General features: G+C 40.8%; 54 protein-coding genes, 1 tRNA gene and 1 rRNA gene (1 of these 56 running past the window's edge). 51 read left to right on the forward strand and 5 right to left on the reverse strand.

The genetic code is table 11. From position 1 onward, the window contains the following. Nucleotides 1-86, forward strand: a 5S ribosomal RNA gene (gene rrf / locus CSV61_RS14680); the annotation flags it as partial. A 620-nt stretch (nt 87-706) separates the two neighbouring features. Here the strand turns inward: rrf and CSV61_RS14685 are convergent. After that, the gene (locus CSV61_RS14685) at nt 707-937 is read right to left on the reverse strand and encodes a hypothetical protein (protein ID WP_099639836.1); all 231 of its coding nucleotides are present in this window, start codon (nt 935-937) and stop codon (nt 707-709) included. Nucleotides 938-1,167: 230 nt separating this feature from the next. After that, nucleotides 1,168-1,551: a helix-turn-helix domain-containing protein gene (locus CSV61_RS14690; RefSeq protein WP_099639837.1), complete on the reverse strand. Its 384-nt coding sequence runs from the start codon at nt 1,549-1,551 to the stop codon at nt 1,168-1,170. A 736-nt stretch (nt 1,552-2,287) separates the two neighbouring features. Here CSV61_RS14690 and CSV61_RS14695 point away from each other — a divergent pair. The 17 genes from CSV61_RS14695 to rsmI all read left to right on the forward strand — a co-directional run bounded on the left by CSV61_RS14695 (nt 2,288) and on the right by rsmI (nt 22,366). After that, nucleotides 2,288-3,760 carry a polysaccharide deacetylase family protein gene (locus CSV61_RS14695; protein WP_083034491.1) on the forward strand — a complete coding sequence of 491 codons (1,473 nt, stop codon included), beginning with the start codon at nt 2,288-2,290 and terminating at the stop codon, nt 3,758-3,760. A gap of 17 nt (nt 3,761-3,777) precedes the next feature. After that, nucleotides 3,778-5,097 carry a nucleotide sugar dehydrogenase gene (locus CSV61_RS14700; RefSeq protein ID WP_233193642.1) on the forward strand — a complete coding sequence of 440 codons (1,320 nt, stop codon included), beginning with the start codon at nt 3,778-3,780 and terminating at the stop codon, nt 5,095-5,097. Nucleotides 5,098-5,112: 15 nt separating this feature from the next. Beyond that, nucleotides 5,113-6,909, forward strand: coding sequence for a glycosyltransferase family 2 protein (locus CSV61_RS14705; RefSeq protein ID WP_099639839.1), 1,797 nt, complete (start codon nt 5,113-5,115; stop codon nt 6,907-6,909). 32 nt (nt 6,910-6,941) lie between these two features. Further along, nucleotides 6,942-8,669: a polysaccharide deacetylase family protein gene (locus CSV61_RS14710; protein WP_099639840.1), complete on the forward strand. Its 1,728-nt coding sequence runs from the start codon at nt 6,942-6,944 to the stop codon at nt 8,667-8,669. Between the two features lie 31 nt (nt 8,670-8,700). Beyond that, nucleotides 8,701-9,975 carry a helix-turn-helix domain-containing protein gene (locus CSV61_RS14715; RefSeq protein WP_083034494.1) on the forward strand — a complete coding sequence of 425 codons (1,275 nt, stop codon included), beginning with the start codon at nt 8,701-8,703 and terminating at the stop codon, nt 9,973-9,975. Between the two features lie 70 nt (nt 9,976-10,045). Further along, nucleotides 10,046-12,607, forward strand: a complete 2,562-nt coding sequence (locus tag CSV61_RS14720; protein ID WP_099639841.1) for a winged helix-turn-helix domain-containing protein — start codon at nt 10,046-10,048, stop codon at nt 12,605-12,607. 38 nt (nt 12,608-12,645) lie between these two features. After that, a complete protein-coding gene (locus CSV61_RS14725; RefSeq protein ID WP_099639842.1) occupies nt 12,646-15,177 on the forward strand; it encodes a winged helix-turn-helix domain-containing protein in 2,532 nt (843 codons plus the stop codon). Between the two features lie 71 nt (nt 15,178-15,248). Continuing rightward, the gene (locus CSV61_RS14730) at nt 15,249-16,676 is read left to right on the forward strand and encodes an aminotransferase class I/II-fold pyridoxal phosphate-dependent enzyme (protein ID WP_099639843.1); all 1,428 of its coding nucleotides are present in this window, start codon (nt 15,249-15,251) and stop codon (nt 16,674-16,676) included. A gap of 11 nt (nt 16,677-16,687) precedes the next feature. After that, the gene (gene tmk, locus CSV61_RS14735; protein ID WP_099639844.1) at nt 16,688-17,329 is read left to right on the forward strand and encodes a dTMP kinase; all 642 of its coding nucleotides are present in this window, start codon (nt 16,688-16,690) and stop codon (nt 17,327-17,329) included. Nucleotides 17,330-17,382: 53 nt separating this feature from the next. Continuing rightward, nucleotides 17,383-17,712, forward strand: a complete 330-nt coding sequence (locus CSV61_RS14740; RefSeq protein WP_009499399.1) for a cyclic-di-AMP receptor — start codon at nt 17,383-17,385, stop codon at nt 17,710-17,712. 17 nt (nt 17,713-17,729) lie between these two features. After that, nucleotides 17,730-18,170 carry a YaaR family protein gene (locus tag CSV61_RS14745; protein WP_083034499.1) on the forward strand — a complete coding sequence of 147 codons (441 nt, stop codon included), beginning with the start codon at nt 17,730-17,732 and terminating at the stop codon, nt 18,168-18,170. A 68-nt stretch (nt 18,171-18,238) separates the two neighbouring features. After that, nucleotides 18,239-19,249 (forward strand): DNA polymerase III subunit delta', encoded by a 1,011-nt coding sequence (gene holB, locus CSV61_RS14750; RefSeq protein ID WP_099639845.1) that lies wholly within the window; start codon nt 18,239-18,241, stop codon nt 19,247-19,249. Next, the gene (locus CSV61_RS14755) at nt 19,242-20,069 is read left to right on the forward strand and encodes a PSP1 domain-containing protein (RefSeq protein WP_029054852.1); all 828 of its coding nucleotides are present in this window, start codon (nt 19,242-19,244) and stop codon (nt 20,067-20,069) included. The genes holB and CSV61_RS14755 overlap by 8 nt, the downstream gene beginning before the upstream one ends. A 13-nt stretch (nt 20,070-20,082) precedes the next feature. Further along, entirely contained in the window at nt 20,083-20,442 is a 360-nt protein-coding gene (gene yabA / locus CSV61_RS14760; protein WP_083034502.1) for a DNA replication initiation control protein YabA, read from the forward strand. Nucleotides 20,443-20,497: 55 nt separating this feature from the next. Then, nucleotides 20,498-21,241: a tRNA1(Val) (adenine(37)-N6)-methyltransferase gene (locus tag CSV61_RS14765; protein ID WP_099639846.1), complete on the forward strand. Its 744-nt coding sequence runs from the start codon at nt 20,498-20,500 to the stop codon at nt 21,239-21,241. After that, on the forward strand, nt 21,228-21,491 hold the full coding sequence (locus tag CSV61_RS14770; protein ID WP_099639847.1) for a GIY-YIG nuclease family protein: 264 nt from the start codon (nt 21,228-21,230) through the stop codon (nt 21,489-21,491). Before CSV61_RS14765 ends, CSV61_RS14770 begins: the two co-directional genes overlap by 14 nt. Then, nucleotides 21,491-22,366, forward strand: a complete 876-nt coding sequence (rsmI, locus tag CSV61_RS14775) for a 16S rRNA (cytidine(1402)-2'-O)-methyltransferase (RefSeq protein WP_099639880.1) — start codon at nt 21,491-21,493, stop codon at nt 22,364-22,366. Before CSV61_RS14770 ends, rsmI begins: the two co-directional genes overlap by 1 nt. Nucleotides 22,367-22,409: 43 nt before the next feature. Here rsmI and CSV61_RS14780 read toward each other — a convergent pair whose 3' ends face one another. Next, nucleotides 22,410-22,685 (reverse strand): transition state genes transcriptional regulator AbrB, encoded by a 276-nt coding sequence (locus tag CSV61_RS14780; RefSeq protein WP_029054857.1) that lies wholly within the window; start codon nt 22,683-22,685, stop codon nt 22,410-22,412. A gap of 267 nt (nt 22,686-22,952) precedes the next feature. On the opposite strand from CSV61_RS14780, the gene metG reads away from it, so the two are divergent. The 7 genes from metG to CSV61_RS14815 all read left to right on the forward strand — a co-directional run bounded on the left by metG (nt 22,953) and on the right by CSV61_RS14815 (nt 29,845). Then, complete coding sequence (metG, locus tag CSV61_RS14785; RefSeq protein WP_099639848.1) at nt 22,953-24,947, forward strand: methionine--tRNA ligase; 1,995 nt, start codon at nt 22,953-22,955, stop codon at nt 24,945-24,947. 444 nt (nt 24,948-25,391) lie between these two features. Continuing rightward, entirely contained in the window at nt 25,392-26,159 is a 768-nt protein-coding gene (locus CSV61_RS14790) for a TatD family hydrolase (protein WP_099639849.1), read from the forward strand. A gap of 131 nt (nt 26,160-26,290) precedes the next feature. Beyond that, nucleotides 26,291-27,535, forward strand: a complete 1,245-nt coding sequence (locus tag CSV61_RS14795) for a G5 and 3D domain-containing protein (RefSeq protein ID WP_233193644.1) — start codon at nt 26,291-26,293, stop codon at nt 27,533-27,535. Between the two features lie 132 nt (nt 27,536-27,667). Then, nucleotides 27,668-28,234, forward strand: a complete 567-nt coding sequence (rnmV, locus tag CSV61_RS14800) for a ribonuclease M5 (protein WP_099639850.1) — start codon at nt 27,668-27,670, stop codon at nt 28,232-28,234. Beyond that, entirely contained in the window at nt 28,227-29,120 is an 894-nt protein-coding gene (gene rsmA, locus CSV61_RS14805; RefSeq protein ID WP_099639851.1) for a 16S rRNA (adenine(1518)-N(6)/adenine(1519)-N(6))-dimethyltransferase RsmA, read from the forward strand. The genes rnmV and rsmA overlap by 8 nt, the downstream gene beginning before the upstream one ends. A gap of 143 nt (nt 29,121-29,263) precedes the next feature. After that, entirely contained in the window at nt 29,264-29,530 is a 267-nt protein-coding gene (veg, locus tag CSV61_RS14810; RefSeq protein ID WP_029054863.1) for a biofilm formation stimulator Veg, read from the forward strand. Nucleotides 29,531-29,671: 141 nt separating this feature from the next. Next, entirely contained in the window at nt 29,672-29,845 is a 174-nt protein-coding gene (locus CSV61_RS14815; RefSeq protein ID WP_099639852.1) for a small, acid-soluble spore protein, alpha/beta type, read from the forward strand. Nucleotides 29,846-29,987: 142 nt separating this feature from the next. Here the strand turns inward: CSV61_RS14815 and CSV61_RS14820 are convergent, their stop codons facing one another. Then, the gene (locus CSV61_RS14820; protein WP_099639853.1) at nt 29,988-31,112 is read right to left on the reverse strand and encodes a lytic polysaccharide monooxygenase; all 1,125 of its coding nucleotides are present in this window, start codon (nt 31,110-31,112) and stop codon (nt 29,988-29,990) included. A gap of 511 nt (nt 31,113-31,623) precedes the next feature. Here CSV61_RS14820 and CSV61_RS14825 point away from each other — a divergent pair. From CSV61_RS14825 to CSV61_RS14935, 24 genes are all read left to right on the forward strand, one after another. Further along, complete coding sequence (locus tag CSV61_RS14825; RefSeq protein WP_099639854.1) at nt 31,624-32,670, forward strand: S-layer homology domain-containing protein; 1,047 nt, start codon at nt 31,624-31,626, stop codon at nt 32,668-32,670. A gap of 253 nt (nt 32,671-32,923) precedes the next feature. Continuing rightward, nucleotides 32,924-33,991, forward strand: a complete 1,068-nt coding sequence (locus CSV61_RS14830; protein WP_099639855.1) for an NAD(P)H-dependent flavin oxidoreductase — start codon at nt 32,924-32,926, stop codon at nt 33,989-33,991. A gap of 14 nt (nt 33,992-34,005) precedes the next feature. Continuing rightward, nucleotides 34,006-34,356, forward strand: coding sequence for a DUF2200 domain-containing protein (locus CSV61_RS14835; protein ID WP_099639856.1), 351 nt, complete (start codon nt 34,006-34,008; stop codon nt 34,354-34,356). Nucleotides 34,357-34,545: 189 nt separating this feature from the next. Further along, nucleotides 34,546-35,412 carry a 4-(cytidine 5'-diphospho)-2-C-methyl-D-erythritol kinase gene (ispE, locus tag CSV61_RS14840; protein ID WP_099639857.1) on the forward strand — a complete coding sequence of 289 codons (867 nt, stop codon included), beginning with the start codon at nt 34,546-34,548 and terminating at the stop codon, nt 35,410-35,412. Between the two features lie 58 nt (nt 35,413-35,470). After that, nucleotides 35,471-36,313: a pur operon repressor gene (gene purR / locus CSV61_RS14845; RefSeq protein WP_083034515.1), complete on the forward strand. Its 843-nt coding sequence runs from the start codon at nt 35,471-35,473 to the stop codon at nt 36,311-36,313. Next, nucleotides 36,301-36,675, forward strand: a complete 375-nt coding sequence (locus CSV61_RS14850) for a RidA family protein (protein ID WP_099639858.1) — start codon at nt 36,301-36,303, stop codon at nt 36,673-36,675. Before purR ends, CSV61_RS14850 begins: the two co-directional genes overlap by 13 nt. A gap of 254 nt (nt 36,676-36,929) precedes the next feature. Continuing rightward, a complete protein-coding gene (spoVG, locus tag CSV61_RS14855) occupies nt 36,930-37,217 on the forward strand; it encodes a septation regulator SpoVG (RefSeq protein ID WP_099639859.1) in 288 nt (95 codons plus the stop codon). Nucleotides 37,218-37,570: 353 nt separating this feature from the next. Continuing rightward, nucleotides 37,571-38,929 (forward strand): bifunctional UDP-N-acetylglucosamine diphosphorylase/glucosamine-1-phosphate N-acetyltransferase GlmU, encoded by a 1,359-nt coding sequence (glmU, locus tag CSV61_RS14860; protein WP_083034518.1) that lies wholly within the window; start codon nt 37,571-37,573, stop codon nt 38,927-38,929. Nucleotides 38,930-38,956: 27 nt separating this feature from the next. After that, entirely contained in the window at nt 38,957-39,910 is a 954-nt protein-coding gene (locus CSV61_RS14865; protein ID WP_083034519.1) for a ribose-phosphate diphosphokinase, read from the forward strand. 81 nt (nt 39,911-39,991) lie between these two features. Then, complete coding sequence (locus tag CSV61_RS14870; RefSeq protein WP_099639860.1) at nt 39,992-40,621, forward strand: 50S ribosomal protein L25/general stress protein Ctc; 630 nt, start codon at nt 39,992-39,994, stop codon at nt 40,619-40,621. An 80-nt stretch (nt 40,622-40,701) separates the two neighbouring features. Further along, complete coding sequence (gene pth / locus CSV61_RS14875; protein WP_099639861.1) at nt 40,702-41,268, forward strand: aminoacyl-tRNA hydrolase; 567 nt, start codon at nt 40,702-40,704, stop codon at nt 41,266-41,268. A gap of 53 nt (nt 41,269-41,321) precedes the next feature. Beyond that, the gene (locus CSV61_RS14880; protein ID WP_099639862.1) at nt 41,322-41,540 is read left to right on the forward strand and encodes an anti-sigma-F factor Fin; all 219 of its coding nucleotides are present in this window, start codon (nt 41,322-41,324) and stop codon (nt 41,538-41,540) included. 103 nt (nt 41,541-41,643) lie between these two features. After that, nucleotides 41,644-45,177, forward strand: coding sequence for a transcription-repair coupling factor (gene mfd, locus CSV61_RS14885; protein WP_099639863.1), 3,534 nt, complete (start codon nt 41,644-41,646; stop codon nt 45,175-45,177). Nucleotides 45,178-45,260: 83 nt separating this feature from the next. Continuing rightward, a complete protein-coding gene (gene spoVT, locus CSV61_RS14890) occupies nt 45,261-45,797 on the forward strand; it encodes a stage V sporulation protein T (protein ID WP_083034524.1) in 537 nt (178 codons plus the stop codon). A 575-nt stretch (nt 45,798-46,372) separates the two neighbouring features. Further along, nucleotides 46,373-47,578, forward strand: coding sequence for an NAD(P)-dependent malic enzyme (locus tag CSV61_RS14895; RefSeq protein WP_099639864.1), 1,206 nt, complete (start codon nt 46,373-46,375; stop codon nt 47,576-47,578). Nucleotides 47,579-47,633: 55 nt separating this feature from the next. Further along, nucleotides 47,634-47,759, forward strand: coding sequence for a hypothetical protein (locus CSV61_RS17275; RefSeq protein ID WP_255408212.1), 126 nt, complete (start codon nt 47,634-47,636; stop codon nt 47,757-47,759). Between the two features lie 341 nt (nt 47,760-48,100). After that, complete coding sequence (gene ytaF, locus CSV61_RS14900) at nt 48,101-48,694, forward strand: sporulation membrane protein YtaF (RefSeq protein ID WP_099639865.1); 594 nt, start codon at nt 48,101-48,103, stop codon at nt 48,692-48,694. A gap of 51 nt (nt 48,695-48,745) precedes the next feature. Continuing rightward, the gene (locus tag CSV61_RS14905) at nt 48,746-50,338 is read left to right on the forward strand and encodes a putative polysaccharide biosynthesis protein (RefSeq protein ID WP_099639866.1); all 1,593 of its coding nucleotides are present in this window, start codon (nt 48,746-48,748) and stop codon (nt 50,336-50,338) included. Between the two features lie 5 nt (nt 50,339-50,343). After that, a complete protein-coding gene (yabN, locus tag CSV61_RS14910) occupies nt 50,344-51,804 on the forward strand; it encodes a bifunctional methyltransferase/pyrophosphohydrolase YabN (RefSeq protein ID WP_099639867.1) in 1,461 nt (486 codons plus the stop codon). After that, a complete protein-coding gene (locus CSV61_RS14915) occupies nt 51,801-52,091 on the forward strand; it encodes an RNA-binding S4 domain-containing protein (RefSeq protein ID WP_083034529.1) in 291 nt (96 codons plus the stop codon). The genes yabN and CSV61_RS14915 overlap by 4 nt, the downstream gene beginning before the upstream one ends. A 163-nt stretch (nt 52,092-52,254) precedes the next feature. Next, nucleotides 52,255-52,551, forward strand: coding sequence for a sporulation protein YabP (gene yabP / locus CSV61_RS14920; protein WP_083034530.1), 297 nt, complete (start codon nt 52,255-52,257; stop codon nt 52,549-52,551). Then, nucleotides 52,548-53,033 (forward strand): spore cortex biosynthesis protein YabQ, encoded by a 486-nt coding sequence (gene yabQ / locus CSV61_RS14925; RefSeq protein ID WP_099639868.1) that lies wholly within the window; start codon nt 52,548-52,550, stop codon nt 53,031-53,033. The genes yabP and yabQ overlap by 4 nt, the downstream gene beginning before the upstream one ends. 28 nt (nt 53,034-53,061) lie before the next feature. Next, nucleotides 53,062-53,475 carry an FtsB family cell division protein gene (locus tag CSV61_RS14930; RefSeq protein WP_083034532.1) on the forward strand — a complete coding sequence of 138 codons (414 nt, stop codon included), beginning with the start codon at nt 53,062-53,064 and terminating at the stop codon, nt 53,473-53,475. A 121-nt stretch (nt 53,476-53,596) separates the two neighbouring features. Then, on the forward strand, nt 53,597-54,022 hold the full coding sequence (locus tag CSV61_RS14935; RefSeq protein ID WP_029054887.1) for a S1 domain-containing RNA-binding protein: 426 nt from the start codon (nt 53,597-53,599) through the stop codon (nt 54,020-54,022). A gap of 509 nt (nt 54,023-54,531) precedes the next feature. Here CSV61_RS14935 and CSV61_RS14940 read toward each other — a convergent pair. Next, nucleotides 54,532-54,605, reverse strand: a tRNA-Met gene (locus CSV61_RS14940). 208 nt (nt 54,606-54,813) lie between these two features. Between CSV61_RS14940 and CSV61_RS14945 the strand changes: the two genes are divergently transcribed. Continuing rightward, the gene (locus CSV61_RS14945; protein ID WP_099639869.1) at nt 54,814-57,213 is read left to right on the forward strand and encodes a SpoIIE family protein phosphatase; all 2,400 of its coding nucleotides are present in this window, start codon (nt 54,814-54,816) and stop codon (nt 57,211-57,213) included. Nucleotides 57,214-57,248: 35 nt separating this feature from the next. After that, nucleotides 57,249-57,671: the start of a tRNA lysidine(34) synthetase TilS gene (gene tilS / locus CSV61_RS14950; RefSeq protein WP_158233865.1), read on the forward strand. 987 nt of this gene lie beyond the right edge of the window; the window shows 423 of its 1,410 coding nt (coding positions 1-423); it begins with the start codon at nt 57,249-57,251; the stop codon falls past the right edge of the window.

Here is a 57,671-nt window from a genome sequence, read left to right on the forward strand (position 1 = left end):
GTTCCCATACCGAACACGGAAGTTAAGCTCTTCAGCGCCGATGGTAGTTGGGGGTTTCCCCCTGTGAGAGTAGGACGTTGCTAGGCACGAAGCCATTCCCTATGGGGAGTGGCTTTTTTGTGCTTTGTATTTGTGTTTAATAATAGAAAGAATTGAATGGAATATGATGTATTCATACTTTATCCGCTCATAGATCTGGGTTATTCGCTCTATTGTGATGCTTAACCGCTCATTAAGTTGCGACCATCGCGCGCTCACTTCGCGTATCCGCTCATTAAGATTGGAAATTCGCTCTATGCCTCTGTATATCCGATCAAAAGGTCACAGTAACCGCCCAATAAATCACGGCAAGTGCTCTATCACACGGTTTAAGCGCTCAATCCCCTTACATACCCGCTCAATAAGTAACGCACAACCGCTCAATCGCCTCGTATATCTGCCTAGTGAGCCACGGTAAACGCTTAATCGTCCTCCACTATCAACGGCCACCGCACTCTATCGCTCCATTTAAACGTTCAACAAAACCTGTCAACAACTACTTCAAGTCAGGCATCTATCTCACCAGTATCCATAACAATCGCTAACATACTTATATAAAGTAGAACACACTAGACAACCGAGACAACAACAAAAGAATCCATGTTGAAAAACCCATGGATTAGATAGCAAAGTTTTTTATTCATTTTGATTAAAGCGGGCTAACTAATCATACGGAGTAGTAAATATCGTCATCGCTTTCGTATCGTACAGCAATGGAAAGCCCATTGTCTGATTGGAATTTCAGTGTGGTAGTGTCCAGGTTACCTGTAAGTATAGAAAACGAATGTCGATCTTGTTGGGTGGGTAGAAGAGAATAGTGAATAATGTCATGAATGAGTGAGGACATTTCTTCATACGACGTAAAAATATAATATTCATTAACCATATAAGCCGGCATATTGCTCATCTCCTTTTAACCTAACTTAAAGACTTAATCGACGGGAGAGTGAAAAATTGATTTTATATTCAGCAACTAATGGAGTGCCAGCTTCGTTTAAAAGCTAGTATTATACTTTGTTTTACAATAAGTATATGTGTAAATAGAAAATCATTCTACCATTATTATATAGTAGAATGAAGTAAAATACTATTGAGTATTGTCAGTTTTTCGAAAAATGAGTAATATGATTATTTTCTTAAACTGAACATTGTTTGCATAAAGGCTAACAATGCATTTTTATCTTCCAGGGATAATCTTACTCCTTTAAAAGATACTTGTTCTTGTAATAGGTTCTCAAGACTATGTTCTCTAGTCGGTTTATTGCTTGTTGAAGAAGAAATAGCTCGATCTACTGTTTCATTAGGCAAGTAACCTGCCAATATTAGTAATTCATTTTTATCTGCCTCTAGTGCTGCTGCTAGTGCGCAAATTGTTTCTCGAGAAGGGTTGTATCTACCTTTTTCTAATGAGGCAATGAAAGAGTAACTCAGACCAGCGAGGTCTGCTAAGTAACGTAATGTCATCTGTCTTTGTTCGCGTAATTTTTTTAGGCGATTTCCAAATTCATTCAAATATATTACCACCTTATCTATTTACAGACTATTTTTAAAAAGTGTGTACCACTATCATAACCTGTATAGTAACAAATAAAAAGAAATACTGTATTAATGTTTATAGGTAAAAAGACTATACTTTTTAAATATACAGAAGTCAGTGAAATACCTAATAGTAGTTTTGCCATTGAATTACAGACAAATTGGTTAGAACATACACAAATTGTTTATCATACTCTTTCTATATCTCCATTCTACTTTATTAGTCAGGGAACTGCTATACTCCAAATCCCTCAATCTTAACATGTCTATATGCTACCTAGAATAGCTGATCAAAGAATTCCAGCATGAGTATCAATTTTAAATAAACCGAGTAGTCTTTCAATAAATGTGTTGACAAAAAGAACTAAACGCCATATTATGTGTTGTAATACTAAACAAAGAGTTTTTTTAATTTAAATGTTTAGTAAAACAACACAACGCAATATTAATAATTAGAAGGGAGATGAGAAGTATTTTCTCTGTATAAAAAAGAGCAGTATTATATTTAACATTTACTTTTACAGCTATCAAGTACTACTAGTTTTATTGATTAGTTTTTACTCCCGTTTATTGTTGATGAACTTAAATAAACCGTACAAACGGTCTGAACTCCTTATTAACACTAGTCGTACTGAATGCTTAGTGTAATATTCGTAGTTTTTACAAATAGGCTTTTAAAAATGTGGCGACACAGAAAGTGCAGGTGTTGGGAATGCGTTATGAATATGGGATCTCTCATGGTTTTAGCCAATTAAAATTTATTTCTTTTTTGCTACTTCTAAGCTCTTTTTTATTGATGGGAGGGTGTTCACCATTATTTGGAGGTGGAAAAAGTGGTAGTTCAGGTGCTGTTGCACTAGCTAGTCAAAAGGTAGACCCCTATATAGGTGAAAAAAGTGAAGTACTTTCCTATGTATGGACAACCAGAAAAGAGTTATCACTTACGTTTAACGGAATGGCCGACCAAAAGACGATGGTGGCGCTCTTGGATGCCCTAGAGAAAAACAATATTCCAGCTACGTTCTTTCTGCCAGGTATTCGAGTAGCGGAAGAACCTGAAATTGCCAAAATGATTTTAGAACGCGGCCACGAAATAGAAAACAACACATTAAACCAAATGAATCTTCAAAATACAAGTTACGAGCAGCTGTACAAAGAAGTAAAACTCAGTAATGAAGTAATCCGAAATGAAACGGGAGTAACACCCCGTTATGTCAGAACGAGATCAGGCGAATACAATGAAGATCTTCAAGCCATAACTGCACAGCTTGGTATGGATGCGGTTGTTCACTACACAATCAACCCACGTGAAGGGGATATGCAGGGAGCAAAGTCAATTGGTGAATATATTGAAAGATATATAACACGAGGCGCAATTATTTCCATGCATACAGATATTAACCCTGAGGTAGTAGATGCAATTCCATATATTGCGAAGGCTGTAGAAAACACTGGTTATCAATTAATCCCACTAAAGGAATTAATTGATAGAGGTACCGAGCGTAAGCCACTTGAACAAATTGCAGGCTATGATCAAATCAAAGTCAATCCAAACTATAAAGATATAAAGCCAAATATTTTCTACGATGCTCCTACTGAAGAAAAAGTGATTGCGCTGACATTTGACGACTGGGCAAGCGATTACACAGTTACAAAGATTCTCGATATTTTGAAGGAGGAGAAAGTACCCTCTACGTTCTTCTTGATTGGTAAAGGTGTTGAGAAAAATCCAAACTTAGCACGCGCTATTTATGAACAAGGCCATGAAGTTGCAAGTCATTCTTATGGCCATGAGATAGTAACAGAAATGACACCTGAAGAACTGCAAGAGGATCTGGTTAAAGCACATAAAATCATTACTGAAGCGATTCAAGCAAAACCCACTATGCTGTTCCGTCCTGCTACTGGTGAAATAGATGAAAATACAGCGAAAATTGCAATGGCAACAGGTTATAAAAGCATTGCATTATATGATGTAACCCCTTTTGATTGGGATACAGCAAATGATGCCGATGAAATTCTCAAACGTGTTGTCAACAAACGTGGAGATGGAAGTGTCATTGTACTTCACATCTTGGATGGCACGCAGACGATTGAAGCACTCCCAAAAGTTATCCATACATTACGCGATCAAGGCTATACATTTAAACATATGACAGAATTAATGCGAATGAAGAATAACTAAAAATGGAGATGGTATGGATGGTGAATTCATTATACGAGCGAATCATGTATAGACAAGAAAAGATTGCAGTGGTTGGTTTAGGTTACGTCGGACTGCCAGTGGCTATTGCATTTTCTGAAGTGGCTGATGTAATTGGTTTCGATGTAAGTGAAAAAAAGATTGACCAGTTAGTTGCTGGAATTGACGTGACAGGTGATGTTGGAGATGAACGAATTCGAGATGCTAATATGCTATTCACCTCCAATGAAAATCATTTACAAGACGCCAAGTTTTTCGTCGTTGCAGTTCCAACACCCATTCAATCAGGAAACCTGCCCGACTTGAAAGCTCTTCAGTTGGCTAGCCAATTGGTAGGGCGAAACATGAAGAAAGGGTCAGTCGTAGTCTATGAGTCAACTGTCTATCCTGGCGTGACAGAGGAAGTGTGCATACTTGAACTAGAAGGCGCATCCGGCCTGAAATTCGGTACGGACTTTACAGTAGGCTATTCACCAGAGCGCATTAATCCGGGTGATCAAGTCCATCGTTTAGAAAATATTATTAAAATTGTCTCTGGCAGTGATGAGGAAACACTAGATACTGTGGCAAGTGTCTATGAAATGATTATTGACGTTGGAGTATATCGAGCAGAATGCATCAAAGTGGCAGAGGCAGCGAAAGTTATTGAAAATGCCCAACGGGATATTAACATTGCTTTTATGAATGAACTCTCCATGTTGTTCAATCAAATGAAAATTGATACACAGGCGGTATTGCGTGCAGCAAAAACGAAGTGGAACTTCCTACCGTTTTCTCCCGGGTTAGTAGGCGGTCACTGCATAGGAATCGATCCTTACTATTTAACATATAAAGCAGAGGACTGCGGATACCGATCTAAAATACTCCTTGCAGGGCGCCATATCAATGATTCTATGGCAGCGTACATTTCCCAGCAAATTCTTAAGATTCTCGCGCAGCAGAAAGTGAATATGAATACTATCAAAATAGGTGTACTCGGCCTTACATTTAAAGAAGATTGTCCTGACTTCCGTAACACAAAAGTACTCGATATTATCAAAGAATTAAAAGAGTATGGAATCGAACCAATTGTCGCAGACCCGTTAGCAGACCCCCAAGCGGTCAAAGAAGAATGTGATATCACACTCGCCTCTATTGATAATTTCAAAGAACTGCACGCAGTGATTGTTGCAGTACCTCACGAGGCATACAGAGGACTAACGCTAGAAGACTTTCAGAACATGTTTGAGACGGAAACTACTCAATTATTAATTGACGTTAAGGGGATTTACAATAAAAAAGAATTTGAAGACCAGCATATCCGATATTGGAGTTTATAAGAAAGGTGTGGAATTATGGTGAAAGAAAAATCAGAAGCCAAAAAGATAATCAGACACACTAGTGAATCGACAATTCTTCCGAACGTTCCAATATTGCGAAGAGATGAAGAGGGCAACGAGGTTGAAACAAATCGCTTGTTAAAAGATTCCTACTCATGTGACCTTAACGTAATAGTGAGAATGAAAAGATTTAGTGCCAAGATGAAAACAAAAGCTATCGAAATATCCAAGACGGAGCTAATCGTAGACTTCGATTCTTCCATGAATTCACTGAAGTCTGGAGATGTTGTATACTTGCGCTTCAAAATTCCACAAGGGACGATGCCGGAAGGGTACGAGTCGACGGTGAGAATCCGTGGAACGGTCAGTTGGCAGGAAGTAAAGATGCCGACTGGTGAAATAACTTGGAAAATGGTCTTTAAATTTGTCGAGTCATTGGATTCCTACTTCCAACGAACAAAGTGGAGATTTATTACGACTTTTACGCTTGCCAGTCTTTTGCTTGTCGCGTTCTTTATTGTATTGATGCGTATTGAGAGTTTAGTATATTTCAAATTTAATAAATTTATTTATTTTTATAGTTTAATTGCAGCTACATTTTTGCTAACGCGGTATATATTTGGTGCCTTTTATAGAAACGTACCGATCAATTCACATTATCGTCCTGGTGTTTCTATTATCATTCCAGTCTTTAATGAAGAAGAGTGGATTCATAAAACGATTTACAGCTGTCTGAATCAAAACTATCCAATTGACAAACTGGAAGTAATTATCGTGGATGATCAGTCGACAGATCGTACAGTAGAAAATGTTTGGAAAGCAGTAGAAAAGCTAGAGCAAGAAGATGAAGTTTACAAAATTAAAGAACGATTACAAGTATATGTAATGCCGCAAAATGGAGGAAAACGTGAAGCTTTGGTGGACGGTGTTGCATTAGCTACACATGATCTTGTTGTATTCGTTGATTCAGATAGCTTCCTCGAGCCCAATGCTATTTTGAACTTAGTTCAGCCATTCCAGGATCCTAAAATGGGTGGAGTGGCAGGAAGAACAGATGTTGAAAATAAATATACAAACAGTATTACTAAATTACAAGTCGTACGTTATTACATTGCTTTTCGAGTCATGAAAGCAGCCGAATCATATTTTGATTGTGTCACTTGTTTATCGGGTCCATTGTCTTGCTATAGAAAGTCTTTGATTCTCGAGAATCAGGATGATTGGCTTAATCAAACTTTCTTAGGGCAACCGGCAACATTTGGCGATGATCGTAGTATGACCAATTTCATTTTACAAACACACCGCACGGCATATCAAGATAATGCAATCTGTTCAACAGTGGTGCCGGATAAATTTGGTGTGTTTTTAAAACAGCAAATGCGCTGGAAACGCTCTTGGTTACGCGAATCACTACGAGCAGGAACATTTATTTGGAGGAAAGAAGTATTCATGGCTCTGTTCTTTTACGTAGGTCTGATTGTCCCAATCGCAGCACCCGTTGTCGTACTGTATAACTTAGTCTATGTGCCGTTGTTTCACGGTGTAATCCCAACCACTTTCTTGATGGGCTTATTCTTGATGGCCTTCATGATGAGCACCGCCTACTTGTTCTTTAAGAAAAGCAGTCTTTGGATCTTCGGTTTTTTCTTTGTTTTGATGTATGAGGCTGTTCTGTTGTGGCAGATGCCTATTGCATGGGTGACATTCTGGAAATCTACTTGGGGAACACGCGATACACCACAAGATATCGAAGCGCGTGAGAAGAAGTTGGGGAAGAAGCTGAAAAAAGATCCTCTAACTATCAAATCATAACTATATGAATTTGTAGACAAGGAGAATGACAAATGAAACAAAAAAGTAATGAAATATTAGATTACGAAAAGAAGAATCGGCGGAAAGTCAGACGATCAATTTTTCAAATAGGTATTTTATTAGTCATTGGTTTCCTTGTGTTCCAAACGTTTGTCGAAATGAATCGTTATAATGCATCGGATACTAAAGATTGGAAGAACACGAGAGGTTTTATTGCTCTTTCATATCCAGGTGTTTCAAGGGATGGGTCGGATTCTTTGTTTGCTAAGAAACAAATGCAACGACAGCTAGAAGCGTTGACGGACCAAAGATATGAGACAATCTCTCAACAAGATATTCTAAATTTCTACAATAATAAGAAGCCATTGCCCGAAAAAGCATTATTCCTTGCTTTCGAAGATGGACGTACGGATACGAGCGTATTTGTCAATCCACTGTTAAAGAAGTATAACTACAAAGCGACATTGCTCTCCTTTGCCAACAAACTAGACGAGAACGATAATCGTTTTCTTCAGCCTTCACATCTAAAACAGATGCAAAAAAGTGGTTTCTGGGAATTAGGTAGTAATGGAAACCGTTTAACGTATATCAATATCTTCAATAAAGAAGGTACCTTCTTGAATATTCGTGATGATGAAGAAGTACTGAATAAAGACGAAATCAATTCGTACAACCACTTTTCGATGGACTTCATCCGTGATCAAAACTTGATTCCAAGTGAGAATCGAGTGGAGATGGAAAAGCGGATTACAAATGACTATGAAGAGATGCGCAATGTGTATCAAAAACAATTGGGTACTGTGCCCGGTGTCTACATGATTATGCATGCAAATGGTTTATATAATACAGCAAATAAATTGGTTACTGAAGTCAATGACAAAGAGATTAGAAAGACATTTGATATGCACTTCAATCAAGAAGGAGATGCATATAACACAAAAGATAAAGAATTATATAACCTAACCCGCGTCCAGCCCAAGACTTCCTGGTCAACAAATCATTTACTCATGAAAATTTCACATGATACAAATCAGAAGATAGATTTTATAAAAGGTGATGAAAAACAAGCTAAACAGTGGAAGATGATTGAAAGCGCGGCAGAGTTTCATGATAATACAATCACTCTGACATCAAAAGCAAGAATGTATGGAAAACTGGTTCTGAAAGAGAGTACGAACAAGGATATACAGTTCACAGGAAAAGTGGGCGGTACTGCTGAAGGTCAACAATCTGTTTACCTAAGACGTAGTGATAATGGTGATTCATATGTAAAAGTTGCATTTGAAAACGACCATCTAGTAATAGAAGAAAAAGTGGCAGGACAGTTGAAAGAAATACTTGAAACAAAACAAATATCCAAAGCTACAATACAGCAAACAACCGATCAAGATAAAACTGACTCAGAAAAAGAAGAAAAAGCACACCAACAAAAGTTATTTAATGAAAAAAACTTAAAAATTGAACTTCAAGATAATAAATTAACCATCTGGCTGAATGACGAAAAGGTTATCAATAAGCTAATTGTTAACCGAGACATTCAGGTTGGAAAGCTAGCATTAGGTTCTACATGGATACCAGGAGAATTCCAAGATCCAATTCATGATGCACAGTTTAGTGATGTGACAATTTCTTCTTTGACGAAAAGTGATGTTGAACAGACGACATTATTTACAAATAAAATACAAAAGCCACAGCAATTAATGTATACATTTGTCGGTTCAATTAAGTCGGCTATGAACTGGGTAGTCGACAACTTCTAATGACTGGCATGTAAAAAAGGCGGAGATTTCAATGTCCACTAATAAAAAAGTATTATTCATTGTGATTTCCTGCTTCTTTTTTAGTGGATGTCAGGAAAAGAAACAGCAAACTATGAATGTGTCAGGTCTAGATCAATTAGAGTTTTCAGCGTGGGTGACAGAATGGCAATGGCAAAGTGGAGTGGAAGACCTCCGACAAGTTCATGGTGTGCATAGGGCGCAGGTTTTTGCAGCGTATTTTGATGAGGAGGATCACGTCTACTTGCGGGATAAAATGGATGACGCTATTGCCGCAATGAAGAAACTATCAAAGGAACGTAATATACCTTTAGATTTAACGATTGTGAATGACCAGTTTCTACCTAATGGTACCGTCGTGCACAAAGACCCTGAGTTAATTGGACGTTTGGTAGAAACACCAGAAAGTCGTGAAAGGCATATTGATAACATCTTAAATTATATCGATGCCTATCAATTCGAAGGGCTAGAAATAGACTATGAAAATATAAATAAAGATGACCTGCCCAACTTGCTTCAATTTTATAAAGAATTATATGACGTTCTTCAGGCACAAGGAAAACCGTTGCGTATTATAGTGGAACCCAATTTACACGTGGAACAATACCATTTCCCGACAGGACCAGTCTACGTCATGATGGCATATAACTTATATGGGAGCCACTCGGAGCCAGGTCCGAAAGCGAATGATGAATTCATTCGAACAGTAGTGAAAAAAATGAATACTTTACCCGGACAACCAATTATTGCTCTATCGGCTGGCGGTTTTAGTTGGCAACACGGGAGCGATGAAACGAAACCTCTCACCGAAACAGAGGCAGAGGAACTTGCTAAAAAAAGTAAAGTTATACCTATACGAGATCCATCCAGTGGCAGTATGTATTTTGACTACAAGGATAAATACGGCAAAGCATTCACTGTTTGGTACGGAGATCAGCAGACCTTGTATCAGTGGATAAAAATTGCAGCAGAAGAGGGTCAAACGAGGGTTTCTTTATGGCGAATGGGTGGAATGGAAACATCTACATTGGAATTCCTAAATAAAGCAGTCAATTATAAAGCTTCAGTGAGAGGAGAAAACGGGATGTTGGCCAATCATATAAAAAAACTCAGGAAAGAAATGAACCTGACGCAGGCTGAATTGGCTGAGCGGGTAGGCATCGGACGTACAGCTTTATCCAAAATAGAAAACGGAGCTTACTATCCAAGCGCTAAAACAATGAAGAAAATTTCGGATGTACTCAATAAGCCAATCGGAGAAATATTTTTTAATACAGATGTATCATGAAGCTCCGCAAGTTGATAGGTAGATCGGGCTCTGGCGTGAGACCTATAGCAATCGAGGGGAGAGAAAACTTGTGAATGTACATGGAGCTAACGGAAAAGTTAAAATGCCTATAGCAAACAAGGAAATAATCAGTAGAAAAGACATAGAAATTCCTATTCACGCAGGATTGGTTCGACTTACTATCGTCCGCGCACCCGTAGGCTATGGAAAGACTATGTTGCTGAGTAAAAAGTTCTCCGAAATAACTGACTCGACGGCATGGCTCACATTAGACGAAATGGACAATGATCCCGTTAGATTTTGGAATTACGTAATCATGTCCATCGAGAAAAGTGGGAATACAATCCGTGCGGATAGGCTATTGCTGTTCATCAAAACAAGCCCGCCCTATTCTACGATTATTGATATGCTATTGAATGAACTCAGTAGCCAAACAACAAAAATCACACTTGTTTTAGACGATTATCATATGGTCACGAATCCAGTCATCCATAAAATGATGAACCAATTCATCGATTATTTGCCACATCATGTGAAAATTTTCATAACAAGCAAAGACGAAGTACCCCTGACCATCTCCAAATGGCGGCCAAAGGGCTGGATATATGAAATTGGTATTCAACAACTTCAATTTCAATTAGACGAAGTCCGAGAGTTTTTCCAGAAACGTTCTCCGCAATCGAGCCATTCAAAACTTTTCTATCAGCAAGTATTACGTATTACAGAAGGTTGGCCTTTAGGTATTCAATTGTTAAATATGACGGGTTCAGAAGAAGTTCTCCAATGGGAAGCAAAAGATTTCTCTATCTCGTCACCGGTAGTAACAAATTACTTACTGTATGAAGTATTTTCTAGACTCAGTCCCTCTATGCAAGAGTTTCTCATGCGTACATCAGTGTTGAAAGATGTAACTCCCGAAAGTTGTAATCAGGTATTGAACCGAAATGATAGTGGAGAGGTATTGAGAGATATGGAGGAGGAGGGGGTATTCACCAATCAGTTAAGAGACAATCAGTTGACATACAGATACCATGATCTTTTTTTGATGGTTCTACAGAACGAAATGCATCATCGCTTTTCGCAAGACAGTGTAACAAAAATTTATGCTAAAGCCGCGCATGTTCAATATAAACAAGGAGATTATGCAACGGCGATCGAGCTAGCGATTAAAGGGAAATTATTAGATGTAGCCAACCATTGGATTGAAGAGAACCTAGTAAATATCTTCGTATCCAAACAGAATGAGATGTTCATGAGATGGATCATGATGCTACGTAAACATTCTTTTGAAATCCATGCAGAAACGCTTGCAATATACGCGTTTAATCTAGCTATTCGGTTTGAAATGGATAAGGCAGAATCGGTTATTCGAGAACTAGATCGTCGGAATGAAAAAACAAATTGGAAAGATGAAGACTCATTAAAAGACGCGTCGCTAATTTTAGACATTGTAAAAACCTTTACGTTGTTTAGGGATCAAGGATGTATAAAGAAAAAAGTCACACATTTACAGAAAACAATTCACGTTCATCCGTTACCTGTTGATTCCCGATGGAAAAACGTGTCGATTATCTATAACCACTTTGAACCACAATTACTGAGAACGAGATTAGGCAACAGAGGTAAACTAATTTCCATCAAACAATTATCTACATTGAACGACATTTTGCGAAATGATACATTTCTTGCCCATAACCTATCAGGATACAGTCATGGTCTACAAGCTGAAGTATTATATGAAATGAATTTGCTACATGAATCTGAGCAATATAGTAAAATAGCCTTGGAATATACTTACCATCATAATGATGTAGGCTTGTCTATACCGATGTACGTTTTGCAAGCTAAAATTTTTCTGGCTAATGAACAGTTTACCAAAGCTCAAGCTATACTGAATCACGCCATGGAATCAGCAGCCCATCCTAATTGGCAATGTATTTTGATTACAATGAAAGCCCTAAGCTATATTCGGGAAGGTGACCTAGAACGAGCAGAGTGTGAATTGAACAAATCATCCAATTTAACACATCAGCAAACAGAATCGGGTTTGGAATTCTGGATGCTTGTACAAGCAAGACTGCATATAGCAAAAGGTAATACACGAAAAGCACTTAATTATATTGACCAAGTGTCGCAAGAAGCTCAAGAAAAATCTCAGATGACAATTATTATGGAGACAAAGGTATTGCGATCAATTTGTATGTGGAAAAACAATAAAAAGAAGTTAGCGATCGATATACTTCATGAAGTATTGGAACTAGCAGTCAAATCAGGCTATAAACGTATGCTTTTAGAAGAAAAATCTTTGAACCCAATAGTAGTGAGTTATATAAAAAGCCGAATGAGCTTTGAGCAGCCACAATGGAAAACAGTGCCGCTTGTCTTTGCTCAATCGTTGCAGAAGGACCATACCGATCACCCTGTGGCTACTCATCACAATAGCAAACCGAATTTGACTCCTCGCGAAGAAGAGTTAATTAAGGCGCTTGCAACCGGTGCTTCCAATAAAGAAATTGCGGAACAGCTTTTTCTTTCTGTGGGAACTGTAAGAGTATATCTATCAAAAATCTACAAGAAACTCCATGTCAGTTCACGGACTCAGGCGATTTTGCAGGCCAAAGACTGGCGGTAGCACAACAATAAACTACTATCAATGTGAGGGTGGTTATCATGGTCATACTATTAGCATCAAAAATACAAATACCAGCACAGCATGAAGAGTGGATTAGTAGAGAGAATATGATCGCTATTCAACATGAGGCGGTTCAGTCAAAAGTTCTGTTTATCAATGCTCCAACGGGTTATGGAAAAACGACATTTTTGACTCAGTGGTCAGATAATTTAAATGAAAACGTCGCATGGTTAACAGTCGATCAAGCGGATAATGAGCCTCTCCAATTTTTTCGTTATATCATCTATACCGTTTATTCAGCTTGCAATTTGCTACCAAATGAGGAATTACAGCAACAATTGGCCAATGCAGATCGCGATAAACTGAATGCGATGTGGAATTTCTACAAACAACTGGGTAGCGTAATGACGAAACAAGTTCGATTAATTATTGATGACTTTCATCATATCAACTCTCTTGAACTATTGGAAATGATCCAGTATTTTGTAATGGAACTACCTGAACCATTGAAAATTTGTTTCGCCAGTCGCCATTTTCCTCCCTTTACACTTGCACTCTGGCAATCCTTATTCACTGTCACCGAAGTCAAGACAAAACATCTACGTTTCACAGTGGAAGATATGAAAAGGTACTTGAAGCATCAACCTCAACAGCAACAAATAGTGTGGCAAGAATTCATTCGGGCAGAAGGGTGGCCTGCAGGACTTCGAAACGCATTGCAGTCTCAAGGTATGTGTAACCGAATACAATCTGACCGACATCGACAGTATGCTATGAATGTTTTGATGAATGATCTATGGGATAGTTTCTCAAACTCGGCACAACATTTTCTGTTAGCAACATCCATTTTGAATACAATGGATCACAATCTATGCGACGCACTACTAGGGAATAAAGAAAGCTTGGTTCATTTACAAAATCTAGAGGAAAAAGGCTTTTTCATAGAGAGAGATACTGAAAAAGATGCACATTATCGTTATCATCCTCTTTTCGCTGTCGCGTTGCAACAAAACTTGCACCAAACCTATTCAAGGAGCTTTATAGTAGAATTGCATAAAAAAGCAGCGGGTGTATATTTTCAGCAAGGTGATATAGTGCAAGCAATCACGCATGCCATAATAGGCAAGGCGTATCCACTTGCGAGTACTTGGATGATGAATTACGGTGAAGATATTATAAAGAATAGAGAGACCTTAACCTTCATATCTTGGTGCCGTGAATTTGAAATAGCTAATATTCCATTGGCTTTAGATCTTCAACTATTGTATGCCTTTTCTCTTCTTGCTGAGCACCAAGTGGATGCAGCGGATCTCGTCACAAGCCGAATGACGACCCAAGAAAATCAAAAAGATTGGAACGCTTTTACTGTAAGAAGCCAATCCGCTGCATACGACTATTTTTTGATCAAGTCCTACATCACCGTCATACGAATGGGGGGTATGACAGAGGTGGGGCGGTGGCTGCAAAAAGGTTTTGATCTTCATATAAAAAAGCGTTCCAAATTATACGTAATGCCCCTCCAGTTTAATAAAACAGAGCCTACGTTATCGCGCACACCATTAGGCTCTCCTAAAAAATTAGCAATCCATGAATACCAACAAGTACGACTGGAATGGCAATCTTGTCGAGGAAATGAGCTTTCTATTATCGGCTATGATCACGGAATTCAAGCGGAAAGGTTGTACGTGAAAGGCTTACTGAAAGAAGCCAGAGAACATCAAGTAGAAGCACTTCTTTCAGCTCATCATTACCAAGATCCAGGCTTGCTAATACCTATGTATATGCTGAGTTGTAAACTGTATATCGCGAATGGTGAGATGGAAAATGCACATCGAACGTTGCAAAGGGCTTTGTTATATACAGAAGTAAGCCACTGGAGAGGATTTCTATATGCTTTCGAAGCATTCATTTACTTGACGCAGGATAATCTAGAAGAGGCAGAAATAGCTTTCTCAAAAATGCAGAATGGATATAAAGAAGGTACCTCCCAACATCCATTTGTCATACTCGTAGAAGCAAGATTACTTCTGAAGAAAGGTCAATGGGAGGATGCATTGAAGAAAGTGCTACATGTGAAATTTGAAGCATTACAGGAAGGGCAAATTGAGACATTGATCGAAGCAAACATCTTAGAAAGCCTATGCTATGCCTATCAAGAATCCTGGCTGGAAATGGCTCAAACTTTACATGATGCCATGACCTATAGTAAAGAGTACGGCTATATACAGTTGTTCACTAGGGAAGAGGGTATGGAATTGATGTTGAAAGAATATAAAAAAATACGAAAGCAATCCCATGAGTTGAATTGGACACAAGTTCCCTACTTCTACGTAGAAAGCTTAGTGCTGGCAACAAAAAAGCGGGATTCGGCACTTGATTCACTGACACCAAGCGAGCAAGAAGTGTTTTCATTACTTGTACTAAGTCAAACCAATCCAAAGATAGCAAGAAATCTAACTTTGACGGAGGAGAGTGTAGGCGTCTACTTGACTTCTATATATGAAAAATTAAGTGTCAAATCAAGAGCACAAGCTATGTTAAAAGCATATAAACCATATGATGTGACCTGAAAAGCGATACTCCTTTAGTCAGGAGTGTCGCTTTTTGCTATACTGAATGAAAGTAAAGGAGTGCGTGTTAGATGAAATATCAAGATCGTCCACTTGTGCAAGCTCTACAGCGTTTCCATAACCAGAAGCCTGTTTCATTCCATGTACCGGGACACAAAGGAGGGGCATTATCCGATTTGCCGACAGCTGTGCGTCAGGCACTTGCATATGATTTGACGGAGCTGGCAGGACTTGATGACTTGCATGAAGCGACAGGTGCGATTAAAGAAGCAGAAGACAAGTTGGCATGTCTTTATGGAAGCGAACGGAGTTTCTTTTTAGTGAATGGTTCGACTGTAGGAAACCTGGCTATGTTGTATGCAACAGTTCAGCCGGGAGACTTGGTAATGGTGCAACGTAATGCACATAAATCTATATTCAATGCATTGGAACTGACAGGTGCGAATCCAGTGTTTCTCTCTCCGGATTGGGATGGACAGACGCAAACGGCTGGAACGGTTTCATTAAAGACTGTAAAAGAGGCACTCACGCAGTATCCGGATGTGAAAGCAGCTATTTTCACCACACCTACATATTATGGAATAGTAAATAGAGACCTTAGACAAATTATAGAAGTATGTCATAGCCGCAAAATACCAGTCCTCATTGATGAGGCGCATGGTGCTCACTTCATAGCACATGATGCATTTCCTAAGAGCGCACTCGAACTCGGAGCAGATCTGGTCGTTCAGTCCGCGCATAAAACATTACCAGCGATGACGATGGCGTCGTTTTTACATATCCGTTCAAAATTTATAAGAACGGAAAGAGTAGCACATTACCTCCAAATGTTACAATCGAGCAGTCCATCTTACTTAATGATGGCATCTTTGGATGATGCCAGGTATTATGCAGAGACGTATAATGAAAAAGACTATGAAAGTTTTCAAGTATACAGAAATAACTTAATTCAAGGTCTATACAATACGCCTTGCGTTGAAGTAATCGAGACAGATGATCAACTGAAGTTGCTCGTACGCGCAACAGGTCATTCAGGATACGTCTTGCAGGAAGCATTGGAGCAACAGGGCATTTACCCTGAGTTGGCGGATCTGTACCAAGTGTTGCTTGTACTGCCTTTGGTAAAAGCAAGGGATGAAGTATGCATCGACGACGTAGCGGGCAAATTTAAAAATGCAATGGACTGTTTAGCGAAGAAAGAGATTACGTCAGTGCGGCTCAACAACTATTTATCAAACAGTGCTCCGTCAACAGTAGTATATACGGCAACCCAGCTTCATACGATGGATAAGGAATGGGTAAGTATGCAGAGTGCAACTGGAAAAGTAGCAGCGGAAGCGATTATTCCGTACCCGCCAGGCATTCCTCTATTATGTGCGGGAGAATGCATTAACCAAGACCATATAAAACAAATATACGATCTATTGGTGGCTGGTTGTAGGTTTCAAGGGGCCATCAATCGAGAGACGAAACAAGTAAAAGTAGTTTTGAATAGATAGGGGAATAGAAGATGACGGGATTATTCATTAGTTTTGAAGGGCCGGAAGGGGCTGGTAAGACTACCGTATTGCAAAAAATAGCGGAGCGCTTAAAGGCACATGGAGAAGATGTAGTCATGACACGTGAACCGGGTGGAATCCCTATTGCTGAAAAAATTCGAGAAGTGATTTTGGATTCGAATCACAGTACAATGGATGGTAAGACAGAAGCGTTGCTGTATGCGGCTGCCCGTAGACAACATTTAGTAGAGAAAATCATACCTGCTCTGAAGCAGAATAAAATTGTATTATGTGACCGTTTCATTGATAGTTCATTGGCATATCAAGGGTTTGCACGTGGACTAGGTATAGATGAAGTACTATCAATCAACTTGTTTGCTATTGGGGAGTACATGCCTGATTGCACAATTTACTTCGATGTGCCACCTGAAGTAGGATTAGCCCGGATATGGAAAGACAAAGACCGTGAGCAGAACCGTCTGGATTTGGAAAAACTGGAGTTTCACGAGCGAGTGTGCAAAGGCTATCAAGAAGTGATAGCAAGGGATGACAGGCGAATCCAAGTGGTAGATGCACACCAGCTACCAGCGCAAGTCGTGGAAAATGTTTGGCGAATTGTAAGTTCAGAAGTCAACTTACATAAGAATTCATGATATAATAAAGAAGAAATATATTTTTATGAGAAATCGGAAAAGGGGAGAGTACATTGAAACTGATTGTAGCAGTGGTACAGGACCAAGATAGTAACCGATTATCTTCTGCATTGACTAAAAGTGATTTTCGGAATACAAAATTAGCCAGTACAGGTGGATTTCTTCGCGCAGGTAACACAACGTTTCTAATGGGTGTGGAAGATGAGTTAGTCTCCAAGGCACTGGATTTAATTCGTGATAATTGTCGTTCTCGCGATCAAATGGTTGCTCCAGTTTCACCAATGGGTGGTAATGCGGATTCATATATCCCGTACCCAATCGAAGTAGAAGTAGGCGGAGCTACTGTATTTGTCTTGCCAATTGAACAGTTCCACCACTTTTAAGCTAGAGGTGAATGCTGATGAAAGTCAATGGTGAATACCGTACAGGATTAGATAAGTTACCGCCTGATCCGCTTCGGCATGCACAAGGTAATGCCAAGTTTGGACAAATGGTAGCAAAACAAGGATCACGTCTGCAAGGAGAACAGATTACACGGTTGTTTGGGGATATCTCAAGTGCTGGGGATCGACTCGCAAGGTCTCGAAATTTACGTGATATGGCGAAATACAAGATGCTGATCAAACGTTTTTTGAAAGAAGCAGTAGATTCAGGTATTGAGTTAACACAATCTCATACATGGAATCAATTTGGTGAAGGTCGCCGGTTGAATCTTGTCCAAACAATAGATGAAAAACTAATCGCGTTGACGGAAGCCCTGTTGGATGAAGAAGAATCATCCATTGATTTACTTGCTAAAATAGGTGAAATCAAAGGCCTTCTAGTCAATTTATATACGTGATCCCGTGCCGCAATCATATGTAGCACGGGGTTTTTTGCAACATCTTTATCAACTAAGGAGGGGCTTGCATGTCACAGAAGTTGCACGACCATGCATTGCAGTCTCAGAAGCAAGTGATCGATAGACTAACTATGATTCACAAAAGACAGCGCATTGGACATGCCTATATATTTGACGGATCAAATGGTGTAGGCAAAGAAGCGGTTGCGCAATACTTCACGAAATTGTTATTATGCATGGACCCAAAAGAAAATGTTCCATGTGAAACATGTCATTCATGTAAACGTATAGAATCGGGTAATCATCCGAACGTAGTACTAATCAGACCCGATGGACAGGACATTAAAAAGGACCAGATGTCTGAATTGATTATGAAAATGACGAAAAAAGGATATGAAGAAGGACGGAAAGTATATGTGATTGTGAATGCGGAAAGAATGAATTCCTCAGCAGCCAATACGTTGCTGAAGTTCTTAGAAGAACCCGAAGGCAGCATCACAGCCATATTGCTCACGGATTCCTATCCATCCATACTACCGACAATTCAATCACGTTGTCAGCGAATTTCACTTCAGTCGATGAATCGCCAAAGTAGTATTGAAAGTCTTGTAGAAAAAGGAGTTACAGCTTCTATGGCATCCACTGTAACGATGATGACGGCAAATGTCGAAGTGGCTTATGAAATGGCGCAAGAAGATTCCTTTGTACAGAGACGGAGATTAGTGTTAAAATTAGTAGAGGCAATCGAACAGCGAACTCCAGGCGAGGCATTGCTGTTCATTCAGACAGATTGGATGCCTTTCATGAAGGAGAAAAATGATTGTGAACAAGGACTCGATTTGCTTCTATTCGCATACCGTGATATTGTAGCGGTCAAAGCAGGATTGCAGTCGACTATATCCTATCCTGATCAATTGGAAATCTTCACAGGACATTCTGTCAAAAATACCTATAGCAGTTTAACTGTTAAAATAGATGCCGTCTTGCAGGCGAAAAAACGATTGCATCAAAATATGAATCGTACGCTTTTACTAGAACAATTGGTGCTTACTATGCAGGAGGGGTTATTGTTTGTTTAAAGTCGTAGGCGTCCGCTTTAAAAAAGCGGGGAAGTTATATTATTTTGACCCATTGGATATGCCGATTGAAATTGGCGACTATGTTATTGTAGAAACCGCAAGAGGGGTAGAATACGGTAAAGTAGCCAGTCGAAGTAATGAAATAGATGATGAAGATGTCGTCTTGCCACTGAAAAAGATCATTCGTCTTGCAGATGAAGGTGATCGTGAACGTGTGAAGGAAAATGAGCAAGAAGCAAATGAAGCATTTGATGTCTGCGTGGAAAAAATTACAGAACATCAATTGGATATGCGTTTAGTAGATGTAGAATATACATTTGATCGAAATAAAATTGTATTTTACTTCACTGCTGAAGGCCGGGTGGACTTCCGTAATCTAGTGAAGGATCTCGCAGCAATATTCCGCACGAGAATCGAATTGCGCCAAATCGGTGTACGAGATGAGGCGAAAATGTTAGGCGGTATTGGCCCATGTGGTAGAATGCTTTGCTGTTCAACATTTTTAGGTGATTTTGAGCCAGTATCCATTAAGATGGCGAAAGATCAAAACCTTTCATTGAACCCATCAAAGATTTCCGGTCTATGCGGTCGCTTGATGTGTTGCCTGAAGTATGAAAATGATGCATATGAAGAAGCGAAAGCGCTAATGCCCGATCTTGGTAAGCAAGTAATTACACAGGATGGAGTAGGAAAGGTAGTCGGACTGAATTTATTGGAGCGTGTGCTTCAGGTGAATATACCGGCATTTGAACGAGTAGTAGAATATGCGTGGAGTGAGATTGAGGATCTACAGAAAGAAACAGCTCAATTGACTAAATGATGAGGTGGAACAGTTGAAAGAAGTGAACTTCCTTGACAGGGTAATGGAGTTTGAACAACAGTTGGATTCTATGCAAAAACAATTCAGGGAACTCATTGGATTTGTTGCAAAGATGACTGAAGAAAACCACTCGCTTCGTCTGGAAAACCATCATCTGCGAACGCGACTCGATGAAATCGATAAGATTACACAAGATATAGAAGAGGCCGCGCGTGATGAACGTCCAAAGAAGCTTGATGTGGGCGAAGGCGTAGACAATCTGGCTCGCTTGTACAATGAAGGATTTCATGTGTGTAATGTACACTACGGCAGTAGCCGTAAAGGTGAAGATTGTCTATTCTGCCTGTCATTCTTAAATAAACAGAACGGTTGAGAGGTCAATTCCTATTTTTAGGTATTGGCTTTTTCTTTTGAGTGAAGGAGTGTAGATTGTGAACCTACGAAGTGATGAACGACTGGATTATTTATTAGCAGAGGACTTGCGCATTATTCAAAGTCCTTCTGTTTTTTCCTTTTCATTAGATGCAGTGCTATTGGCGCGTTTTGCCTATATGCCGATACGTGGTGGAAATATCGTAGATTTATGTACGGGTAACGGTGTAATCCCTTTGTTCATGAGTGCTCGTACAAAAGGTAAAATTATTGGCGTTGAATTGCAACAACGCTTAGCTGATATGGCGCAGAGAAGTATAGTGCTTAACGGTCTAGAACAACAAATTGCAATTGAACACGGAAACGTCATAGGTATTGCCAAAAAAATTGGTTATGAGTTGTATGATACCGTTACATGTAATCCACCATATTTCCCGGCAAATGAAGCAAGTGCTAGAAATAAAAGTGAGCATTATACGATTGCTAGACATGAAGTGGAGCTAACATTGGATCAAGCGGTGAAGTCTGCAAGTGAGTTATTGAAACAAGGTGGAAAAGCAGCGTTTGTCCACCGTCCTGGTAGACTTCTCGACATTGTCACATCGATGAGGCAGTATCGTCTAGAGCCAAAGCGCATTCGTTTTGTCTATCCGAAAGAAGGAAAAGAAGCGAATACCCTTTTAATCGAAGCCATTAAAGATGGAAAACCTGATTTGAAAATTCTTCCTCCTTTATATGTTTACCAAGAAAATGGGGAGTATACAGAAGAAGTGAGGCAGTTATTGTATGGAGCCGAATGATCACTACTTCTATGTTCTGATATGTAATGACGGATCGTATTATGCTGGATATACAAATGATTTAGAACGTCGCTTGCGTGTACATAACGAAGGAAAAGGTGCAAAGTATACAAGAGGGCGCTTACCTGTAAAGTATATTTATCAAGAGTCATTTGAAACGCAAAGACAAGCGATGCAAGCGGAATATCAGTTTAAGCAATTAACCCGAAAAGAAAAAGAACAGTATATAAAAAAGGAGCGGTCCATATGATTACGTCACAAAAGAGCGCCGAAGCAACAAAGTTCGGGAAGTTGTTCATTGTAGGTACACCAATCGGCAACCTTGAAGATATGACATTCCGTGCAGTCCGAATCTTACAAGAAGTAGATTACATAGCAGCAGAGGATACACGTAATACGGTCAAGTTATGTAATCACTTTGAAATTACTACACAATTGATTAGCTATCACGAACATAATACTCGTGTGGCGGGAGAAAAAATTATAGAACTCCTTCAAAATGGAAAAGATATCGCTATTGTCAGTGATGCAGGGATGCCATGTATTTCAGACCCTGGTGCAGATCTTGTGGAACTGGCGATTGAACAGGGAATCGCTGTCGTTTCCGTTCCGGGACCAAACGCAGCTGTTACAGCATTAGTAGCATCGGGCATTACACCGCAACCATTTCTATTTTTTGGTTTTCTATCACGCCAAAAGAAAGAGCTCAAAACACAGTTGGAGAAATTACAGCGTTATGAAGAAACGCTAGTATTTTACGAGGCGCCACATCGTTTAAAACAGACATTGCGCGGTTTAGCGGAACGATTTGGAGACGAAAGAAAGATTGTTATGGCTCGCGAATTGACGAAACGGTTTGAAGAGTTGTTGAGAGGGACAATTGCAGAAGCGATTGAGTGGGCAGAATCCAATGAAGTTAGAGGCGAGTTCTGTTTGGTTGTGGAAGGTAATCAGAATGTACAACATGAAGTCTCGACTGCTTGGTGGACAGACTTATCGATTAAGGAGCATGTTGAACATATAATAGAAGAAAAGGAAATTCGTTCGAAAGATGCAATCAAGGAAGTAGCCGATATTCGTAAGTTGAGTAAACGAGATGTGTATCAGGCATATCACATAGAATAAGACAAAAAATCCTGAACGCATATGCGGTCAGGATTTTTACAAATCAATTGATTTTATTTTGAATTTCATCCATCAATTGTTTTGCACCTTCAGGACTCAAAATTAACTTACCGTCGATCAGACGAAGATTATCGTCTGACACTTCTCCTGTAATAGAACATGTCATATTAGGCATGTACTTTTTCAAGATAATTTTGTCGTCGTCCACGTATATTTCTAATGCGTCTTTTTGCTCGATGCCGAGCGTACGACGAAGTTCAATCGGGATCACAACGCGGCCTAGCTCATCAACTTTTCTTACAATTCCAGTAGACTTCATGGAAAAAATTCCTCCTACATTCCAGTTTTAACATTCGTCAAAATTCGACATATTTCTCTTGTCTGTTAAATATCATACCAACTCTTCCAATAACCGTCAATCATCATAACCTAAATAAACACTATTAAGTTTTAATAATTTTTTGATAGGTAAAAAATGAGAGATGTTGAAGGTATGAGGATTGCGGTCAGTGAGCAAGCTGAGGGAAGTTATAAAAGCATAAGGGTTCGGAGGAGAACATGGCACTTTTGTGCAACATCCTATAAAATGAATGTATACATTAATTATTTGGAGGAATTACGCGTGGAGAATCAATCTAAAACATTTTATATCACTACACCTATTTATTATCCAAGTGGAAAGTTTCATATAGGAACCGCATACACGACAATCGCATCTGATGCAATGGCGAGATATAAGCGTTTGCGTGGCTATGATGTCAGATTTCTAACTGGAATGGACGAACATGGTCAGAAAATCCAAGAAAAAGCCGAGGAGGAAGGCCTACCTCCAATTAAATATGTCGATGGTATTGCAAATATCGCGAAAGATTTGTGGAAACTGATGGATATTTCTTATGATGACTTGATCCGTACGACAGAAGATCGTCATAAGACAATCGTTGAAAAAATATTTAAGAAGTTCCTTGATAATGGAGATATTTACAAAGGGCAGTATGAAGGATGGAAATGTGTTCCGTGTGAATCGTATTTTACCGAATCTCAATTGGTAGATGGAAACTGTCCGGACTGTGGTCGCCCGGTTCACCGTGTGGAAGAAGAGTCATACTTCTTCAATATGAAAAAGTATGCAGACCGTCTTCTAGCGTATTACGAAGAGAACCCTACATTTATTGAGCCTGAATCACGTAAAAATGAAATGATCAATAACTTCATCAAACCAGGACTTGAAGATCTATCCGTTTCCCGCATGTCATTCGACTGGGGAATTAAAGTGCCTGGAGATCCAAAACATGTGATTTACGTCTGGGTCGATGCATTAACGAATTACATTACAGCACTCGGTTACATGTCTGATGACAAGTCTTTATTCAATAAGTACTGGCCCGCGGATGTTCATGTGGTTGGTAAAGATATCGTTCGTTTCCATACGATATACTGGCCCATCTTCTTGATGGCACTCGACTTACCGTTGCCGAAGAAAGTATTTGCACATGGGTTTATTATGATGAAAGACGGTAAAATGTCGAAGTCAAAAGGCAATGTCGTCTATCCCGAAATGCTCGTTGAACGCTATGGCCTTGATGCTACGCGTTACTTCTTACTTCGTGAATTACCATTTGGCCAAGACGGCGTATTTTCACCGGAAGCATTTGTTGAGCGCATTAACTACGACTTGGCGAATGACTTAGGAAACTTATTGAACCGGACAATCTCTATGATTAATAAATACTTTGATGGCGAAGTCCCTACAGAAGGTCTCGTACCGACTGAATTTGATGCACCATTACGTGACATGATTCAACACACTGTGGAAAAATACGAGACATCTATGGAAAAGATGCAATTCAGCGTTGTGCTTTCCGATGTGTGGGCATTAATTTCTCGTACAAATAAATATATCGATGAAACATCTCCATGGGTACTGGCGAAGTCAGAAGAAGATCGCATGAAACTGGGGTCGGTTATGTACCACTTGGCGCTGTCTCTTCATCATACAGCAGTACTTTTGCAACCATTCATGACAAATGCACCAAAACAAATGATAAAACAATTAGGTCTATCCGAAGAGTCATTAGGTTGGAATACGTTAGAAGAAGGCTACGCGATTCCTACAGGTACGACTGTTATCAATAAAGGTGTTCCAATTTTCCCGCGTCTAGAGACAGAAGCGGAAGTTGAGTACATCCGTCAACAAATGGCAGTTACCGCACCCGCTGAAGTAGAAGAGAAAGTAGAAGAAGTGATAGAAGAAACAAATGAAATTACGTTTGACGCGTTTATGAATGTAGACATGCGCGTAGCAACTGTCACAGCGTGCGAAAAAATGCCAAAAGCCGACAAGTTATTAAAGCTACAAGTGGACTTGGGCTACGAGCAGCGTCAGGTAGTGTCTGGCATTGCGCAGCATTACAGTGCTGAAGACGTAGTAGGTATGAAAGTAATCGTTGTGGCAAATTTGAAGCCGGTTAAACTGCGTGGAGAATTATCGCAAGGTATGATTTTAGCAGGCGAAAAAGATGGCGTGCTAAAACTTGCAACAGTTGATCCTGCATTAGAGAACGGTGCACAAGTAAAATAATTGATCACATAGTAAAGCTGTCAGGGGAAGTCGGAATCAACGACTTCTACTGACAGCTTTTTATTTAGGCATCAAATAGGTGATGGGATAGTAGGATGCGGAGTTATACTCTTGCGCATGAGTGATTACGGCTTGATGTGTAATGAGTTGGGGAGCTGATGACTTAGAAGGGAGGCAGGGGTGTATCATTACTTTCCTCGCCATGGTGTTTGTAAAAGATTTTCGTACCCAATTAGCCATATTGTATGTCGCAATTGTTACAACAAACCTATAAAAATTAAGAGTTTGTTATACACTACCTACTAGTTGAGCATGTCTGACAGTAAGGCATTTTGGAGAGAATAGACGGAATAGAAAAACTATTTGTTACACAATTGTAATGTAAATGAGATGAAAGACATAATCAAAGCTACTAGAATAGAAAACAGTGTTAGGAGAGATACTATGTTTATTGATACACATGTTCATTTAAATGCAGATCAATATGAAGAAGACGTAGAAGAAGTCATCCAACGTGCCCTTGATGCAAACGTAAACAAGATGGTTGTAGTTGGATTTGACACGAAAACTATTAGTAAAGCCATGGAGTTAGTAGAACAATATTCATTCATCTATGGTGTGATTGGTTGGCATCCTGTTGATGCAGTAGATTGCACAGAAAGTGATTTACACTGGATCAAGGAGTTGTCGGCGCATCCAAAAGTCGTCGGTATTGGAGAAACCGGCCTCGATTATCACTGGGATAAATCACCGAAAGATATACAGCAAGAGTTATTCCGTAAACAGATACGATTAGCAAAAGAAGTAGAATTGCCAATCATTATTCATAATCGCGACGCAACAGGCGACGTAGTTCGTATTCTGCAAGAAGAAAATGCAGCGGAAGTCGGTGGGATTATGCATTGTTACAGCGGTAGTGTTGAAACGGCTAAACAATGTATGGAAATGAATTTTCTCATCTCGTTAGGCGGACCTGTGACATTTAAGAATGCTAGAATGCCGAAAGAAGTAGCAACAAAGATTTCACTTGATAAGTTACTAATCGAAACGGATGCACCGTATTTAGCACCGCATCCTTATAGAGGGAAGCGCAATGAACCATCCTATGTCCCATTAGTGGCGGAGGAAATTGCACGGTTGAAAGAAGTGTCGGTTGAAGAGGTGGCAAAGCAAACAACTGCAAATGCATTACAACTATTTAAGATTCAGTGAAAAACATATGGCAATTATTTGTCTTATAGATCTGTCTATCTCTAGTTGATAGCAATTGGTAGTTTGGAAGTTTGACAGTGTTACGTAAACGCTATATACTCGGCCGAGTAATGAAAGGGGAAATTTTTAACATGTCTCAGAAGAACTCTAAGATTATGCGCATTGGGATTTTATTTATGGCAATGGCATTATTCGTAGCAACAACATCACTCGTGTTGATTGACGGAAAAAAGAAAAACATCTCAATGGATCTTAATGGCAAGCAAATAGAATTACGTACAGCAGCAGCTACAGTGGGAGAAGTACTAGCGGCTAATGATGTAAAAGTACAAAAGCATGACTTAGTAGAACCAGCAGTCAACACACCGCTTGAAAATGATACAGAGATCAAATGGCAAAAAGCAAACAAAGTAATAATTGATGTAGATGGAAAGACTCAAGAACTTTGGACAACAGAAGATACAGTGAATGATGTACTTAAAACAGCAGAGATTGAAGTCGCTACACATGACGAAATCGAACCGGCTTTAGAAACTAAAATTACAGAGAATCAACCCATCGCAATTGCTAAAGCATTCCCTGTCACCGTCAAAGACGGCGGTAAAGAACGTACAGTATGGTCGACTCAAACTACAGTCAGAAAGTTTTTGACAGACCAAAACATTCGACTTTCAAACTTGGATAAAGTAGAAGGCGACACAAGTGCAAAATTGACGGCATCTAATGCAGTAGTTAATATTGCACGTGTAGAGAGAATCACAGATGTAGTTGAAGAGACGGCAGATTTCAAAACTAAAAGAAAAACAGATATGACTATGCTTAAAGGTAAAGAGAAAGTTGTTACTAACGGTAAAAAAGGTAAACTACAAAAGAAATTCCAAATTACAAAAAAGAATGGAAAAGTAGTTTCTCGTGAATTAGTTGGAAAGACGATGGTAGAAGAACCTACACATAAAGTCATTCATGTAGGAGCTAAAGCACCAAAAGTTAATGTAGCAACTGCAGCTCCAACAAAAGCATCTACAAGTACACCAGCAAAAGCGCAAGTTGCAGTATCACGTGGTGCTAGTAGCGAGCCAAGCGGTGGAAAAGAATTCTATGCGAACGCAAGTGCATATACGGCTTATTGTAATGGATGTTCAGGAATCACAGCGACAGGTATTAACTTGCGCGCGAATCCGAATATGAAATTAATCGCAGTTGATCCACGAGTAATCCCACTAGGCTCTAAAGTTTGGGTGGAAGGCTATGGTTATGCAATCGCAGGAGATACAGGCGGTGCTATCAAAGGAAACCGCATTGATTTACACATGCCTACAAAAGAAGCGGCTTACTCATTTGGTCGTCGTCAAGTAAAAATTAAAGTCATTAACTAATAGTAGTGTGCCGATAAGGGGAAGAAAACTCTTCCTCTTATCGGTTTTTTCTGTTTCCTGCTGGTATAGTGTACAGATTTGAAAAAACACAGTAAAATAGAAAGAATGACATCGTAAGAAAAGAGGAATATTGTGAATATAGAAGAAGTAGTTGTGGTGGAAGGGAAGTCTGATACTGTAGCTGTCAAACGTGCAACAGGAGCGGATACGATTGAAACGAACGGTTCGGCAATATCGAACAAGACGATCGAACGAATTCGTCACGCACAACAGACACGTGGAGTTATCGTCTTTACCGATCCAGACTTCCCAGGCCGACGTATTCGAGCAATTATCGAAGAACAGATCCCTGATGTAAAACATGCATTTTTACCGAAGAAAGAAACTATAGCGAAAAACGGACGTGGAGTAGGAATTGAACACGCGAATGACGATGCGATTCGTCAAGCATTGGCTTCTGTTTACACGGTGAGTGAGCATACAATAGAAGAGATTCCGATGGCTACATTACTAGAAGCCAGATTGATCGGTCACACTGACTCCAGAAATCGAAGAGAGCGTCTGTCGGAGTTATTGCATATTGGGCAGGTAAACGGTAAAGGATTGAAGAAACGACTGGAGATGTTCCGAATTTCTGTAGCAAAGTTACATGAAACGATACAAGTTCTCGACGAGGAGGAAATGAAAACAGATGTATAAAGACATAGCAACGCCAGTGAGAACGAAAGAAATTTTACAGAAACATGGATTTTCATTCAAGAAGAGTTTAGGTCAGAACTTCTTGGTGGATTCGAACGTACTGCATAATATCGTCTCATGCGCAGCGATCACCAAAGGCACAGGAGTCATTGAAGTAGGACCGGGGATCGGTGCGTTAACAGAGCATCTCGCACGGCAGGCGGGGAAGGTTGTAGCATTTGAAATAGACGACCGATTGTTACCTGTACTCGAAGATACGATGTCACCATATCCAAATGTCACTGTGATTCATCAAGACGTACTCAAAGCGGATATTCATCAAGTGATCGAAGAACAGTTCGCAGACTATGAAGACATTGTAGTTGTGGCCAATTTACCATATTATATTACAACACCGATCATCATGAAGTTCCTAATGGAAAAAGCACGCGTAAGCCAGCTTGTCATTATGATGCAGAAAGAAGTAGCAGATCGAATTACAGCAGTACCTGGCACGAAGGCATATGGCTCGTTGTCAATTGCCGTCCAGTACTATATGGATGCCGAAGTGTCTATGATTGTACCGAAGACAGTATTCATTCCACAGCCGAACGTAGAATCAGCCGTACTGAGTTTGACGCGTAGAAAAGAGGCACATGCTCCTGTAGCGGATGAAGACTTCTTATTTACAGTGACACAAGGATCGTTTTTGCACCGTCGCAAGACACTGTGGAACAACCTTCAGTCTTCACTCCCTGAAGGTAAAGAGAAAAAGGAATTGATTCAGCAAGCGTTTGATCAATCAGGTATTGATCCGATTAGAAGAGGGGAAACATTATCGATTCCAGAATTCATCAAACTAGCTAATGCATTATACCCTCATTTTGGCAAGCTAAAATCAGAATAAAAATAATGACAATTTCATATGAAAGAATAGTAAAATTCATCATAAAGTTATTGACAAAGACATAGGTGAACTGTTAAAATAAAAATTTTGTTGACAAACGCATGTAAAGATGTTATGCTTATATTTAGTGAGGTGTAAGTAACATGCCAAAAACATTAGCAGACATTAAAAAGTCACTTGACGCTCATCTAGGGAAACGTCTCCACTTGAAAGCAAATGGCGGTCGTAAGAAGACGATCGAACATGCTGGAGTCTTGCGCGATACATATCGTGCCGTTTTCGTAGTAGAGTTGGATCAGGATGACAATGCGTTTGAAAGAGTTTCTTACAGCTATGCTGATATTTTAACCGAAGCGGTTGAAATAACGGTTCTTGATGGTTCTGACCAAACGGCCTTTATCATCAAATAATTCATCATGCTATTTTAATTTATTTCCTAGTGAATCCGCCCGGAACGTTCTGGCGGGTTTTTTATTATGTAATATAAATGAAGTGTAATTTATCCTTAATGGCACACACTACAAATGTCAGCCGAAAAGGAGGAAACTATAATGGCGAGAAAAGGCGTCATGTCAGATCAATTGAAAGTAGAAATCGCGAAAGAGCTTGGCTTCTATGATGTAGTGCAGAAAGAAGGCTGGGGCGGTATTCGCGCACGCGATGCGGGAAACATGGTAAAACATGCAATTGAAATGGCGAGTAGACAAGCGGAGGAGAAGAAATAATCCAACCAATGTCCGTAGAATCCAAAACAGGCTGACAAATGGAACTGCAAAAGCTAAATGGCTTTGCAGTTCTTTTTTTGATCAAAAAGAACATGATCTACAAGTTATCATTACTTGTAGATCACCATTCAATCGAATGGAATTACTTACGTTTCCACTGTTTACTGTTACTCGGTACATTTGCGCGTGTCCACCATTTCGCTTCGTATAGATTGCCGTTGTGCATCACTTGATCACCGGCAACATAGACGTTTGTAGTACGCCAATTCGGTATGCTTGTCGTAGCGGACCTCACTAGTTTCCATACAGCTGAATCGCCGGGAAGATCTCCGCGTGTCCACCACTTTGCTTCATATAAATTATTCTCATGCATTACTTGATTACCAACTGTATAAATGTTTTTTATCTTCCAGTTGCGTACGTCAGAGTTCGCTGGTGTTAGTAGTTTCCATACCGCAGAATCACCGGGGAGGTCTCCGCGTGTCCACCATCTTGCTTCATATAAGGAACCGTCGAGTCGTGCTAGATTTCCTTCTACATAGACCTTATCTTCATCCCATCCGACCGCTGATTGAGTAGGCATGTCTGTCTCAGGCTTTGCTGGCTTTGTTTCAGGTACTGGTTTGCTCGGTATAACAGGTATCATGTCAATATTCTTGTTAGGCTTAGTTGGGGGCGCTTGTTTTCCGCCGAAGTCTACGTCAATGACGTTATAGAATGCGTTTTTAGTATCGCTGATATTCCAAATAGCGAGGATCACGTGATAACCCGTGCGTTCAGGTACATTACAAGTATGCGTTAATTCGGAAGGTGGTCTCTGCTTCTTGCCATCAACTGTGCAGAACGCTTGAAGATCTGTGCGTTTCAACGGTTGGTTGGGATCCCATCCTGTACGTGTAATATAATACTCCCATGAACCTGTAACGTGTGGTGCTGTGAATTTCCATTTGAATTGATTGATCCCACTTTTCATCGCAACCTTATGCCAAAGATGGTGGGTTTGTGCATCTAGTTCGAAGAAAGTATTGGCACTGGCAATTTTGCCATCAGCTGGACCACCTATAGGGAAATTCCCTGGTGCTTCCAAGCTTTGTGGTTCATAGATGATTCTCCCGCAGTTTTTATTATCTCCTTGCATGCATAGTAGCGCTCTACTTTCTGGTTGGCTTACGTAGCCGTGTGCAGATGCTTGACTTGTAAATGAAAAAGTCATTAGCATGATAAAAAGCACGCTGAGTAGCACAGACTGGGACATATGTAACTTCATTTCTCTTATCCTCCTGATAGTTTATATTTACTATGTTTACTATAATTTCATCATAGCCCTTTTTTTACATTAATCAATGTTCGAAAAACTGCACTACTTTCATAGATCCGTATAATAAATAGGCTGAATTTGAAGAGAAAGAAATATTTCACAGTAATATTGGATAATAAGTGATACTTTATGTCTGTTAGAGGTAGTCTATATACATAGGTATTTGCTTAACAGAAAATGTTTAAAGGGGGTATTATACTCATGCATTTCGCTTGCGTTGTGTTGTGCAACACGGATGAATTAGCTTGTTCTGATTGACTATTAGTTATCCAGTCGCCTTCCGCTGTTTAGGTCACTTGGAAATTGAACATCATCATTTTATATACATGAATTTTAAGTGTTTATTTAGCGAATTTAATACATTTGTGTAGTAAAACAATATGTTTTCGTGCATTCATCTTTTTATCCACTTAACGTGGTATAGTCATTACATCTTATGGGAAATGAGTGATCAATACGTATGAAAAAGGTCTTTGTAATAATTTTACTACTTGTTTTAACGTTTTCAGTAGCTCCTAATGCACAAGCTTCGTCGAACGTATTTACAGACGTATCGAAGAGTCATCCGAACTATACTGCTATTATGTATTTACTGGAAAATAAAGTGATTGAGCCTAGTACACGCTTTGGTTTAAATGACAAAGTGACACGCGAAGAAGTCGCCATCATGGTGGCAAAAGCTACGGGATTGAACGGAAAGAAAACCAAGACGAAATTTAAAGATGTTCCCGCGAACAGATATTCCTCTGGTTATATTAACTCCGCTGCGAATGCGAAGATTATTAATGGCTATCCTGACGGCACGTTCAAGCCTACGCAAAATGTCACACGTGGCCATATGGCTGCCTTCATTGCGAATGCGTTTAAGCTGACCAAGGAAAAAGACATTCGATTTAAAGACGTGTCGAAAGGTTCTACTGCTTACAATGCTGTGCGTAAACTAGCTTTTGAAAATATCACCTCAGGCTATCCTGATGGCACATTTAGACCGAATGAAACATTAACTCGTTCGCATATTGCTGCCTTCGTAGCAAGAGCTATGGATCCTGCATTTCGGCCAGCACCACCTGTTATGGTAACGAGAGGAATTCATTTTGGAATGGATCCGGCACAAGTGATGAGTGTTGAATCGAAGTCGCCGGCCATATTGCTTTCGAATTTACGTGAGGGAAATAAGCGATTATTGATCTACCGAACTACAAAGTACAATTTCTATACAGATTTAATTTACTACTTCGAAAATAATAAGTTGCAGTTCATCACCTATGACTTTATGGGTGGCGAGGATTACTATCATACTTCAGATGAAATGTTTGCGATGTACACTGAATTAAACGAACATGCACAACGTGAATTTGGAGCAGACCCATATACTGACACGGACTATGAAACTACGTTTAATTCAGGGTGGGAAAAGACCGGCTATGTAGTCATACTGACAGTAAATGATGACAACGTCAGTACAACGGCAAATTTAGTGTACTTACCGAATTCAATGATAAAATAATATGTAGGTGACTAGGGTTGCATAGTGAAGTACATTTGCAACTCTTTTTCTGCTACGTAGAACAAACAGGAAGCGTGGATCTTTTGCGATTTACGTTATAATGGAAAGAATATTCGTTATATGCATGAAAATTCTCTAGAGCACTATAGTCGGTTATTGACTGGGAAATAAAATATTGCCGGGACGTAAAGGTGAAAAGAACAGCAACGCTACTTTGTAAAGTACATATTCATTCAAGAGGAGGTTCAACAAGATGTGGAATAATAATGATGTAACGAAAACACTCGGAATTACATACCCAATCATTCAAGCGGGAATGGCTGGTGGTACGACTACACCTGAATTGATAGCTGCTGTATCCAATGCGGGGGGACTGGGTACACTTGGGGCTGGCTATATGAAAGCGCAAGATGTGAAAGAAGCGATACAAAGGATTAAGGAGTTAACAGATCGACCTTTTGGGGTCAATTTGTTTATTCCTGAGGCATCAGAGATATCCAAAGATAAGATTAAGAAAGCTAATGAATTACTACGTCCCTATCGTGAAGAATTGCATGTGTCCGAGCCGGAAATAAAGGAGATATCTACCACAAACTTTGATAAGCAAGTAGAAGTCATAATCCAAGAAAAGATCGCGGTTTGTAGTTTCACATTCGGTGTACCATCTAAAGATACTGTCCACCGTTTAAAAGAAGAGAACATCATTGTGGTGGGGACAGCTACAACTGTAAGTGAGGCAATGATCAATGAAGAGTGTGGAGTGGATATGGTGGTGGTGCAAGGAAGCGAAGCAGGGGGGCACCGCAGTACATTTTCAGGAAGCTTCGTTGATTCCATGATCGGAACGATGTCGCTTGTCCCTCAGGCTGCGGATCATGTGCGCATTCCGGTTATTGCAGCTGGAGGAATTATGGATGGTAGAGGTGTCTTAGCAGCCCTTACACTCGGAGCCAAAGCAGTTCAAATGGGGACAGCTTTTGTGACAGCGATTGAAAGTGGCGCGAAAACACAACATATTGATGCCATTCTCAAAAGCACGGAAGATCAAACCGTTGTTACATCGGTATTCAGTGGTAAACCAGCAAGAGGCATTCAAAATGACTTTATTCGTGAAATAAAACCTTACGAAGAAGATCTTCCGGATTACCCCATTATGAACACATTGACGACAGGGATTCGTAATGAAGCGGCCAAGCAGGATCGACCCGAATGGATTCATCTTTGGAGTGGACAGTCTCCTCGTTTAAGTACAAGACAACATGCTGCGGCCTTGTTGTCGGACATCGTGTTACAAGTGGAGAGTATACTAAGTAGCAGATGATTGGAGGATTCACAATGACCACACATAAAATTTATACAATGAGTTTTGCTAGAGTTTATCCGCTTTATATTAACAAGGTAGAGAAAAAAGGACGCACAAAATCAGAAGTCGATGAAATCATCCGCTGGTTGACGGGATATAGCCAAGAAGAGCTGGAAGTACAGTTGGAAAAACAGACAAACTTCGAAACGTTCTTTGCCGAAGCACCGAAGATGAATCCTTCGCGGACGCTAATCAAAGGTGTTATATGTGGAGTTAGAGTGGAAGAAATAGAAGAATCAACGATGCGAGAAATACGTTATTTGGATAAGCTGATTGATGAGTTGGCAAAGGGAAAAGTAATGGAGAAAATCTTACGCACATGATAAATGAAAATTCAATTGTTCAAAAACAGCGAAAGGAAATCACCTACGTCAGAACTACGGAACGGAATGAACGTGACAAAGTGAACTGCAAAGCGATTGCAGTTCTTTTTTTATTTAATCCTCTTATGTTCTATTCATTCTGTGGTAATATATGAGCAAGAACAATGCAGTGGGGAGGGAGCTTTTATCATGATTTACGAAAAGGCGCCTGCGAAAATCAACTTAACATTAGATGTGTTAAGCAAACGGCCGGATGGCTATCATGATGTTGAGATGATTATGACAACGGTTGATTTGGCTGATCGTATCTGGCTTCGACCTACGACGGATCATGCCATTACGATTAAGTCGTCTCATCGATTTGTGCCGAATGATCGCAAAAACTTGGCGTACCAAGCGGCGGATTTATTGCGCAAACGCTATCGCTTGGACTATGGAGTTGAAATTACTCTAGATAAGAATATTCCGATCGCCGCAGGGTTAGCTGGTGGGAGTTCAGATGCGGCCGCAACTCTTCGTGGATTAAACCGTCTATGGGAGCTCGGATTGTCTTTGGATGAGCTGGCTGTCCTAGGTGCAGAAATTGGATCGGATGTATCATTTTGCGTATATGGCGGCACTGCGATCGCAAGAGGGCGAGGAGAAGACATCACGCATCTACCTGCTCCACCTAACTGCTGGGTCGTGCTGGCGAAACCGACGATCGGTGTATCAACCGGCAATATCTATGGACAGTTGAACTTGTCTTCTATCACGCATCCGCAAACAGAGCGTATGATGGAAGCGTTGCAAGAAAGTAATTATGACAAGATGTGCGGATCGCTAGGAAATGTGCTAGAGCCTGTGACGATGGGCCTTCACAAGGAAGTGGTCATACTCAAAGAACAAATGGAACGTTTTGGAGCAGACGCTGTTTTAATGAGCGGTAGCGGTCCAACGGTATTCGGGCTGGTGAAGCACGAATCGCGTGTACCGAAAATAGTAAATGCCTTAAAAGGGTTTTGCCAAGACGTACATGCCGTGCGTATGCTCGGAGAACCTATTGTAGTTGATTAATACCGGACGATTATGATAATCTACTTATAAATCATTCGGGTTTAGGAGTCGGTATTATATGAAATGGAAAAGAAGTGAAAGGCTTGTCGATATGACGCGTCATTTGCTGGAAAATCCACACACTCTCATTTCTTTGACGTTTTTTTCGAACCGGTATTCAGCCGCCAAGTCCTCAATTAGTGAAGACTTGGGTATTTTGAAAGAGACATTTGAAGAGAGTAGCACGGGTCGTCTAGTGACGATTTCAGGTGCTGCTGGCGGTATTAAATACATTCCGTTAGTCGGTCGTGAGGAGATAAAAGAAGTCATTCACTCATTGATGAATGAACTAAGAAAATCGGATCGGCTACTTCCTGGCGGTTATCTGTATATGACGGATTTGTTGGGAAACCCCCGTTTTCTCGATCGAATTGGCAAGGTAATTGCGACAGCTTTCTTTGATAAAGAAATTGATGCCATTATGACGGTTGCAACGAAAGGTATTCCGATTGCGCACGCGATTGCCCGTCATTTGAACGTACCTGTCATCGTGGTACGTAGAGACAGCAAAGTGACGGAAGGCCCCACTGTCAGCATTAATTACGTTTCAGGTTCTGCACGCAGGATTCAAACGATGGTGCTGTCAAAGAGAAGTATGCAGAGCGGTCAAAAAGTATTGTTGACAGATGATTTTATGAAAGTAGGCGGCACGATGCAGGGCATGAAAAGCTTGCTTGAAGAATTCAACTGTGAACTGGGCGGCGTGGCGGTCTTAGTTGAAGCCGAACACCTTGAAGAAGTTTTAGTAGATGATTATCTTTCGTTAGTGAAATTACATGCAGTCGATGAGAAACACCGTAAGATCGAGTTGGAAGAAGGAAATTATTTCACGAGAGGCGGTAATGAGTTATGGAATATGTAAAAACAGAACAAGCCCCGCAGGCAATTGGACCCTATTCGCAAGCAGTAAAAGTGAACGGTGTAGTGTACACGTCAGGACAAATTCCTTTAACACTTGCTGGCGAAGTGATAGGTGGCGGGATAGAAGAACAGACGAACCAAGTCCTTCAAAACTTGAGCAAAGTACTGGAAGAAGCAGGTTCTAGTTTACAAAAAGTCATTAAAACGACAGTGTTCATTCAAGACATGAATGAATTTGGCGCGTTAAATGCTATTTATGAAGAACACTTTGGAGAGCATAAACCAGCTCGCTCGACAGTAGAAGTGGCTCGTCTTCCAAAAGACGTACGAGTAGAAATTGAAGCGATTGCGCTTTGTGAATAATTGGATGTGAAGCCCGTCTTGATCTAGTTTAGATCATAGCGGGTTTTTCTTGTTATTAGAAAATGAGTAGGATGAATGTAGATATAAATTTGAAGTAATATACAAACATTAAAAAATTCACAAAAGATTCTATTTTCATTTAGCACAAAAACTAGTATTATAGAATCAGCACCAGTATTATGGTTAAAAAGTTAATCATACCAACTAACCTAGAATACGTTTAGTGTGAAAACGACAACAAGGGAGTGGGGAAAATGGAAATCACAGATGTGAGATTACGCAAAGTAGACACGGAAGGTAGAATGAGAGCAATAGCTTCCATTACGCTTAACGATCAGTTTGTCATCCATGATATCCGAGTCATCGAGGGGAATGACGGATTATTCGTGGCGATGCCGAGCAAACGCACACCGGATGGGGAGTTCCGCGATGTGGCGCATCCGATTAATTCAGACGCACGGACAAAAGTACAGGAGTCCATCTTGACAGCGTATCATCAGGTAGACAAACAGCAAGGGGAATTGCAAGAAGCTGTTTTATAATTTTATTGCCCTGGAGAAAGCGTTTCCATGTGCTCTATCCATAAAAAGGCCATCTGCTCGAGTAGATGGCCTTTTTTTATTGTTTCGAAATTGAAATGGAGAGACTAGCATTAGAGATCAGAATTAGTGTGGGTCTTAATCTTGAACTTATTTAGGTTAAAACACAACAGTAATTCACATCTGCCTACAGTGAGTAAAAATGCTTCACATTTATTACTGTGGCGACATAATCGCAAAAAGATCAACAATCATAAAATAAAGTTATGTAATTGTCAAGGGGATATACTTGAAAAAATCAGTCATTTCCGCTATAGTCAATTATGAATTTAACAAACAAGGATGGAGGCTGACAGATGACAAATACATATGCGATTGTCCTAGCAGCAGGACAGGGCACGCGAATGAAGTCGGATCTTTATAAAGTACTTCATCCAGTCTGTGGCAAGCCGATGGTTGAGCATGTGATTGATCATATTCGCGATCTCCACTCAGATCGGATCGTCACAATTGTCGGTCATGGTGCCGAGATGGTAGAGCAAACGTTGGGCGACAAAAGTGAATACGCACTACAGGCAGAGCAACTAGGCACTGCACATGCCGTGCAACAAGCCGAGAAAGTACTTGCGAACCTTGATGGCACAACACTCGTTGTCTGCGGCGACACGCCATTAATCAGCACAGAAACAATGGCAGCGCTTCTTGCGCATCATCATGAAACAGATGCGAAGGCGACGATACTTACTGCAATAGCAGATGATCCAACAGGTTACGGTCGAATCATCCGTGCGGAAAACGGAGACGTAGTGCGAAACGTCGAACATAAAGATACGAACGACGGAGAGCGTCTTGTTAAGGAAATTAATACAGGCACGTATTGCTTTGACAACCGTGTGTTATTCAACACACTAAAAAAAGTAAACAACGATAATGCACAGGGCGAGTATTATCTTCCAGATGTATTAGGGATTTTGAAGTCTGAGGGACAACGAATTTCAGCTTATACGACACCGGATTTTCAGGAAACATTAGGTGTCAACGACCGTGTGGCATTGGCACAAGCTGAAAAAAGCATGCGCCAACTGATTGCGGAGAAGCATATGCGTAACGGGGTCACAATTATTAGTCCTGAGCAGACAGTGATTAGTGCAGAAGCTGAAATCGGTCGTGATACTGTCATCCAACCTGGCGTACTCATTGAAGGAGCTACAAAAATTGGCTCGCAATGCGTCATTGGACCTAATAGCCATATTCAAAACAGTACGGTGGGTGACCACACGACAATTCATTCTTCTGTTGTCCGTGATAGTACAGTTGGAAATCAGACAGCAGTCGGTCCTTTTGCACACTTGCGTCCTGACACACAGCTCGGAGATCATGTCAAAGTAGGTAACTTTGTTGAGGTGAAAAAATCTCAGCTTGGTGACAGTAGTAAAGTTTCTCACCTCAGTTACATAGGGGATACAGAAATAGGCAAGAATGTTAACGTTGGCTGTGGTACGATTACAGTGAATTACGATGGAAAAAATAAGTATAAAACAGAAATAGAAGACAATGCATTTATTGGCTGTAATGCCAATTTGGTCGCACCGGTCACGATAGGAAAGAATGCGATTGTGGCAGCGGGATCCACAGTCACAAAAAATGTACCGGAAAATTCACTTGCAATTGGACGCGTTCGGCAAGAGAATAAAGAAGGATACGTACAAAACTAATCTTACCCAACCAACAGGAGGGCCATCATGGCATATCAATATCCAAACGACAAACTGAAAATATTTTCTTTAACTGCGAATGAACCACTTGCAAAAGAAGTAGCAGATCAAGTCGGGCTTCCGCTCGGCAAGCTCTCAGTCAAACGTTTTAGTGACGGAGAAATCCAAATCAATATCGATGAAAGCATCCGTGGCTGTGAAGTATTTGTCATTCAATCTACTTCTAATCCGGTCAACGATAACTTAATGGAACTTCTCATTATGCTGGATGCCTTAATGCGTGCATCTGCGCGTACGATTAATGTGGTCATGCCATACTACGGGTATGCACGTCAAGACCGTAAAGCAAGTTCACGTGAACCTATAACGGCTAAATTAGTTGCAAACTTACTAGAAAAAGCAGGTGCTGATCGCGTAATCGCGGTAGATTTGCATGCACCACAAATTCAAGGTTTCTTCGATATTCCGATTGATCACTTGATTGCAGAACCAATCCTAACGGAGTATTTCCAAGGTCAAGGATTAGATGATCTTGTTATCGTTTCACCTGACCATGGTGGTGTAACACGTGCACGTAAAATGGCGGACCGTATGAAAGCGCCGATTGCCATTATAGATAAGCGTCGACCTCGTCCGAACGTAGCGGAAGTAATGAATATCGTTGGCAATGTAGAAGGGAAAACGGCCATTCTAATTGATGATATTATCGATACAGCCGGTACTATCACGATTGCTGCGAGCGCTCTAATTGAAAGCGGAGCAAAAGAAGTGTATGCTTGTTGTTCACATCCTGTTTTATCCGGGCCAGCGATTGAGCGCATTAATAATTCTAAAATCAAGCAATTAGTGATTACGAATTCTATTAAATTGCCGGAAAGTAAACAATCTCCAAAAATCAAACAGCTATCGATTGCGCCTTTGTTGGCTTCAGCGATTATTCGTGTGTTTGAGAACAAGTCCGTAAGTACATTATTTGAGTAATAATAAGTTAACGAGTACCTTCGGGTATTGAAAATTTAAAGATTTATAAAAAACTTTTTGATGGGATAGGTGACTATACAAATGAGCACAATTATGTCCAATTTAAGAGAAACTGACAAGAACACAGTAAGTGAATTAAGAAAAAGCGGATGGATTCCTTCCGTAGTTTACGGCTATGAAACGGAAAGCACTCCAATCGCAGTAAAAGAGCGTGATCTTCTAGACACACTTCGTGAAACAGGAAGAAACGGTGTTATCAAATTGACTGTAGATGGCAACGACAAAAACGTCGTATTAAACGATTACCAGGCTGATGTATTGACTGGATTCCTTACACACGCTGACTTTTTAGCGATCAATATGACGGAAGAGCTTGAAGTAGACGTAGCGGTTAACCTTGTTGGAGACGCGCCAGGTGAAAAGGCAGGCGGAACAATTCAACAACCGGTATGGGAAATCACAATTCGCGTAAAGCCATCTGACATACCTGAACATATTGACGTAGACGTTTCAGAACTCGAAATTGGTGAAACAATTCTTGTTGGCGATATCCGCGATAAAGTGAAGTTTGAAATCTTAACTGAAGATGAAGTAGGATTGGTCACTATTTCTGCACCACGTACTGCTGAAGAATTGGAAGCATTAGACGAAGCGACTGAAAGTACTGAAGCTGAGCCGGAAGTAATCGGCGAAGATAAAGAAGAGAAATAAGTTACAAAATGGGCGCACGAATTTGAACCGTGCGCTCCTTTTCTATGTATAGATATCATTTAGAAAAGGAAGAGAAGAACATGAAATTACTAATTGGACTCGGAAATCCTGGAAAAAACTACGAAAACACACGTCATAATATTGGTTTCCAAGTAATCGATGAATTGGCTAAGCGGTGGCAAGCTCCAGCGTTCCAGCAAAAGTTCAATGGTCAATTTACGACTGTCCATACAGTTGAAGGTAAAGTGATATTATTGAAACCGATGACTTATATGAACTTATCTGGAGAAAGCGTCCGTCCACTAGCGGATTATTTTGAAGTGAACGATGAAGAAATAGTTGTGTTATATGATGATTTAGATTTACCGACCGGAAAAATCCGTCTTCGTCAAAAAGGCAGTGCGGGTGGTCATAATGGTATGAAGTCACTCATTGCGCATCTAGGTACTACTGAATTCAACCGCATTCGAATTGGCGTGGATCGTCCTACTGGTGGTATGAAGGTCGCTGACTACGTATTATCTCCGTTTAGCAAGGACGAGCAACCATTGATCGAAGACGCAATTCAAAAGAGCGCAGATGCCTGTGAAGAATGGACGACAAAAAAGCAACCATTTCTTGAAGTGATGAATAAATTTAACGGGTAAGCATAATATAGCGACTCTTTGCCTATACTTTGAAAAAGGAAGGTGAAGAGAATATGATCCGTTATTCTTGTAATCACTGTCATACGGAAATCGGTTCGATTCCATTTGAGTCGGCTAAGGATACCCTCAGTCAACTAGAAGATGCGGATAAAAATGCATTTTTGTCTGTAGATCCGGATGGCGGCTTGCATATACGATGTATTTGCGAACACTGCGAGCAATCCTTGCAGAAGTTCCCGGACTATTACACCTTAAAAAAATGGTTACAATAAGTAACAGATGCTTTGGCGCTGGTAGCCAAAGCTTTTTGTGCATAAAGCATTCTGTTCCATATAAAGAGACAGACTAAGTTAAGAGATAAGGAGGAGTAGTGGAGTGGGAGTAATAGAACAGCTTTTTCTAGAAGAAAAAGAGATTCAAGGCTTGCTGAACGACTTGGAAGACGGGCGAGATCAGCAGTTAATCACAGGTCTTTCTGGCGGATCCAAAGCGATCTTTTTTAAATTGATTCAACAATCTCTGACACGTCCTGTTTTGATTGTTTCGCCAAATATGCTTCAAGCACAGCGAACGTATGATGACTTGAGCAAGTTGGTCAGTGATGAAAATATTCACTTATATACAGCGGAAGAACTTGTTGCCGCAGACTTTTCATTTGCAAGTTATGAACTGCGTGCCGGTAGAATCGATACACTGGATCATATGGCGCGTACAGGCAGTGGTATTTATATTACACCGGTTGCAGGGTTACGAAAGTTGTTGCCGACAAAGGAACGGTGGTTGGCACATTACGTGACAGCCTCAACAGATGAAGAAATTGATATAGGTAACTGGTTGGAAAACTTAGTATCCATGGGCTATATACGGAAAGACCTGGTGAGCGCACCGGGTGAATTTGCGTTACGCGGTGGAATACTAGATATTTATCCGCTAACGATGACAGAGCCTGTTCGTATTGAGTTATTCGATACAACGATTGATTCAATTCGGACGTTTTCAGCGGAAGACCAACGTTCAACAGGCAAATTGGACTCGATTACATTGTTGCCAGCGACTGAATTCATCTGGACGCCTGATGAATTACAGAAAGTCTCAGAAAAGGTGGAACAAGCGCTTGGTGATAGTCTGACCAAAATCAAAAGTGAAGAATTACAGCAGCAACTATTGATGACAATTATGCAGGACGTTGGCATGATGAAAGACGGGATTGTGCCGGATACGATGAAAAAGTACGCTTCATTTTCTACTGAAGCGAGCGCCATGCTGACTGATTACTTCCCTGATAGTGGTGTCATACTATTTGATGAACTAGGTCGAATACAAGAATCTGTGGCTACCTTGGAATCGGAAGAGCAGGAGTACCAGCTTGCGATGCTCGAAGATGGAAAAATGTTGCATGACACGAAACTCGCGTGGAAATACGAGCAAGTACTTACAGATATTAGTCAGCAGCAACTCTACTTATCTCTGTTTACACGTGCAGTACCTGGTTTCACTATCAAGAAGTCTATTTCGATTTCCTGTAAGCCAATGCAACAGTTCCATAGTCAGATGCCACTGTTGAAAAATGAAATAGAACGCTGGAAACAAGGGAACTATAATGTCTTTCTGTTAGCTTCTTCAACTGAGAGAATGAAGAAAATCCAAGAAATTTTACGAGAATATGATATAGAAGCAACGATAGATGGCAAGCCTAGTAGAGAAGGTGTGCTGTCCATTCTAGAAGGGGATTTGTCTGCAGGGTTTGAATTACCGTTTCAGAAACTTGCCGTTATTACAGACGCCGAATTATTTACTGGTAAACCGAAACGAAAAGCGCGTCCGCCTAAACTAACAAATGCTGAACGCATTAAAAGTTATTCAGAGATCAAGCCGGGCGACCATATTGTTCATGTTCATCATGGTATTGGGAAATACTATGGCGTAGTCACACTGGACGTTAAAGGCATCCAGAAAGATTACTTGGATATTCGTTATCGCGGTGAGGATAAACTTTTCGTGCCAGCTGACCAGATTGATTTAATCCAAAAGTATGTTGCCTCCGGAGAAAAAGAGCCGAAGCTACATAAACTCGGAGGTACGGATTGGGTCAAAACTAAACGTAAAGTAACAGCTGCCATTCAGGACATTGCGGATGACTTGATCAAATTATATGCCAGACGGGAAGCGGAAAGAGGCTTTGCATTTAGTGAAGATGATGATTTGCAACGTTCATTCGAAAACGCTTTCCCTTATGAAGAAACACAGGACCAGTTACAATCCATCAATGAAATTAAGAAGGATATGGAAAGTATACGTCCTATGGATCGATTATTATGCGGAGATGTGGGATACGGAAAAACAGAAGTGGCAATTCGTGCGGCATTTAAAGCCGTAACGAACGGTAAACAAGTAGCATTCTTAGTGCCAACTACTATCCTTGCGCAGCAACATTACGAGACGATGAAAGAACGTTTTGCAGATTATCCTATAACGGTTTCCGTACTTAATCGTTTCCGTACTAAGAAAGAACAAGATGAAACGATTAAAGGAGTTAAAGCTGGTACTATCGATATTGTCATCGGTACACATCGCTTATTGTCAAAAGACGTAGTTTATCAAGACCTTGGGCTTCTTGTTGTTGATGAAGAGCAACGTTTTGGTGTTACGCATAAAGAAAAGTTAAAGCAATTAAAAAATAACGTGGACGTACTTACATTAACTGCAACACCGATACCAAGGACTTTGCATATGTCGATGGTTGGAGTACGCGATTTATCTGTAATTGAAACGCCACCAGCTAACCGTTTCCCTGTCCAAACATATGTCATGGAAGATAATGGAGGGCTCGTTCGTGAAGCGATTGAGCGAGAAATGGGACGCGGCGGACAGGTCTTCTATTTATATAATCGCGTAGAAGATATGGACCGTAAAGTGCAAGAAATCCGTGACTTGGTACCGGAAGCACGCATCGCTTCTGCACATGGTCGGATGGGGGAAGCAGCACTCGAAGCAGTGATTTTGAGTTTTCTTGAAGGAGAATTTGATGTGCTCGTAACAACGACCATTATAGAAACCGGGATCGATATTCCGAACGTCAATACGTTGATTGTCCATGATGCAGACCGCATGGGACTATCACAACTTTATCAGTTACGTGGCCGGGTTGGTCGTTCTAATCGCGTAGCGTACAGCTATATGCTTTATCAGCGTGATAAAGTGTTGACAGAAGTTGCCGAAAATCGTTTGCAAGCAATCAAAGAATTTACTGAGCTGGGTTCAGGCTTTAAAATTGCCATGCGTGATCTATCTATTCGAGGTGCAGGAAATTTACTCGGTTCGCAACAACACGGATTCATTGATTCCGTTGGATTCGATCTGTATTCGCAGTTACTACAAGAGGCGATAGAAGAAAGACAGACGGGCGTCGTGAAAGAAGATAAGGTGGATGTCGAAATCTCCTTGCCTATCAATGCTTATCTTCCTGAATCATACATTCAAGACGGTTATCAAAAAATTCAAATGTATAAACGCGTAAAAGCCATTACGGGTGATGAGGATTATTTGGAACTTGTCGATGAAATGATCGACCGTTTTGGCGATATGCCATTCGAAGCCGACTTATTACTCCGCGTCGGACGTATGAAAGCATGGGGACGTGACGCAGGCGTACTATCCATTAAAAAAGTACAAGGGATAGTGGAAATCCGCATGTCGGCAGAAGGAACTGCTCGCGCTGATGGTGCAAAGCTGATGGAACATTCCTTGAAGTTTGGCCATGCGGTTGGACTGACAATTGACAACGGACAAATCATTGTAACCGTGAATGAAAAGAAATCTAATCAGTTTACAGAATTTGATATGGTAGAAGAGATGGTCCATACGATGCAGGAAACAGCGAAGGAAGTAGAATCTACGGATGCCTTGTAACACCTCGATTGCATAAAATGACCAATGTTGATGCATACTATCCTCAGAAATACATTTAATTTCGAGAAAGTGAGGCATTATACATGAAGGCAACGGGTATCGTCCGCAGAATTGATGACTTGGGAAGAGTAGTTATACCAAAAGAAATTAGAAGGACGCTTCGCATTCGTGAGGGGGACCCTCTGGAGATATTCACTGATCGAGAAGGGGAAGTCATTTTAAAGAAGTATTCACCTATTTCAGAGCTTGGCGAATTTGCTATGGAATATGCAGAATCACTTTATGAAACGATTGGTACTCCTGCGCTGATTAGTGACCGCGATGAAATGCTAGCGGTAGCAGGTCTTGCCAAGAAAGACTATATGAATCGACAGTTGGCACCGATATGCGAAGAAATCCTTAACGGCCGATCGACTGTCATCGAGAAGCATGAGAAGACGGTAGAATGGGTACCAGGTCAAGTAGAGCAGGTTAAATCTTATTGTGTTGTACCGGTTATCACAAACGGTGACGCAATCGGTGCAATCTATTTGCTATCAAAAGTTCATTTTGTTGGAGAAGTCGAGCAAAAAGCAGCGGAGACAGCAGCTAATTTCTTGGCAAAACAGATGGAAAGTTAATTGGATTTACTAAATGTATTAAATTTTTTACCTAAAACTCACAGTAGACTCATCTACTGTGAGTTTTTTGATGTGTAATTTATTATGAATTTAAAACGACGTGCTATTTTTACATGGATGACCAATAAAGAAATTTTATTTAACCTAAAAATTGTAAGAAATCCAACAGCCGCACTTACATATAATTACTTTTTAAGTGTATTTATGTTAATAGCATTTCAATATTTTTCTTCATTTAAAAAGTGAAATATTTCACATACTATCGTCATATCCTGATTTTTTGAAACGTTTTTCTTTACGTGAAACTTTTCACAAAACCCCTTAGTGAAGGGCTTCACAAGACGTAATTTAAAAAGTGAAAGGTTTCACATACTACGAAAAAGCATAAAAGTCAAAACTTTTTTAAAAATATTTAAAGGCTCTGTAAAACCCGAGATAGAAGTAATGTAACCGCTTACGAATTTACAATTTTTAGAGTAGACAGAAAATTATTACTTGTATTTACTTTGCATTTACGCTTATAATCACTACCAACACGAATGAACAATAAAAAACCAGACAGGGAGAGCGATATTATGAACAGGAATTACAAATCCTCTTTACACATGCATCAAATTCACAATGGAAAAATGGAAGTTGTTTCGAAAGTGCCGTTAGAAAATAAAGAGGATTTAAGTTTGGCGTACTCACCAGGAGTTGCTGAACCTTGTGTAGAAATCGCTCGAGACCCATCTCTTGCATATGAATATACAATCAAAGGGAATTTGGTAGCGGTTGTGACAGATGGTACGGCTGTACTTGGACTCGGAGATATCGGGCCTGAAGCCTCATTGCCAGTAATGGAGGGAAAGGCTTTACTGTTGAAGCAATTCGCAGGAATTGACGCATTCCCGATATGTCTAGATACAAAAGATGTGGACGAAATTGTCAATATCGTAAAAGCAATGAGTCCGACATTCGGAGCTATAAACCTTGAAGATATTTCTGCTCCTCGTTGTTTCGAAATTGAACGGAGATTACGTGAAGAATGTAGTATCCCGATCTTCCACGATGATCAGCATGGTACAGCAATTGTAGTAGGCGCGGGATTACTTAACGCATTAAAGGTAGTTGGAAAAGAAAAAGAAGAAGTGAAAATTGTTTTGAACGGTGCAGGTGCTGCTGGAATTGCGATTACGAAACTATTATTGAATATGGGCTTCGAAAACATTATTATGTGTGATTCAAAAGGTATTATTTATGAGGGCCGCGAGAATGCGATGAATGACATTAAGCATGAAATGTCACGCATCACGAACCTCAATAAAATTGAAGGTTCCTTAGCTGAAGCAATGAAGGGCGCAGACGTATTTGTCGGTGTATCTGTTGCGAACTTGCTGACGAAGGAATTGATTGCATCGATGAATACAGATCCAATCGTATTTGGACTGGCGAATCCAATGCCAGAGTTGAAGCCTGAATTGGCAGACGAGTATGGAGTGCGTATTATTGCAACAGGCCGCTCTGACTATCCTAACCAAGTCAACAATGTCTTGGCATTCCCTGGAATCTTCCGTGGAGCACTAGACGTTAGAGCAACAGAGATCAACGAAGAGATGAAACTTGCCGCGACATACGCGATTGCAGATTTGATCAATGATGAAGATCTACGTGATGATTACATCATTCCAGATCCATTTGATGACCGTATCCCGACAATCGTTGCACATGCAGTAGGAAAAGCTGCAATACGCTCGGGCGTGTCCGTTTCAAAGGAACTGATTTTGCCTAACCCCAGATGAAGATGAATAATGGAACGTCTTTCCTATCAGGTATAGGGGAGGCGTTTTTTTATTTATGAAACGAGTGAATGAAGTGAACGAAGCACAGTTCGACATTCAAGGTACACGCATTGTTATAGGTCTGCGGATTATTTATGAGAGCGTAGTACCGGCGCTCATAAATCTCTCCAAGCGCTCATAATTCAAAGTTAACCGCTCTATGGTGCCTGACTTCCGCTCTATCAACATACGCAGGCGCTCTATCAGACTCCGCAAGCGATCATACTTACGCGGCAACCGCTCAATGTGTTTGAAATTATGTCTAATCTGGACCTTAACTAAGTAAAAACGAATCTTACATTCAACCAATAACTTCAATGAGGTCCAAGCCACGCCTACCGGAATGCGTCCCACTCTGAAGTGGAAATTATAAACTAATCTCCCCTCGCTCATTGGAGAGATTAGTTCTGCGCCTAGCGCACACACGCCACCCTCATTGTGCACGTATAGTATGATAAAACCAAATAGGCTGGAGGAAGCGGAATGACTTGGCTACTGATCGTAGGCTTTGCAATTTCATCTAGCATAGACAACTTTGGAGTCGGACTATCTTACGGGGTACAGCGAGTCCGTATTCCATTCATGTCGAATGCACTCATTGCGGTAATTTGTTTTATCTTTAGTTTGATCGGCATCATCTCCGGTGCATGGCTGGCCGAAATGCTACCAGGCATACTCCCTGATCTCATAGCGTTTGCTGTACTAAGCGTCATTGGGATACGCATCATGATAATCGCCTTTCGTCAACCAAGAAAACCTCAAGCGAATGTGTTCAGTGAACCGGAAAAAATGGATTTTGACGGATCTTCACATATTAGTTTGGGGGAAGCATTACTACTCGGTATTGCGCTTTCTGCGAATGCATTAACGAACGGTGTCGGAGCAGGTCTTTTGGCGTTGTCACCAATCGCAATCGCATTATCGGCGGCTGTTGGTAGTTATATAACATTGTCTATTGGTGTAGGACTAGGTGCGAAACTAGCAGGTGTCCAAATTGGTAAGATGTCACTAGGTCAGTTCGGAACATTCATGAGTGGTGTCATAATTTTATTGATTGCGGTCACACGTCTACTTTGACATGATGGGATGGTATACTAGAAATCATTATCGAATGAAAGAGGCGCATATATGGCGTTGACTAAATGGAATATGAAGTCGTTTATGAAAGGTGCATCGATTTTAACTATTGCCGCCATCATCGTCAAAGTGCTGAGTGCGGTCTATCGTGTACCATTTCAAAACTTAGTTGGAGATAAAGGATTCTATATTTACCAGCAAGTATATCCGTTCATCGGAATATTTATTGTTTGGACGTCTTCAGGTTTTGCTGTCGCGGTATCTAAGTTGCTTGCGGAAAGCAAAGGTCCTGGGGAGTCGCGCGGGATCTTACGCGTGTCACTCATTTACCTTCTCGTTTTATCGGTAGGAGTTTTTCTCCTCTTACGTTCAAGTTCATCTTTTTTTGCTGAATTAATGGGTGACAACGCATTAGCACCTGTTTTGCAAACCGGTTCATATATCGTTCTTGTGCTACCGTTTCTGGCTGTACTGAAGGGTGTTTTTCAATCGGAAGGGCAAATGATACCTGTAGCCATTTCAAACGTCTCAGAGCAGTTGTTCAGAGTAATTATTGTGCTAACAGGTACGTGGATGGCGATACGTGCGGGCATATCGCTTTATACAATAGGTGAAATTACAATGTGGGCAGCGATTGTCGGTGAAGTGATAGGCGTCTTAATCCTGGTATGGTTTTTCCTACAACGGGAAAGGATGCCGGTAGATACTGTAAAGTCATGGCAAGTGATTAAAGATCTGACTAAAATTAGCATCGGCGTTAGTGCAAGTTCATTAATTTTATTAGTATTCCAATTGGTGGATTCATTCACAATCTATAAAGCATTAATTGAAGCAGGTGCAATGAGTGAGGCTGCGATGGAAATGAAAGGCGTCTATGATAGGGGGCAGCCACTTGCGCAAATGGGTATTTTACTTGCATCTACGTTGGCGTTAGCGCTCGTGCCGTTAATAGCGCATCATGCAACCAAAAATGATGGACAAGGCGCGTTACCGTTCATTAGTTTGACGTTCCGGACGTCTATCTTATTCGGCTGGGCTGCAACGATAGGGTTAGTTCTGATACTGCCTTTCGTCAATGAAATGCTGTTTCAAACACGAACAGGATCTGTCGCGCTGATCATTTTCTGTATCCAGATTTTCTGGTTGTCGATTATTTTGCCACTGACGGCTATCCTTCAAGGGAGTGGAAAAGTGCGTGCGCCGTTGCTATTCATGTTGCTTGGCGTCGTAATAAAACTGTTGACTACACCACTGATGGTTCGACAGTATGGTATTGAAGGTGCAGCCGTATCAGGCGCTACTGCGTTCGCGGTGGTTGCTGTATTATTAATTATGTATTTTAAGAGACTTTGGAAGTTTCCATTGGCTCCGCGACATTTTTACACTGTGCTGATTAGCGCAGGCGTTGCAATGGCAGGGGTATTAATTCCCTGGATGCTTTTTGCGGACTATTGGCTGTTTGACGGCTTACCCTCACGCGCCAGTTCAACGTTAACTGCATTGTCAGCTGTTGCAATTGGGGCAATCATATTCCTTTTTGTCATCTTGAAATCACGTATAATGAAAGAAAAAGAGTGGTACTTACTACCTTTTGGAAAACGATTGGCGACCGCTCAACTATGGCTAACTAAAAATAGAAGGTGAATTATGTGAATAAAATAACTGTTATTGGGCTTGGTGCAGGTGATGTAGAACAATTGTCGCTAGGCACGTACCGATTATTGAAACAAGCGGATCATCTCTACATTCGTACGGAAGAACATCCAGTCGTTACAGATTTACGTGTGGAAGGATTAAAAATGGAAAGCTTTGATTCAATTTACGAAGCAAATGATGCATTTGAAGACGTCTACCAACAAATCGTCGATACACTCCTTGAACTAAGTACGCAACAGCCGATTACATACGCTGTGCCGGGTCACCCACTTGTAGCGGAACGTACGGTGCAACTCTTAATTGAAAAAGAGCGGGCGGGTGAGGTTGAACTTCATATCGCGGGTGGTAGTAGCTTTTTGGATCCGATTTTTACAGCGCTACGTATAGATCCGATTGAAGGATTCCAATTACTTGATGGCACGGACTTGAAACGTGATGACGTGCGCATGGATCAGCACATACTAATTGGACAAGTCTATGATGCATTCGTTGCTTCTGACGTGAAATTGTCTTTAATGGAGAAATATCCTGATCATCATGTTGTAACCATCGTTACGTCAGCAGGTTCACAAGATGAGAAACTGACCGAAATACCACTATTTGAGCTTGACCGTACAGTGACGTTGAATAATTTAACGACTGTCTATGTACCACCGCTGCTAGATCACGAACAACGACTGAAAGAATGGAGTTCATTCAGGGACATCATTGCTACGTTACGTGGACCCGCTGGTTGCCCTTGGGATCGCGAGCAAACGCATGAATCATTGAAGCGCTATTTGATCGAAGAATCTTTCGAGTTGATCCAAGCCATCGATGAAGAAGATGACAACGCAATCATAGAAGAACTAGGAGATGTTTTACTGCAAGTCTTCCTGCATGCGCAAATCGGAGAAGACAATGGATATTTCTCCATGGAAGACGTACTCGAGGTCGTCGGCTCCAAAATGATTCGACGACATCCACATGTATTTGCGCAAACGCAAGCCGACACAACGGAAGAAGTGTTGACGAACTGGCAAGCAATTAAGGACCAGGAAAAAACGAAACCATCTACCTTATTAGAAGGGCAAGAACGTTTGGCATCCTCTTTGTTGACATCTTATAATTATCAAAAGACTGCAGCCAAAGTAGGATTTGACTGGCCGTCCATCGAAGGAGCCTTCGATAAGTTCCAGGAAGAGTGGCAGGAGTTTCAAGCCGAAGTGGAAAATGGCGGGCCGGAGCAACAGTTAGACGAACTTGGAGACGTACTATTCACTATCGTTAACATTGCAAGATACCTGAAGATCTCACCAGAAGAGGCCATGTGGCACACCAACGAAAAATTCAAGACTCGTTTCCAGTTCGTGGAGCAGTCCGTGAAACAAGGAAGCGGAAAATTTGAAGACTATACATTAGATGAACTAGAAGAGTTCTGGCAACAGGCCAAACGAAAGGAAGAATCCAAATGAGGCTCGATAAATTTTTGAAAGTATCACGCTTTATCAAACGCCGTACGCTTGCGAAGCAAGTGGCCGAGCAAGGCAGAATTACGATTAATGGAAAAATAGCTAAGGCATCGTCGGTCGTTAAACCAGGTGATGAGCTGTCAATTCGCTTCGGTCAGAAGATTGTTCATGCTACGGTAAATGAGTTGAAAGCATCGACTAAAAAGGAAGATGCAGCAGGTATGTACACGATCACTAGCGAAGAACGGTTAGAGAAGGTAGAACCTGAGTTTGTGGATGACGAAGAGTAAAGCTTATTAACGAGGAGACAGCCTGATATCAGGTTGTCTTTTTTAATAGATAAGCTAAAGGGGGTAGGATGAAGGATTTGCATTTCGATTTAAAAGCGACTTGTCATGTTTGGCCAAGCCTCTGCATAGAATATGGGGAACGTACTAGAGAAGGGGGACGCATATGCAGATTCAAACAGACAGCTCGATGTATACTATTCCATCAGGAGACCATGTAGTAACGATGCGCAATCGCAAAAGAATGGACCTCACATCCGTAAAAACGATCGACCGCTTTGACCAGGAGGAATTTCTCGTTAGAACATCGCTAGGCGTATTGCAAATTCGTGGGGAGGAACTGCGTATTGTACATCTAGATGTGGACAAGGGCTTACTCACGCTTGAAGGTACCGTCCAAACACTTCAATACGATGATGAAGAAGCAGGCTCACGCAGTTTCCTCCATAAATTATTCGGATGAGTTTATCCGTCCAGTTCTTCAGTCTATTGGCGATGATCGGGACAGGAATTGCTGCTGGAATTGTAATGGATTTATTCGGAACTATTGTCGCTGCGTGCGGCAATCGTTCGTTCATTAGAAGATGGGCATTCTGGTTGGAATGCCTTATCTGGATTGCGCTGGGAATAGTATCGTTTTGGGTATTAATTATGGTACGCGACGGGGCATGGAGAATGTATGACCCCGTAGCACAGGTTAGTGGCTTGTTATTGTATGCCACGGTCTTTCATCATCCCGTTAGAATCATAGGTAGACTACTGTTACTTGTGGTGCTTAGGCCGATTTGGCTCATCATTCGTCTTGTCTACCTATTGAATCAACGCATTTTCTATTTAATTTTCTCTATTCTGTCACTAATTACTTCACCGGTTATAAGATTAGTAAAGAACGTAGGGAAATTCCTTCAAAATAAATGCAGAGTACTATATAATAGATTACATTAGTAGATTACGGCAGAAAGGTGTGTGCGCCATGAAAAAAACACAGAAGCCCTCAACAAAGAATGTAACATCAATCGATACAGACTATGTGCGCTCCATGCAAAAAAAAGAAAATTTTAAAAAAGCACAACAAAAACGTCTGCGTAATCGGTTGGCTGTATTTTTTGTTATCGTTTGTGTCGTTGCTGGAAGTTTATTCAATATGAATGCTGGACAGAAAGAAATTTTGGCTGCCAAACATAAGGAAAAAGCCGAAGCAACAGCGACACTAGAGGATTTGAAGGAACAGCAAGAGCAACTAAATAGGCAGTTAATTCGTTTGGATGATGATGAGTATATTGCTAAACTTGCACGCAAAGAATACTTTTTGTCTGAGTCCGATGAGATCATTTTTTCCATCCCTGATAAGAAAAAGGAGTCAGAAAAAGACATAATAAAAGAGTAGTCATGTTGACACTCTTTTTTTGTTGGCTATAATATAGGTAGGAGCCTGTAAAATACAGGCACTGCCAATATGGTTGATAGGCTTACGAGCCGCTTAAAACTTAAGGAGGAGCATTTTTTTTATGTCAATTGAAGTAGGCAGCAAGTTAGAAGGTAAAGTAACCGGGATCACAAATTTTGGGGCATTTGTTGAATTGCCAAGCGGATCCACAGGATTAGTCCATATTAGTGAAGTAGCTGACAATTATGTCAAAGATATTAATGATCATTTAAAAGTCGGCGATATGGTTGAAGTCAAAGTAATGAATGTGGGATCTGACGGTAAAATCGGTCTTTCCATCCGTAAGGCTAAACCTGAGTCAGAACAACGTCCACAGCGTCCACAACGTCCAACTAGACCTCGTCAAGGAAGCAAACCGAGCTTTGAACGACCAGAGAATTTTGAACAGAAGATGGCAAAATTCATGAAGGACAGCGAAGAACGTCTAACTACCTTAAAGAGAGCGACAGAGTCCAAGCGTGGCGGTCGTGGAGCCAGAAGAGGATAACTTGCTGACTGATTCAACTGTAAACTAAAATCAGATGACATCCTATACGTATGTTCCGCACTATGGAGCATGCGTTTTTTTGTGCCGAAAATTCGAGAGGCAAAAGTTAGGAACTCTTGATTCATGTAACAGCTCAGCGTTCGATAGGTTGTTTAGTACTAAAATTAGTGAGTATTCATCTTCCCAGCGCGAGCTCGTAGGGGATTGCCTCTAGCCTAGAGTCCTGGTTCTAATACGAGGAAGCTCAGCAACATCGCGAGAGCCTTCCACACGCACCGAAGTGGGACAATGAAATTTCTCACCTATACTGCCAGTAAAACAACAACCTCCTGAACAAATAGGAAAAGAAAGAGTACATATAAGAACCACAACCCAACGCCGCTTATTACGCACTATTAATAAAACAGTAATCAAACCAGGTCTTAACGAATGTTAAAATCCACTATTTGGATCATTCTTCCCGACAAAAAAACCTCTGCCTAAGCAAGAGGGTTTTTGTATTTCTATTATAGCGGCGGAGGGATTCGAACCCACGACCTTTCGGGTATGAACCGAATGCTCTAGCCAACTGAGCTACACCGCCAAGATATACGCTCGTTAAGATTATACAATTCCCAACGCAACGTCTCTTATCATACTAGGCATTTGAAAAACTGTCAACAACTCTTTTGCTAAAAAATAAACATACGGAATACGTCGAAATGTTTTGTGAATATGCCGCCACGAACAGACAAAATTTCTCGCAAGTCCCATGTATAGTTTTATGTAAGAGAACATAGGGGGTATGGGAAATGAAAATGATTGACAATATGGAAAGACCAATTGTGCAAATGTTCAGGGCGTACTGGCAAGAACTGATGAATCGGAAAGTATACTTACTAACTGCTCTTCTTTTCTTAGTGGGATCATTCTTTCTTTCGCAAGCGGTAGTATTTGATATGGCTGTACCATTCTTCTTGCCGATCTGGGCATTGGCCAGTATGCGTTACCGTCAACACATGATCTATGTATTCATAGGGGGTATGGCCGGCAGCGCGTTTCTTGGGGTAGGACAAGCTGTCATTCATTTAGCACAATTGTTACTGTTTCATTCAATCATTAAAATTCCAGTTGTGAAGAGATCTGTTCCAATCGCTGTGGCGGGAGCAATGATTATTCCGCAATTAGTCTGGCAACTTGTAAAGTATGGCGACGGGATGTTGCCTTTAGCGATTCAATTGTCGATAGGGTTAGAAGCATTGCTTGCATTGTTCATGACGATTTTCATGTTGTTAGCTTTTCCTTCTATAGAAAGGATGCTGTATGGACCATGGAATCCTGAGCAGATCAGCGCGATGTGTATTGTGGGAGCGCTTGCAGCTACCGGGATGGGAGGATTCCAAATTGGTACGGTATCTGTTGCTGGAGTGTTCTTATTTTTAGCGATATTTGTAGCTGCCGTAGTAGGGGGAGTACCGTTCGCTACAACTGTCGGTATGATTATCGCGTTAATTATAGGTGTATCGGAATTATCCTTTACGGGCATGATGGCGTTATATGGTATGACGGGTTTGCTAGCGGGTTCGCTGAAACGCTTTGGGAAGCTTGGAGTCATCACCGGCAGTGTCTTTGTTTCGCTCTTTTTCCTTCTATATGATGCGACACTGCCTCTGGATACCGTTCACTTTTCCACGGTTGGTGCCGCGGCCCTACTGTTACTATTAATTCCTTCACGCAAATTAAGCCAAATACGACAAGTTTTATTGCCGAAACAAGAAGGAATATCCGAAAAACGACAGCAATGGCTGGCGGATAAACTAGACGGTCAATTGGCAGAGTTCCAACAATTTGCTCACTTTATGTCAACGCTCGTGAATGATCGTCTGTCTCCTGAAGAGGAAGTAGCAGCGACAAGTCAAGTGCCGTCTATTTGTCAATCTTGTTTTCGTTACCGAAAGTGTTGGGAGAGCGAAGAGGACAGTATAGAACCATTAATTGATGAATGGGAAACTACCTATTCAGCAACGAAAAAGGCGGCTCGTGTTCGAGTTGAACAGCAGATGAAGTATAAATGTCTACGTTTTAAGGGACTAATGAATGAATTGGAGGAGAGAGGAGCTAACAAGTTATTGATGGGGCAGTTACAACACGGGAGAAAAATGTTAGCCCTGCAATTGCGCGATATGAGTACGCATATTGAAAAAGTCATGAGAGAGGTAAAGGAAGACCTCACTACGTATAAGTTGGCTGAAGAAGAGTTGGCGAATCGTTTACAATCACAAGCAATAGAGTTTTTCCAAATAGATATATTATCGGAAGAACGGGGTGCCTGCAGAATTGTGATTTCTGTCCCGGAAAAGAAGGCAGATTTTGAAGCGGAAACAACGGTTGGAGAATATTTACTACTGCCGATCTTGGAGCAAATGTACGAAGAGCCGATGTATATTTCAAAATCGACTTATCAGCCGTTCCCTTTTCCGCATGTGCAATTAACCTTTAGTTCAGCCGTTCGTTTTTCACTGGAATATGATATTGTCACAACAGCAGGAAAAGGATCGTTTAACGGTGGTGATGCGTATGAGTTATTCAAGATTCATGACGGTTTGTCAGCCGTGCTGTTATCGGACGGAATGGGACAAGATATCAATGCATACCACGAAAGTAGGAAAGTAATCCGTCTAATGAGAGAATGCTTGGGTCAAAAAATGGACCCTGAAACTGCTATCCATACATTGCATTATATGATGGCATTGAATGGATTAGACGATATGTATGCAACGCTCGACTTGGCATTAATTGATTTGCAGGAAGGGCGACTGTGGTCGTGGAAAGCTGGTTCGATGAGTACTTACATTAAAAGAAGCGATGAGTGTATCCGGTTAGACAGCAAAACTGTACCATTTGGCTTTTTACCATCATTTTCAATAGAGGCGAAGAATGAAAAGCTAAAGTCAGGTGATATTGTCGTTATGACGACGGACGGAATATTTAATGGAGATGTACCGCTTGATATCCAAGAAGACGTAATGAATCAAACGATAGAACGTTTTAAAGACATGGATTGCCGGACGATTGCCGATCAAGTAATGATGGAGATGGAGCGGGTATTTGAGTCGGTAGAAGATGATCGTACGATTCTTGTAATGAAAGTTGGCCATATTGTGCCAAAATGGTCAAAGGCTAATAAGCAACCTCGAATCATTTCTAGCTAAACAATGTTAGAATGGAGAGAGGAGGGAGATGGATCATGAGAAGTTTGCAGCAAAAAGTATTGAAGTTTATCGACAAGCAAACGTTGATTCCTCCCGGCTCTCGTGTATTAGTCGCGTGTTCGGGTGGTGTGGATTCCATGGCACTGCTTCACTTTCTTGCGACGCATCAGCAATCTCTGGTCATTGAAGTGGCGGCCATCCATGTAGATCATATGTTACGTGGAGTTGAATCTGCTGAAGATGCGTCTGTTGTGAAGCAGCTGTGCAAGGAATTCGGGCTACCCTTTTATTCTGAACAAGTACCTATTCCGGCTATCTTAGAAAGCCAGGGCGGTAATATGCAGCAAGTGTGTCGGCAACAGCGTTATGCGCGGTTCGAACAAACGATGGCAAATGAGCAGTTTACTGTTCTCGCGACAGCTCATCATGCTGATGACCAACTGGAGACAGTGCTGATC

The organism is Sporosarcina sp. P3 (assembly GCF_002743415.1).
GTDB classification, from domain to species: Bacteria; Bacillota; Bacilli; order Bacillales_A; family Planococcaceae; genus Sporosarcina; species Sporosarcina ureae_A.

Excerpts from the sequence above, each read along its gene's own strand:
- CSV61_RS14870 (WP_099639860.1), top strand. The coding sequence starts at position 39,992 with ATGAGCACAATTATGTCCAATTTAAGAGAAACTGACAAGAACACAGTA.
- CSV61_RS14685 (WP_099639836.1), bottom strand. The coding sequence starts at position 937 with ATGCCGGCTTATATGGTTAATGAATATTATATTTTTACGTCGTATGAA.
- CSV61_RS14725 (WP_099639842.1), top strand. The coding sequence starts at position 12,646 with ATGGTCATACTATTAGCATCAAAAATACAAATACCAGCACAGCATGAA.
- CSV61_RS14865 (WP_083034519.1), top strand. The coding sequence starts at position 38,957 with ATGGCATATCAATATCCAAACGACAAACTGAAAATATTTTCTTTAACT.
- spoVT (WP_083034524.1), top strand. The coding sequence starts at position 45,261 with ATGAAGGCAACGGGTATCGTCCGCAGAATTGATGACTTGGGAAGAGTA.
- CSV61_RS14700 (WP_233193642.1), top strand. The coding sequence starts at position 3,778 with ATGGTGAATTCATTATACGAGCGAATCATGTATAGACAAGAAAAGATT.
- CSV61_RS14915 (WP_083034529.1), top strand. The coding sequence starts at position 51,801 with ATGAGGCTCGATAAATTTTTGAAAGTATCACGCTTTATCAAACGCCGT.
- veg (WP_029054863.1), top strand. The coding sequence starts at position 29,264 with ATGCCAAAAACATTAGCAGACATTAAAAAGTCACTTGACGCTCATCTA.
- CSV61_RS14905 (WP_099639866.1), top strand. The coding sequence starts at position 48,746 with ATGGCGTTGACTAAATGGAATATGAAGTCGTTTATGAAAGGTGCATCG.
- CSV61_RS14770 (WP_099639847.1), top strand. The coding sequence starts at position 21,228 with ATGGAGCCGAATGATCACTACTTCTATGTTCTGATATGTAATGACGGA.
- ispE (WP_099639857.1), top strand. The coding sequence starts at position 34,546 with ATGATTTACGAAAAGGCGCCTGCGAAAATCAACTTAACATTAGATGTG.
- CSV61_RS14930 (WP_083034532.1), top strand. The coding sequence starts at position 53,062 with ATGAAAAAAACACAGAAGCCCTCAACAAAGAATGTAACATCAATCGAT.
- CSV61_RS14820 (WP_099639853.1), bottom strand. The coding sequence starts at position 31,112 with ATGAAGTTACATATGTCCCAGTCTGTGCTACTCAGCGTGCTTTTTATC.
- CSV61_RS14880 (WP_099639862.1), top strand. The coding sequence starts at position 41,322 with ATGATCCGTTATTCTTGTAATCACTGTCATACGGAAATCGGTTCGATT.
- CSV61_RS14935 (WP_029054887.1), top strand. The coding sequence starts at position 53,597 with ATGTCAATTGAAGTAGGCAGCAAGTTAGAAGGTAAAGTAACCGGGATC.
- pth (WP_099639861.1), top strand. The coding sequence starts at position 40,702 with ATGAAATTACTAATTGGACTCGGAAATCCTGGAAAAAACTACGAAAAC.
- yabP (WP_083034530.1), top strand. The coding sequence starts at position 52,255 with ATGCAGATTCAAACAGACAGCTCGATGTATACTATTCCATCAGGAGAC.
- CSV61_RS14815 (WP_099639852.1), top strand. The coding sequence starts at position 29,672 with ATGGCGAGAAAAGGCGTCATGTCAGATCAATTGAAAGTAGAAATCGCG.
- CSV61_RS14710 (WP_099639840.1), top strand. The coding sequence starts at position 6,942 with ATGAAACAAAAAAGTAATGAAATATTAGATTACGAAAAGAAGAATCGG.
- CSV61_RS14780 (WP_029054857.1), bottom strand. The coding sequence starts at position 22,685 with ATGAAGTCTACTGGAATTGTAAGAAAAGTTGATGAGCTAGGCCGCGTT.
- CSV61_RS14790 (WP_099639849.1), top strand. The coding sequence starts at position 25,392 with ATGTTTATTGATACACATGTTCATTTAAATGCAGATCAATATGAAGAA.
- CSV61_RS17275 (WP_255408212.1), top strand. The coding sequence starts at position 47,634 with ATGAAACGAGTGAATGAAGTGAACGAAGCACAGTTCGACATTCAAGGT.
- CSV61_RS14835 (WP_099639856.1), top strand. The coding sequence starts at position 34,006 with ATGACCACACATAAAATTTATACAATGAGTTTTGCTAGAGTTTATCCG.
- purR (WP_083034515.1), top strand. The coding sequence starts at position 35,471 with ATGAAATGGAAAAGAAGTGAAAGGCTTGTCGATATGACGCGTCATTTG.
- spoVG (WP_099639859.1), top strand. The coding sequence starts at position 36,930 with ATGGAAATCACAGATGTGAGATTACGCAAAGTAGACACGGAAGGTAGA.
- metG (WP_099639848.1), top strand. The coding sequence starts at position 22,953 with ATGAATGTATACATTAATTATTTGGAGGAATTACGCGTGGAGAATCAA.
- CSV61_RS14850 (WP_099639858.1), top strand. The coding sequence starts at position 36,301 with ATGGAATATGTAAAAACAGAACAAGCCCCGCAGGCAATTGGACCCTAT.
- CSV61_RS14705 (WP_099639839.1), top strand. The coding sequence starts at position 5,113 with ATGGTGAAAGAAAAATCAGAAGCCAAAAAGATAATCAGACACACTAGT.
- CSV61_RS14730 (WP_099639843.1), top strand. The coding sequence starts at position 15,249 with ATGAAATATCAAGATCGTCCACTTGTGCAAGCTCTACAGCGTTTCCAT.
- rsmA (WP_099639851.1), top strand. The coding sequence starts at position 28,227 with ATGTATAAAGACATAGCAACGCCAGTGAGAACGAAAGAAATTTTACAG.
- tmk (WP_099639844.1), top strand. The coding sequence starts at position 16,688 with ATGACGGGATTATTCATTAGTTTTGAAGGGCCGGAAGGGGCTGGTAAG.
- CSV61_RS14795 (WP_233193644.1), top strand. The coding sequence starts at position 26,291 with ATGTCTCAGAAGAACTCTAAGATTATGCGCATTGGGATTTTATTTATG.
- CSV61_RS14745 (WP_083034499.1), top strand. The coding sequence starts at position 17,730 with ATGAAAGTCAATGGTGAATACCGTACAGGATTAGATAAGTTACCGCCT.
- ytaF (WP_099639865.1), top strand. The coding sequence starts at position 48,101 with ATGACTTGGCTACTGATCGTAGGCTTTGCAATTTCATCTAGCATAGAC.
- yabQ (WP_099639868.1), top strand. The coding sequence starts at position 52,548 with ATGAGTTTATCCGTCCAGTTCTTCAGTCTATTGGCGATGATCGGGACA.
- CSV61_RS14895 (WP_099639864.1), top strand. The coding sequence starts at position 46,373 with ATGAACAGGAATTACAAATCCTCTTTACACATGCATCAAATTCACAAT.
- glmU (WP_083034518.1), top strand. The coding sequence starts at position 37,571 with ATGACAAATACATATGCGATTGTCCTAGCAGCAGGACAGGGCACGCGA.
- CSV61_RS14715 (WP_083034494.1), top strand. The coding sequence starts at position 8,701 with ATGTCCACTAATAAAAAAGTATTATTCATTGTGATTTCCTGCTTCTTT.
- CSV61_RS14695 (WP_083034491.1), top strand. The coding sequence starts at position 2,288 with ATGCGTTATGAATATGGGATCTCTCATGGTTTTAGCCAATTAAAATTT.
- CSV61_RS14825 (WP_099639854.1), top strand. The coding sequence starts at position 31,624 with ATGAAAAAGGTCTTTGTAATAATTTTACTACTTGTTTTAACGTTTTCA.
- CSV61_RS14830 (WP_099639855.1), top strand. The coding sequence starts at position 32,924 with ATGTGGAATAATAATGATGTAACGAAAACACTCGGAATTACATACCCA.
- holB (WP_099639845.1), top strand. The coding sequence starts at position 18,239 with ATGTCACAGAAGTTGCACGACCATGCATTGCAGTCTCAGAAGCAAGTG.
- CSV61_RS14945 (WP_099639869.1), top strand. The coding sequence starts at position 54,814 with ATGAAAATGATTGACAATATGGAAAGACCAATTGTGCAAATGTTCAGG.